This is a genomic window from Bacteriovorax sp. PP10 (assembly GCF_035013165.1).
Lineage (GTDB): Bacteria > Bdellovibrionota > Bacteriovoracia > Bacteriovoracales > Bacteriovoracaceae > Bacteriovorax > Bacteriovorax antarcticus.
On record NZ_JAYGJQ010000001.1, the window covers coordinates 749,730 to 806,482 of the forward strand.

Annotated in this window: 60 protein-coding genes (2 of these 60 cut by a window edge); 30 read left to right on the forward strand and 30 right to left on the reverse strand. The window is 37.7% G+C overall.

The annotated features are described in order from the left end of the window. A protein-coding gene (gene aepX, locus SHI21_RS03635; RefSeq protein ID WP_323574759.1) for a phosphoenolpyruvate mutase crosses the window boundary here: on the forward strand, positions 1-57 show its end. The gene continues 1,581 nt to the left of window position 1, outside the view; only the last 57 of its 1,638 coding nucleotides appear in the window; its start codon lies off the left edge, out of view; the stop codon is at positions 55-57. Between the two features lie 67 nt (positions 58-124). Beyond that, complete coding sequence (aepY, locus tag SHI21_RS03640; RefSeq protein WP_323574760.1) at positions 125-1,285, forward strand: phosphonopyruvate decarboxylase; 1,161 nt, start codon at positions 125-127, stop codon at positions 1,283-1,285. On the opposite strand, the gene SHI21_RS03645 is transcribed toward aepY, so the two are convergent. From SHI21_RS03645 to SHI21_RS03670, 6 genes are all read right to left on the reverse strand, one after another. After that, positions 1,257-3,044: a PQQ-dependent sugar dehydrogenase gene (locus SHI21_RS03645; RefSeq protein WP_323574761.1), complete on the reverse strand. Its 1,788-nt coding sequence runs from the start codon at positions 3,042-3,044 to the stop codon at positions 1,257-1,259. The two genes, aepY and SHI21_RS03645, sit on opposite strands and share 29 nt — an antisense overlap. Positions 3,045-3,120: 76 nt before the next feature. Then, a complete protein-coding gene (locus tag SHI21_RS03650) occupies positions 3,121-3,489 on the reverse strand; it encodes a hypothetical protein (protein ID WP_323574762.1) in 369 nt (122 codons plus the stop codon). 90 nt (positions 3,490-3,579) lie between these two features. Beyond that, positions 3,580-4,449 carry a hypothetical protein gene (locus SHI21_RS03655; RefSeq protein WP_323574763.1) on the reverse strand — a complete coding sequence of 290 codons (870 nt, stop codon included), beginning with the start codon at positions 4,447-4,449 and terminating at the stop codon, positions 3,580-3,582. Beyond that, positions 4,425-4,853 (reverse strand): hypothetical protein, encoded by a 429-nt coding sequence (locus SHI21_RS03660; RefSeq protein ID WP_323574764.1) that lies wholly within the window; start codon positions 4,851-4,853, stop codon positions 4,425-4,427. The genes SHI21_RS03655 and SHI21_RS03660 overlap by 25 nt, the downstream gene beginning before the upstream one ends. Further along, positions 4,835-5,365, reverse strand: coding sequence for a redoxin domain-containing protein (locus SHI21_RS03665; protein ID WP_323574765.1), 531 nt, complete (start codon positions 5,363-5,365; stop codon positions 4,835-4,837). The genes SHI21_RS03660 and SHI21_RS03665 overlap by 19 nt, the downstream gene beginning before the upstream one ends. 5 nt (positions 5,366-5,370) lie before the next feature. Then, complete coding sequence (locus tag SHI21_RS03670; protein ID WP_323574766.1) at positions 5,371-5,757, reverse strand: hypothetical protein; 387 nt, start codon at positions 5,755-5,757, stop codon at positions 5,371-5,373. Positions 5,758-5,848: 91 nt separating this feature from the next. Between SHI21_RS03670 and SHI21_RS03675 the strand changes: the two genes are divergently transcribed. The 3 genes from SHI21_RS03675 to SHI21_RS03685 are packed head-to-tail and all read left to right on the forward strand — an operon-like array spanning position 5,849 to position 8,779. Continuing rightward, a complete protein-coding gene (locus tag SHI21_RS03675; RefSeq protein WP_323574767.1) occupies positions 5,849-7,090 on the forward strand; it encodes an ATP-binding protein in 1,242 nt (413 codons plus the stop codon). Further along, positions 7,090-7,626 carry a response regulator transcription factor gene (locus SHI21_RS03680; RefSeq protein WP_323574768.1) on the forward strand — a complete coding sequence of 179 codons (537 nt, stop codon included), beginning with the start codon at positions 7,090-7,092 and terminating at the stop codon, positions 7,624-7,626. The genes SHI21_RS03675 and SHI21_RS03680 overlap by 1 nt, the downstream gene beginning before the upstream one ends. 43 nt (positions 7,627-7,669) lie before the next feature. Further along, on the forward strand, positions 7,670-8,779 hold the full coding sequence (locus SHI21_RS03685; RefSeq protein ID WP_323574769.1) for a 2-aminoethylphosphonate aminotransferase: 1,110 nt from the start codon (positions 7,670-7,672) through the stop codon (positions 8,777-8,779). Between the two features lie 157 nt (positions 8,780-8,936). On the opposite strand, the gene SHI21_RS03690 is transcribed toward SHI21_RS03685, so the two are convergent. Both SHI21_RS03690 and SHI21_RS03695 read right to left on the reverse strand, forming a co-directional pair. Then, on the reverse strand, positions 8,937-10,268 hold the full coding sequence (locus SHI21_RS03690; RefSeq protein WP_323574770.1) for an O-antigen ligase family protein: 1,332 nt from the start codon (positions 10,266-10,268) through the stop codon (positions 8,937-8,939). Beyond that, the gene (locus SHI21_RS03695; RefSeq protein ID WP_323574771.1) at positions 10,268-10,792 is read right to left on the reverse strand and encodes an SLBB domain-containing protein; all 525 of its coding nucleotides are present in this window, start codon (positions 10,790-10,792) and stop codon (positions 10,268-10,270) included. The genes SHI21_RS03690 and SHI21_RS03695 overlap by 1 nt, the downstream gene beginning before the upstream one ends. Positions 10,793-10,900: 108 nt before the next feature. Here SHI21_RS03695 and SHI21_RS03700 point away from each other — a divergent pair, with 108 nt between their 5' ends. Genes SHI21_RS03700 through SHI21_RS03710 form a run of 3 tightly spaced genes read left to right on the forward strand, consistent with a single transcriptional unit; the run spans position 10,901 to position 13,734 of the window. Next, the gene (locus SHI21_RS03700; protein WP_323574772.1) at positions 10,901-12,118 is read left to right on the forward strand and encodes a GumC domain-containing protein; all 1,218 of its coding nucleotides are present in this window, start codon (positions 10,901-10,903) and stop codon (positions 12,116-12,118) included. Further along, positions 12,087-12,701, forward strand: coding sequence for a YkgJ family cysteine cluster protein (locus SHI21_RS03705; RefSeq protein WP_323574773.1), 615 nt, complete (start codon positions 12,087-12,089; stop codon positions 12,699-12,701). Before SHI21_RS03700 ends, SHI21_RS03705 begins: the two co-directional genes overlap by 32 nt. Positions 12,702-12,747: 46 nt before the next feature. Further along, entirely contained in the window at positions 12,748-13,734 is a 987-nt protein-coding gene (locus tag SHI21_RS03710; protein ID WP_323574774.1) for a hypothetical protein, read from the forward strand. On the opposite strand, the gene mtnC is transcribed toward SHI21_RS03710, so the two are convergent. The 3 genes from mtnC to mtnB are packed head-to-tail and all read right to left on the reverse strand — an operon-like array spanning position 13,731 to position 15,580. Continuing rightward, positions 13,731-14,411 (reverse strand): acireductone synthase, encoded by a 681-nt coding sequence (gene mtnC, locus SHI21_RS03715; RefSeq protein WP_323574775.1) that lies wholly within the window; start codon positions 14,409-14,411, stop codon positions 13,731-13,733. The genes SHI21_RS03710 and mtnC overlap by 4 nt on opposite strands. Continuing rightward, a complete protein-coding gene (locus tag SHI21_RS03720) occupies positions 14,408-14,929 on the reverse strand; it encodes a 1,2-dihydroxy-3-keto-5-methylthiopentene dioxygenase (protein WP_323574776.1) in 522 nt (173 codons plus the stop codon). The genes mtnC and SHI21_RS03720 overlap by 4 nt, the downstream gene beginning before the upstream one ends. Before the next feature lie 3 nt (positions 14,930-14,932). Then, a complete protein-coding gene (mtnB, locus tag SHI21_RS03725; RefSeq protein ID WP_323574777.1) occupies positions 14,933-15,580 on the reverse strand; it encodes a methylthioribulose 1-phosphate dehydratase in 648 nt (215 codons plus the stop codon). Positions 15,581-15,694: 114 nt separating this feature from the next. Here mtnB and SHI21_RS03730 point away from each other — a divergent pair, with 114 nt between their 5' ends. Continuing rightward, positions 15,695-16,831 (forward strand): aminotransferase class I/II-fold pyridoxal phosphate-dependent enzyme, encoded by a 1,137-nt coding sequence (locus SHI21_RS03730; protein ID WP_323574778.1) that lies wholly within the window; start codon positions 15,695-15,697, stop codon positions 16,829-16,831. Positions 16,832-16,960: 129 nt separating this feature from the next. Here the strand turns inward: SHI21_RS03730 and SHI21_RS03735 are convergent, their stop codons facing one another. The 5 genes from SHI21_RS03735 to SHI21_RS03755 all read right to left on the reverse strand — a co-directional run bounded on the left by SHI21_RS03735 (position 16,961) and on the right by SHI21_RS03755 (position 23,244). Next, positions 16,961-20,092 (reverse strand): efflux RND transporter permease subunit, encoded by a 3,132-nt coding sequence (locus SHI21_RS03735; protein ID WP_323574779.1) that lies wholly within the window; start codon positions 20,090-20,092, stop codon positions 16,961-16,963. Further along, complete coding sequence (locus SHI21_RS03740) at positions 20,089-21,516, reverse strand: TolC family protein (RefSeq protein WP_323574780.1); 1,428 nt, start codon at positions 21,514-21,516, stop codon at positions 20,089-20,091. Before SHI21_RS03740 ends, SHI21_RS03735 begins: the two co-directional genes overlap by 4 nt. A 3-nt stretch (positions 21,517-21,519) precedes the next feature. Beyond that, positions 21,520-22,185 carry a TetR/AcrR family transcriptional regulator gene (locus SHI21_RS03745; protein ID WP_323574781.1) on the reverse strand — a complete coding sequence of 222 codons (666 nt, stop codon included), beginning with the start codon at positions 22,183-22,185 and terminating at the stop codon, positions 21,520-21,522. A gap of 127 nt (positions 22,186-22,312) precedes the next feature. Next, a complete protein-coding gene (gene msrB / locus SHI21_RS03750; protein WP_323574782.1) occupies positions 22,313-22,708 on the reverse strand; it encodes a peptide-methionine (R)-S-oxide reductase MsrB in 396 nt (131 codons plus the stop codon). Further along, positions 22,705-23,244 (reverse strand): CopD family protein, encoded by a 540-nt coding sequence (locus SHI21_RS03755; protein ID WP_323574783.1) that lies wholly within the window; start codon positions 23,242-23,244, stop codon positions 22,705-22,707. The genes msrB and SHI21_RS03755 overlap by 4 nt, the downstream gene beginning before the upstream one ends. Positions 23,245-23,284: 40 nt before the next feature. On the opposite strand from SHI21_RS03755, the gene SHI21_RS03760 reads away from it, so the two are divergent. Continuing rightward, the gene (locus SHI21_RS03760) at positions 23,285-23,914 is read left to right on the forward strand and encodes a histidine phosphatase family protein (protein WP_323574784.1); all 630 of its coding nucleotides are present in this window, start codon (positions 23,285-23,287) and stop codon (positions 23,912-23,914) included. Here the strand turns inward: SHI21_RS03760 and SHI21_RS03765 are convergent. Further along, on the reverse strand, positions 23,882-24,487 hold the full coding sequence (locus SHI21_RS03765) for a hypothetical protein (RefSeq protein WP_323574785.1): 606 nt from the start codon (positions 24,485-24,487) through the stop codon (positions 23,882-23,884). The genes SHI21_RS03760 and SHI21_RS03765 overlap by 33 nt on opposite strands. 165 nt (positions 24,488-24,652) lie before the next feature. On the opposite strand from SHI21_RS03765, the gene SHI21_RS03770 reads away from it, so the two are divergent. The 4 genes from SHI21_RS03770 (at position 24,653) to SHI21_RS03785 (ending at position 28,835) form a co-directional block, all read left to right on the forward strand. After that, entirely contained in the window at positions 24,653-25,576 is a 924-nt protein-coding gene (locus tag SHI21_RS03770; RefSeq protein WP_323574786.1) for an NHL repeat-containing protein, read from the forward strand. Positions 25,577-25,625: 49 nt separating this feature from the next. Continuing rightward, a complete protein-coding gene (locus tag SHI21_RS03775; protein ID WP_323574787.1) occupies positions 25,626-26,408 on the forward strand; it encodes a hypothetical protein in 783 nt (260 codons plus the stop codon). Between the two features lie 245 nt (positions 26,409-26,653). Continuing rightward, positions 26,654-27,268 carry a hypothetical protein gene (locus tag SHI21_RS03780; RefSeq protein WP_323574788.1) on the forward strand — a complete coding sequence of 205 codons (615 nt, stop codon included), beginning with the start codon at positions 26,654-26,656 and terminating at the stop codon, positions 27,266-27,268. A gap of 4 nt (positions 27,269-27,272) precedes the next feature. Then, positions 27,273-28,835 (forward strand): hypothetical protein, encoded by a 1,563-nt coding sequence (locus SHI21_RS03785; protein WP_323574789.1) that lies wholly within the window; start codon positions 27,273-27,275, stop codon positions 28,833-28,835. Between the two features lie 53 nt (positions 28,836-28,888). Here the strand turns inward: SHI21_RS03785 and SHI21_RS03790 are convergent, their stop codons facing one another. Beyond that, a complete protein-coding gene (locus SHI21_RS03790) occupies positions 28,889-29,497 on the reverse strand; it encodes a hypothetical protein (protein WP_323574790.1) in 609 nt (202 codons plus the stop codon). 182 nt (positions 29,498-29,679) lie between these two features. Here SHI21_RS03790 and SHI21_RS03795 point away from each other — a divergent pair, with 182 nt between their 5' ends. Both SHI21_RS03795 and SHI21_RS03800 read left to right on the forward strand, forming a co-directional pair. Continuing rightward, the gene (locus SHI21_RS03795; protein ID WP_323574791.1) at positions 29,680-30,699 is read left to right on the forward strand and encodes a hypothetical protein; all 1,020 of its coding nucleotides are present in this window, start codon (positions 29,680-29,682) and stop codon (positions 30,697-30,699) included. A gap of 4 nt (positions 30,700-30,703) precedes the next feature. Next, the gene (locus tag SHI21_RS03800; RefSeq protein ID WP_323574792.1) at positions 30,704-31,582 is read left to right on the forward strand and encodes a hypothetical protein; all 879 of its coding nucleotides are present in this window, start codon (positions 30,704-30,706) and stop codon (positions 31,580-31,582) included. 39 nt (positions 31,583-31,621) lie between these two features. Here the strand turns inward: SHI21_RS03800 and SHI21_RS03805 are convergent, their stop codons facing one another. Both SHI21_RS03805 and SHI21_RS03810 read right to left on the reverse strand, forming a co-directional pair. Beyond that, positions 31,622-32,830, reverse strand: coding sequence for a hypothetical protein (locus SHI21_RS03805; protein ID WP_323574793.1), 1,209 nt, complete (start codon positions 32,828-32,830; stop codon positions 31,622-31,624). Between the two features lie 99 nt (positions 32,831-32,929). After that, the gene (locus tag SHI21_RS03810; protein ID WP_323574794.1) at positions 32,930-33,280 is read right to left on the reverse strand and encodes a thioredoxin family protein; all 351 of its coding nucleotides are present in this window, start codon (positions 33,278-33,280) and stop codon (positions 32,930-32,932) included. Between the two features lie 149 nt (positions 33,281-33,429). Here SHI21_RS03810 and SHI21_RS03815 point away from each other — a divergent pair, with 149 nt between their 5' ends. Continuing rightward, positions 33,430-33,894, forward strand: a complete 465-nt coding sequence (locus tag SHI21_RS03815) for a hypothetical protein (RefSeq protein WP_323574795.1) — start codon at positions 33,430-33,432, stop codon at positions 33,892-33,894. Positions 33,895-33,947: 53 nt separating this feature from the next. Here SHI21_RS03815 and SHI21_RS03820 read toward each other — a convergent pair whose 3' ends face one another. After that, complete coding sequence (locus tag SHI21_RS03820; protein WP_323574796.1) at positions 33,948-35,966, reverse strand: sensor histidine kinase; 2,019 nt, start codon at positions 35,964-35,966, stop codon at positions 33,948-33,950. A 183-nt stretch (positions 35,967-36,149) separates the two neighbouring features. Between SHI21_RS03820 and SHI21_RS03825 the strand changes: the two genes are divergently transcribed. Both SHI21_RS03825 and SHI21_RS03830 read left to right on the forward strand, forming a co-directional pair. Then, entirely contained in the window at positions 36,150-37,868 is a 1,719-nt protein-coding gene (locus tag SHI21_RS03825) for a sensor histidine kinase (RefSeq protein ID WP_323574797.1), read from the forward strand. A gap of 8 nt (positions 37,869-37,876) precedes the next feature. Beyond that, entirely contained in the window at positions 37,877-38,194 is a 318-nt protein-coding gene (locus SHI21_RS03830; protein ID WP_323574798.1) for a helix-turn-helix domain-containing protein, read from the forward strand. On the opposite strand, the gene SHI21_RS03835 is transcribed toward SHI21_RS03830, so the two are convergent. Further along, positions 38,191-38,556: a DUF1634 domain-containing protein gene (locus tag SHI21_RS03835; RefSeq protein WP_323574799.1), complete on the reverse strand. Its 366-nt coding sequence runs from the start codon at positions 38,554-38,556 to the stop codon at positions 38,191-38,193. The two genes, SHI21_RS03830 and SHI21_RS03835, sit on opposite strands and share 4 nt — an antisense overlap. After that, positions 38,556-39,380 (reverse strand): sulfite exporter TauE/SafE family protein, encoded by an 825-nt coding sequence (locus tag SHI21_RS03840; RefSeq protein WP_410198808.1) that lies wholly within the window; start codon positions 39,378-39,380, stop codon positions 38,556-38,558. The genes SHI21_RS03835 and SHI21_RS03840 overlap by 1 nt, the downstream gene beginning before the upstream one ends. A 138-nt stretch (positions 39,381-39,518) precedes the next feature. On the opposite strand from SHI21_RS03840, the gene SHI21_RS03845 reads away from it, so the two are divergent. Further along, positions 39,519-40,850, forward strand: coding sequence for a chloride channel protein (locus SHI21_RS03845; RefSeq protein ID WP_323574801.1), 1,332 nt, complete (start codon positions 39,519-39,521; stop codon positions 40,848-40,850). A 46-nt stretch (positions 40,851-40,896) separates the two neighbouring features. On the opposite strand, the gene SHI21_RS03850 is transcribed toward SHI21_RS03845, so the two are convergent. After that, on the reverse strand, positions 40,897-41,283 hold the full coding sequence (locus SHI21_RS03850; RefSeq protein ID WP_323574802.1) for a DUF4399 domain-containing protein: 387 nt from the start codon (positions 41,281-41,283) through the stop codon (positions 40,897-40,899). 280 nt (positions 41,284-41,563) lie between these two features. Between SHI21_RS03850 and SHI21_RS03855 the strand changes: the two genes are divergently transcribed. Then, on the forward strand, positions 41,564-43,072 hold the full coding sequence (locus SHI21_RS03855; RefSeq protein WP_323574804.1) for a carboxylesterase/lipase family protein: 1,509 nt from the start codon (positions 41,564-41,566) through the stop codon (positions 43,070-43,072). A gap of 47 nt (positions 43,073-43,119) precedes the next feature. Here SHI21_RS03855 and SHI21_RS03860 read toward each other — a convergent pair whose 3' ends face one another. Then, complete coding sequence (locus tag SHI21_RS03860) at positions 43,120-43,500, reverse strand: hypothetical protein (protein WP_323574806.1); 381 nt, start codon at positions 43,498-43,500, stop codon at positions 43,120-43,122. Positions 43,501-43,723: 223 nt separating this feature from the next. Between SHI21_RS03860 and SHI21_RS03865 the strand changes: the two genes are divergently transcribed. Continuing rightward, positions 43,724-45,265, forward strand: coding sequence for a bifunctional GNAT family N-acetyltransferase/carbon-nitrogen hydrolase family protein (locus SHI21_RS03865; RefSeq protein WP_323574808.1), 1,542 nt, complete (start codon positions 43,724-43,726; stop codon positions 45,263-45,265). Positions 45,266-45,297: 32 nt separating this feature from the next. Here the strand turns inward: SHI21_RS03865 and SHI21_RS03870 are convergent, their stop codons facing one another. Further along, positions 45,298-46,467, reverse strand: coding sequence for a twitch domain-containing radical SAM protein (locus SHI21_RS03870; protein WP_323574810.1), 1,170 nt, complete (start codon positions 46,465-46,467; stop codon positions 45,298-45,300). Between the two features lie 246 nt (positions 46,468-46,713). Between SHI21_RS03870 and SHI21_RS03875 the strand changes: the two genes are divergently transcribed. Next, a complete protein-coding gene (locus SHI21_RS03875; RefSeq protein ID WP_323574812.1) occupies positions 46,714-47,184 on the forward strand; it encodes a hypothetical protein in 471 nt (156 codons plus the stop codon). A gap of 46 nt (positions 47,185-47,230) precedes the next feature. Here SHI21_RS03875 and SHI21_RS03880 read toward each other — a convergent pair whose 3' ends face one another. Next, a complete protein-coding gene (locus SHI21_RS03880; RefSeq protein WP_323574814.1) occupies positions 47,231-47,662 on the reverse strand; it encodes a hypothetical protein in 432 nt (143 codons plus the stop codon). Between the two features lie 184 nt (positions 47,663-47,846). Here SHI21_RS03880 and SHI21_RS03885 point away from each other — a divergent pair, with 184 nt between their 5' ends. The 5 genes from SHI21_RS03885 to SHI21_RS03905 all read left to right on the forward strand — a co-directional run bounded on the left by SHI21_RS03885 (position 47,847) and on the right by SHI21_RS03905 (position 52,404). Continuing rightward, positions 47,847-48,968 carry a S8/S53 family peptidase gene (locus SHI21_RS03885; protein WP_323574815.1) on the forward strand — a complete coding sequence of 374 codons (1,122 nt, stop codon included), beginning with the start codon at positions 47,847-47,849 and terminating at the stop codon, positions 48,966-48,968. A 56-nt stretch (positions 48,969-49,024) separates the two neighbouring features. Beyond that, entirely contained in the window at positions 49,025-49,621 is a 597-nt protein-coding gene (locus SHI21_RS03890; RefSeq protein ID WP_323574816.1) for a hypothetical protein, read from the forward strand. Positions 49,622-49,755: 134 nt separating this feature from the next. Beyond that, a complete protein-coding gene (locus tag SHI21_RS03895) occupies positions 49,756-50,532 on the forward strand; it encodes a hypothetical protein (RefSeq protein WP_323574818.1) in 777 nt (258 codons plus the stop codon). Positions 50,533-50,713: 181 nt separating this feature from the next. After that, positions 50,714-50,965, forward strand: coding sequence for a hypothetical protein (locus tag SHI21_RS03900; RefSeq protein WP_323574820.1), 252 nt, complete (start codon positions 50,714-50,716; stop codon positions 50,963-50,965). Next, a complete protein-coding gene (locus SHI21_RS03905) occupies positions 50,962-52,404 on the forward strand; it encodes an FAD-dependent oxidoreductase (RefSeq protein WP_323574821.1) in 1,443 nt (480 codons plus the stop codon). The genes SHI21_RS03900 and SHI21_RS03905 overlap by 4 nt, the downstream gene beginning before the upstream one ends. A gap of 2 nt (positions 52,405-52,406) precedes the next feature. Here SHI21_RS03905 and SHI21_RS03910 read toward each other — a convergent pair whose 3' ends face one another. Next, on the reverse strand, positions 52,407-53,381 hold the full coding sequence (locus tag SHI21_RS03910; RefSeq protein WP_323574824.1) for an alginate lyase family protein: 975 nt from the start codon (positions 53,379-53,381) through the stop codon (positions 52,407-52,409). 182 nt (positions 53,382-53,563) lie between these two features. Here SHI21_RS03910 and SHI21_RS03915 point away from each other — a divergent pair, with 182 nt between their 5' ends. Beyond that, positions 53,564-54,703 carry a sensor histidine kinase gene (locus tag SHI21_RS03915; protein WP_323574826.1) on the forward strand — a complete coding sequence of 380 codons (1,140 nt, stop codon included), beginning with the start codon at positions 53,564-53,566 and terminating at the stop codon, positions 54,701-54,703. 36 nt (positions 54,704-54,739) lie between these two features. On the opposite strand, the gene SHI21_RS03920 is transcribed toward SHI21_RS03915, so the two are convergent. After that, the gene (locus tag SHI21_RS03920; protein ID WP_323574827.1) at positions 54,740-55,888 is read right to left on the reverse strand and encodes a zinc metalloprotease; all 1,149 of its coding nucleotides are present in this window, start codon (positions 55,886-55,888) and stop codon (positions 54,740-54,742) included. A 201-nt stretch (positions 55,889-56,089) separates the two neighbouring features. Between SHI21_RS03920 and SHI21_RS03925 the strand changes: the two genes are divergently transcribed. Further along, positions 56,090-56,485, forward strand: coding sequence for a hypothetical protein (locus tag SHI21_RS03925; protein ID WP_323574828.1), 396 nt, complete (start codon positions 56,090-56,092; stop codon positions 56,483-56,485). Between the two features lie 38 nt (positions 56,486-56,523). Here SHI21_RS03925 and SHI21_RS03930 read toward each other — a convergent pair whose 3' ends face one another. Beyond that, positions 56,524-56,753 carry the end of a serine hydrolase domain-containing protein gene (locus SHI21_RS03930; protein ID WP_323574830.1) on the reverse strand. Its footprint extends 1,264 nt past the window's final position, so only the last 230 of its 1,494 coding nucleotides appear in the window; its start codon lies off the right edge, out of view; its stop codon occupies positions 56,524-56,526.

Below are 56,753 nucleotides of genomic sequence, written 5' to 3' on the forward strand. Positions count from 1 at the left end.
GGACACTGGATGGACGTGGATAGCTACTCTGACGTTTCAAAAGGTCAGAAATTTTAGTTTTTACGCTGAAGCCTTCTTATGAAGGCTTCTTCTTTTTGATTTAATAATTTATAGAGAGAATAATATGATTACAGCAGACAAATTTCTAACACCAGCAAGAGAACTAGGATTTAACTTCTTCACAGGAACACCTTGTTCTTACTTAAAACCATTTATCAATTACGTTATTGATACAGACGGATTTGATTTCGTAGACTCTGTTAACGAAGGTGACGCCATCGCAATCGCTGCGGGAGCAACTATCGGTGGAAAACGTGCAGTCGTTATGTTCCAAAACTCAGGTTTAGGAAATGCTGTAAACCCAATTACATCTCTTACATATACATTCAACATTCCAGTAATGATCATCACAACTCTTCGCGGAGAAGTTGGTGGACCTGCTGATGAACCTCAACATGAGTTAATGGGACAAATCACAACTCAGATGCTTGAGACGATGAGACTTAAATGGGCCTTCTTCCCTCAAACGGAAGAAGAAGTTGGACCTGCACTAAAAGCAGCAGATGAATATATGAAAGCTCACAATCAACCATTCGTGTTTGTTATGAGAAAAGATGATATCGCTGAATACAAACTTCAAACTAAACCAGCTCCATCTAAAAAAGATTTTTCAATTTCTCGCACAGATCATTTCGAACTTGATTACAAGTCACGTACAACAAGAACTCCAGTTCTTGAAGTGATTCAAAAATCAGTTGGAATGGACGCTGCTGTGATTGCAACGACTGGTAAAACAGGACGTGAATTTTACGAAGTAGGGGATCAAGCGAACCAGCTTTATATGGTTGGATCAATGGGATGTGCTCTTGCTTTCGGTTTCGGCCTGGCAATGGTTAAACCTAACCTTAAAGTTATCGTTATCGATGGTGACGGTGCCCTTCTAATGAGAACGGGATCAATGGCAACTGTTGGTGCTTATAAACCAAAGAACTTAGTTCATATCTTAATTGATAACGAAGCTCACGATTCAACTGGTGGACAGGGAACTGTGACAGGTGGAGTTTCTTTCGGAACTGTTGCTGCTGGATTCGGTTACCCGACTATCTACTCAACTGATAGCTTAGAAAAGTTCACAGGAATGATGAATGAAATTAAAAATAATAACTCAGCAACTTTCGTGCATTTAAAAACTCAAAAGGGATCGCCAGAGAAATTAGGAAGACCTAAGGTTACTCCGGCGCAAGTTTCAGTTAGGTTTACTGAATTTGTTCAATCCAAAGCTTAAGTAAATTGACCGCCTCTGCCTTCTCCGCATCGCTTGCAAAGCCTTGCGGAGGCATTGTCGGATAACCTTGAACGCCACTGACCATTGAGAAGAGTTCTTTCGCCTTATTCGCCTTCAAAATCTTTTCTTCATTACCAACGTCATCATATCTTAAAAGTTGAATCCCCGGGGCATTTGCGCCGCCGTGGCAGATGTAGCAAGTTGTATCGATCACTTTCGCCTGGAACTTTGTAAATGGGCCGGCATTACCGGAAGCGATCTTACTTAGAAGTGTTAATCTTCTGTTTTCTTCTTCGCTAACTTCAAGAGCATCGATAACAGGTTTACCTGTTTCAATTTCTTCAACTGGTTTTCCATCACCAAGACTTGGATCGTAGGCCAGCCTTAAAACTTTTTTGTTCATATCTTCGATGATGATCACAGAGCCATCTGGCATTTCAGTTAATCCAACCGGACTTCCGTACTTTTGTTCGCCTCTTGTATCCCATCCGTAAACGACACTTTGTGGAGTTCCTGTTGGGAGTCCATTAGAATCGCGCTTGAAAGTAACAATCCTATGCCCTTTTGCTTCGAAACCATGAAGACTAGCGAGCAAGCGACCCTTATACCATTCCGGGAAAGTTGATCCCTGATAAATCATAAATGAGAGTGGAGCAGAGTGAGCTGGCAAAAACATATGTGGTTTTTTGAAGCTATCACATTTTACTTTTTCCCATTCAGGACTGTTTTCATTGTTGTCGTAGCAGTATGGCCAGCCATAGTGTTTATCTTTTTCCACAATATTGATTTCATCATGAGGGACATCGCTTCCGTTTAAGCGTGAAGCATTTTTTTCAATAGCATCGCGGCTGTTTTCACCTTGAAGCAGGATTTTTCTTTTAGCATCCCATGAAAGTGCGACTGAATTTCTTAAACCTTTTGCATAGATCTCAAATGATTTTGAAACTACACCTTGAGCATTCATTTTATAACGACGAATTTGTCCCTGACCAATATCCTGGTCTTCGGCCTCATCACACGTTTTTTTTCTTCCACCAAAAATTCCACCAAGACCATTTTTATGACAAACATTAGTCGCAGCACCAACGTTGATAAAAATTGAACCTGATTCATCGAAAGCAAAAGACTTTAGAGGGTGTAGTCCTTCGGCCGGAAGATTTTGTACCAAGACTTCAATCGTTGATATTGGATTTTCTGCCAGAGGGTTAAATCTTAGAAGTGAGGTTGCTGCTCCAACATAATAAAGTCCGTCAATGTGACGAGTGATCTGATGAGGGCGATTAATGATTTCACGCCTTGGATCTTTAGGATCTGAAAATGACTTGGAATTGATAATATCTTTTAAAGTTGATTCACCATTTTTTTCAAATGTAATTGCTACGATTTTTCCGTCGTATGGCTCCCATGAACCCATATCAGCAACAGCAATCTGATTATCGTTTATAACGGCTGCAGTTCTTGGCTTTTTTAGTCCAGTACCATCGTAAACTTGTCCAAGGCAGAATCCTGGTGCCGTCTTTACGTCGACCATTGAAAACCCATCGCAATCACCAATCATTTTATAGACACTGCCAAGACTAGATGGTGCGCGCGTGAAAAAGTTAACGTACCTAACGTAATCTTCCTGATCCATCCATTTCGTATCCTGGAATTTTACTGGAAATGCACTGGCCGTGACTGCCTGTGGAGGAGTCGCTAGGTGCGAGCAAGAAGTAGTTATTAGGGTTGTTGATAGAAGTACTAGAATAAGATTTTTCATCTAATAAGGATAACATGAGAGAGGAAGAGGTGACTTTCCTAGGAAATATTCACCTCTTCTATAAAGACTTGTTCAATTACTTTGTAGCAGGAGTCACGTTACAGCATCCTTCAAGAACCATTGGAAGTGCTTTAATATCTAAAACTGCTGAGTGTGAGTAAGTTTGATCACTCATTCCATCAGAACACTGGTCATTTAGAACAATCGTCGCAGTTGCTTTTCTAGCTTTTGCTACAACACCGAAATCATCCGCTCTTGCTGCCATAAACTTTTGAGATAGAATTTTTTCAGTTTTATTAACTTCTACTTCTCCGTAATAATCGTAAGAAAGTTTGTCGCCTTTAATACTCATTCCCCAGAAAGGTTCAGTTCCCGAGCATGTATAGTCAACGGCCATTGCTGATACAGAAAAAGACATAGCTAGTAAGAGGATTAAATTTTTCATGAAGACTCCATTTTAAAAATTGATAACCGGATTTAGCTTTTTAAATGAAGTTAATCTAGGCTTGATGTAAAATTTCAGGCCTAATTTATCTTAAAGGAGTTCAGACCAAGTCATTCCCACTGAAACTGAACGATAAAGTGCTGAATTTCTACTTTTTCCCAACAGAGTTGAGTCTGTATAGCTTAAGTTAACCGAAGTTGTTTTAGTGAACATCCACATTGGGGCCAGAGTGATATCCCAGTATTGTCCTGAGACTAAGTTTTGTGTTTGGTATTTTTTATCGGCCAGATAGTTCCATTGAAGAGTCGTTGAAAAATCAAATTCATCATTGAATGAATAAGTATAACTTCCGGCAGTCGTGAAAGCATAAGTCGAAGAAAGATTTTTTTGTTTCGGAAGATATTGTGGAGTTGCACTGAGTTTCCATTCATTTTTTACAGCAACAAAAGGAATATCTAATTTATAAAAACCAGTTCCTCTGATGTCAGTTCTCAATTCTTTTTTAGAATTGAAATTATTTTCACCGAAAGGAATGATGAACTTTGCTCCTACAAATAAACGAGGAAGCCATTCGTTGTATGAGTAATTTGTCACAGCTTCATAAAAAGTACCAAGACCAAGATCGCCCAATCCTGATGAGGTTTCATTTTTTCCCAGGCGTTTGGATTCTTTTTGGGTGAAGTTTAAACTCATATTGCCCTGAGCACGCTCTCCGAATAGTTTTTTATACTCAACACTTGTTGTAAAAGTTTGATCTTTATTATTGTCAGCGTCCATTAAGGCCTGACCATTGTTATTAGTTTGACCGATATCAGATCTAAGTAGAGTAGAGAAAGTCCATTCTTGTAAATGATCCCCAACAATCAAGCTTGAAGCTGATGAACCACCGCCACAGCAAGAAGCTGCGTAAAGATTTGTGCAAAATAAGAGTGTGATTAAAGTGTAATAGATTTTTGCCATTGATCCATTACCTGATTATTTTCTAAAATTTCTACGTGTAAAACCCAAAGGCCAGGCATGATGAAGGCCAGTTCACTAAAGATATAGTCAGTAGAGTTTAACTGCTTCATTTCAACGGGAGAAGACCCGTGGCCCATATCAGGCATCCAGATGTAGACATTTAATGTTTGATTGTTTTTTAGAGGTCTCTCTAGTTTAAATTCAAAAGATGAAAGGTCATCAAGTGCGGGAGGTGTAATCCAGTTAATGGAAAAGCCAAGTTGCTCATTTCTAAATTGTTCACTTAATAAAACGCCACCTGCGCTCTCGCTTAGGTTTTTTCCCACTTTATTCAAAAGAGGTGATTTCCCGCAGCTTGCAAGAGTGAAGATGAATAATAAGAAAACTATCTTATAATAACGCATCCAAGTGACCTTGTTTCCTTTTCAGTAATTTCTTTATGAGAACTAACTTCAGCTAGAGCATTTTTTAAGTAAGTTTTTCCGGCATTCGTAGGATTGGTTCTATCAGTGACACCACCGTTGTAAAGCACTTCATTGTTTTCATTTAAGATGAAAGCTTGTGGAGTACGATTTGCTTTTAAGAGATTGGCAATGACAAGGTTGTTGTCATCAATAACAGGAAATTCTGGTTTATAAACTTCAACCACTTCTTTGATTTCTTGAAGAGTCCCGCCTTTTTTAGAATGCACGCCAATGAAATCTATTTCAGGAAACTCTTTCGCCAGTTTATTTAAGTAGGGAATGTTTTGTTGAGTGCAAGGGCAAGTCCTGTTTAAGAATACCAGGACTTTTGTTTTTTTAATCGATTCAATATTTAATTCACGAGCTTCTGGATAAGCTTTCTGCACTGGAAATTGCACAGTATTCGCTTTAAAGCTAAAAATGAATGGAATAATGAAAAGTAGATTCTTCATAGTTATTATAAATCAACTGGTGATCTAACTTCTTCTACAACTTCTTTTTTATCATTTAGTAATTGGAATTTTAAATACCACTGTCCGTTCATTCCACCCATGAAGTAAATTTTTTCAATCAGGTAGTCTCTTGGTGTAACCACTTTTGTCGTTACTGGACGAGATCCATGCTCGTGCCCCATCATCACCATCCACGGAAGAACATTTAATGTTAAATCTTTATCTTCAGATAAATTAACGACGACAGTATTGAACTCGTTAATTGATGGGCCTTTAACCCATGAGACTCTTGCGCAAATATTATTTTTAACAAAATTAATTTCATCTTGTTGGCACGCATAGGCTTTGGTAAAAAAAGATACAAAAATTAAAGATAAGAATAGGGTCTTCATAACGGCTCCGTTTAATTTAGATGTCTCTTTATAGACGAAGAGACTAAAACTGTCACTGCAACATAATGGTGCAGTTAAAGAAGAATCAACTATGCCAAATGCCTTAAATCAATTGCGAAAGTGGTTGTTTCCATTGGGAAGTAACCTTGAGGAGAATCATCTAAGAGCGTCACTAATTATCTCTCTGCGCTGGGTAATTATGATGGTGGAGTTCTTAGTCGCGCTAACCTATGGATTCCGCAATCAGCTCAACTGGGGCACCTATGCCATAGTCGTTGTAAGCATCATGGCCCTGGTTATCTTCAATACCGTGATCACCATCAGGCTGAAGGAGAAAAAGACCGTATCAACGCTCTCGCTTGCGATTCAGTTACTATTTGATCTTTTCCAGTTATTCATTTTCTTAAAGTTAATCATGTCTCAAGCAAACCCACTGGTTGAAATTTTTTATCTCCCATTGATCGTTGGTATTATTACTTTACCAATTCTTTGGAATTTTTTCTTCACGATCATTATCGGAATTCATGTAGGAAGTTTCTATCTTTCGGCACATGCTGATCATCATAACTACCATCATTTCTATTCTCACTTATTCACCATCTCACTTTTATGGGTGACACTTAATCTGCTTATGAGTTTTATCCGTCACTTTCAAAAACGTTTAGCGAGTGTACAAAACTACAAACAAAGAATGGATCACTTGAAAGTTGTAGGAGCGATGACATCTGGATTTTGTCATCAAATGGCCACTCCTTTAAATACGATCAAACTGCGCTTGGATCGTATGAATAGGAATCAGGATTTTTCTAAAGATGATATCAATTCTGCTTTGATGGCCTTAGGCCAGTGTGAGCAGGCCTTGCGTGATTTATCCCAGCTAAAAGTTGAAAAGACTGTAGGGCTCAATGAAGATATTGAAGTGAAAAACTTCTGCGAGAACTTAATTAAGAATTCTTATCCAGAGTTATCTCTGCAAGTTGAAGACAATGTCCAAACCATCAGCTGTCATCCACAATTACTAACTCAAACTCTATTGGATCTTTTTGATAATGCTTTTGATTCAAGTCCCGAAGGGAGTGTTGTTTTAAAGATTTATCATAATCAAGAATTTATAAATTTCGAAGTCATCAATCAAAAAGCAAGCTTATCTGAGAGTGTCTTGGGGAAATTAGGTGAGCCATTTAATAGCACTAAAGAGCTAGGCGCAGGTCTTGGACTCTTCAATGCTTTTAATTCAGCACTGGTCATGCGTGGGAATTTTAAAATCTTTAACAACAATAATAATGTGCACGCACTATTGTCATTGCCGCTTACCCGTTTTGAGGAAAACTAATGAAAGTTTTATTAATTGATGACGATGAAAATTTTATCAGCTCACTCGTTTTAGAATTTCAAGATCGTCACATTGAAGTTCAGGCCTACACTCAATTTGTTGATGTTCCTAAAAATCTTATTCAAGGTTTTACTCACGCTATCGTTGATTTAAGACTTAAAGGTGAAAATGGGCTTAATATTTTAGTCGGACTGCGAGAGCAGAATGAAGAGATTAAAATGATTATGCTCACAGGTTTTGGCACAATTTCTACTGCTGTAGAGGCCATGAAACTAGGCGCTATAAATTATCTTTCTAAACCAGTTTCATTCGATTTACTTTTACACACAATGCAAAATTCTCCAATTGATTCAGGAGAAGCGATCGAATTGTCTGAGTCAGAAATGACTCTGGCCGAAAAAGAGCGCGAATATATTGAATATGTGTTGGTGAAGTGTGAAAACAATATTTCAAAGGCCGCTAAAATCCTGGGCCTTCACCGCCAAAGTCTCCAGCGAATGCTGAAAAAATACCCCTTTCACAGGGACTCATTCTAGGTTAGGATGTGCACCTAAATTTCAATTCTAAACGTGAGTAAACATGAAAACTGTTAAACGCAATATTCTATTAAATCCAGGTCCGGCAACTACAACTGATTCAGTAAAAAACGCGATGGTTGTGCCAGATATTTGTCCAAGAGAATTAGAGTTCGGTGAACTGACTCTTTCTGTAAGAGATGATTTAATTAAAATTGCTCACGGTGAAAAAAATCACACAGCAGTAATGCTTACGTCATCAGGAACTGGTGGAGTTGAAGCTTGTTTAACTTCAGTTATCCCTGATGGTAAAAAAGTTTTAATCATCAACAACGGCGCTTACGGTGAACGTATGCAAGCGATCTGTGATGCTTATGGAATTGGACATGTTGATTACAACATCCCGGCTTCAAAACCAGTTGATTTAGAAGTTCTAGAAAAAATGATTGTGGATCATAAAAGTGAAATCTCTCACGTTGCTTTCATTCACCATGAAACAACTGTAGGGATCTTGAATCCTCTAAGCGAAATCTGTCACATGTCTCATAAACATGGATTAGAAAATATCGTTGATGCTATGTCATCATTTGCAGGAATGGATATTGATGTTGAACGTGATCAAGTTGATTACCTCGTATCATCTTCAAATAAATGTATTCAAGGAATGGCGGGAATTAGTTTTGTTATCGCTCGTCTTGAAAACTTAAAGAAGACTGCGCCGATTAAGAGAAATTTTTATTTCAACCTACTGGCGAACTACGAATACCTTCAGAAGAACAAACAATTCCTTTTCACTCCACCAGTTCAAACTCTGTATGCTTTAAGACAAGCAGTGACTGAGTACTTTAATGAAGGAGCACAAAACCGTTACTCTCGTTATGCTTCAATGTATGAAATTATGAAGAAGCGTGTACGCGAACTTGGCTTTGAATTTCTTGTTGAGGAAAAACACCACGCAAAATTGTTAACGGCGATCCTAGATCCAAAAAGTGCGAATTATTCATTTAACGAAATGCATGATTATTTATTTGAAAGAGGCTTTACGATTTATCCGGGGAAGGTGGGAAGTATCAACACTTTCAGGTTATCGAATATCGGCGAGATTTACCCCGCCGACATTGAAGCTTTCTTAGTAGTGTTTGAAGAGTATTTAAGAATTAAGAAGATTATCTAATTCTTAGCACTCGTTCGGGTTTAAAGTTGTGGGCTCACTCCAACAGCGATTACCATAACGATCAGACATAAAATAATAACGTCGAGCTTGCTAATTTTGTTCCAGATCATAAAAACTCCCCATTGATTAATAAATCAGATGGGAGTTAATATATTTTTTATTGATGAATGCCAACGTGGGAAGTATTAATTTTACGTAAAGAATTCCACTCTTGACCTAAGTATCCGAAAACTAGCCAATACAATCGATCTCCCATACCACCTAGCGAGAAATTTGCGTGATAAATGACGAATACCGGCAAATGAGCTAGGAGAAAGAGAGCCATGGTTTGGCGGTTCACATCGTCCTCTTTTAGGCCTTTTAAGACGGCCGCGATCATTAAAAGATAAGCAATGATGGATAAAACGAGCAGTGGATAGCCACCAATTACGCCGGCCGAGACGAACATATTGTGTGGGTCCTTGAAGGAATTATAGCTTTCAACTTCGATCCCTTCTTTTGCACCGCTGAAAAATTTGTAGAGCAGACCGTGTCCGAAATAGGGGCTTTGCTCGAACATATCCCAGCCGCGGAAGACTTCATCCATTCTTGTAGAAACCCCATCCTGTGCAGGTCTTAATCCAAAACCAGTTTTCCCAGTTGTGACTTCGTACATGAATTGCGAAGTGGGAGCACCGACAAGTAAAACAGAAATGAGAAAACATGAAAGGAAGGTGAACTTAAATAATCTGATCGATCTTTTTTTAGATCCGTAGATCAAGATTCCAACGAAGCCTGTGATTAAAATTGTGACGAAAGCTGCTTTAGTCGCCGTAAATAAAACGGCAAGCGTAATGAGAAACAATCCGATTAATTTTAAAAGTGTATTACTTTTTAGTGTCCACATTTTATCCTGAAAAATTTTCGGCAGGAAAAAAATGAAGGCCGCTGTACTCGCGGTTACCATATGTGGAATGTGCTTGAAAAATCCAGTAAAGCGTCCACCACGGAACATAAAAGGAAATAAAACGGGAAGGAAAAGCACACTTAAAATAACTAATGACGAGCTGGTTTTATTCACCCAATTAATGAATTTCTCCAATGGGAAAACTGAAGGGATGATCACCCCGTAAACCAGGATCAACATGATGGCCATTCCAAGTCCACCAAGCTGCACGATCACAGATTGAGTGATGTTCACTAAGGTAATCTGGAAAAGCGTCTGGATCGAAAGCACCGCAAACATTGTATAGATAAATATTTTATAAAACTTTGAAAGTGGATAGAGACTTTTAGTTTTTAGCCAATAATAAATAAGGATCAAAGCAATAATGAATTGCAGGCCGAAGTTAATGAAAGGGTGTAATCCGTATTGAAAAATAAACGGTGGAACAGAGTATGGAACAACCTGCATCCATTTAAATGAAAGTTTTGAGACAAAAATTAAAACAATTAAAGTGATACAGCAAAAGTCGATAATTTTTGTAACGGAAAACTTTGGGCCGTTCATTATTTATCAGTCTTATCGTGGATGATAACGGCCGTTAGGATAGTCGTTAAAATAACTGAAACAATCGAGATCATTCTGAATGAGTCATTGCTTACTAATGGACTCTTATTTTTGATAAGAACAATGTCATTTGATGCCAATGTATAGTCGTCTTTAGCGCCATTTTTCAAAACGTCTTCTAAATTTAGGTTCAAGCTTTTCTTTTGCTCACCATTAGGCGCCTTGATGTCTTGTTGATCATTACCAATCACAATATTTTCTAAGTCCGCTTCATTGTTCGTTCCTCCCGCTAAAGAGAGCAATGTAGTTAATTTCATGTTGGCCGGAACGTGGTAAAGCCCTGCATTTTTTACAGCACCTAAAAGTCTGATAGGTATTAATTCCTGATTGGGGTAAGACTCAAAAACAAATTCAGATGGGGAACTAAGGTTATATTTTGTGGCCTTTGAAGTATCAACTGATGCCGCAAAAGTTTGATTGATTAAAATACTATACGTAAAAAGGCAGATAATCAGTTGTCTCATGGCCGAAAGCTCCTGGATCTTTAAAAAAATGACTTCCTTTATAATAGCAGAAATTATAAATAGGAATAATTTTTTAAATAAAAAACTAGAACGTTTTATAGGAAGAATATGAACTCGAACGAAGAAATTACATTACATCAAGTCTTGTTGATTTTTACAAAGCGCTGGAAGTATCTTTTGATGCTTGCTTTGATCTTCGCTCTTGCTGCCCTGGTGAAACACAAATACTTTCCGACATATCCTGGTACTGGAAAACTAATCATTAAAGATGTACGAAACAGTCAACTACAACTGGTTTTAAGCAGTGTGGCCGGACCTGGAACTGAGACCACTTCATCAGAAGTGAAAGGTGAAGATGTTGTCGATAGAGCAGAAATTGTTTTAGACACTCATGAGTATTATGTGGCACTTGCACAAAGACTTCTGCAAATTAAAAAGGAAACAGGAAATATCGCACTGACAAATTTCTTTAAGAAGTTTGAAGATAATGAAAGCAATCCTGAGTATGTTCATAATGTTGCCAATGTTCTTTCTGGCATCATTACTTTTAACTCTGCCAAAGGTGGCGTGTTAGTCATCAATGTTAAAACTAATAACCGTGAGCTTTCAGTTTTAGTGGTGAATGAAGCACTAAAAGAAGCGCAGAAAAATATTATTGATAGAGAGCTTGAAGACCTGGATCGTGCTGAAAACTATTTCAATGCTGAGCTTGAAAGTGTCAGAGGTAGACTGGATGGAATTGAAAACTCAACTGTTAAAAAGTTGCAGAAGAATCAAATCCTGTCAGTAGATGTAGAAAAAGGTGATAGCTCGAAATACATCAGTGAGCTTAAGAAGAACATCAACGATACAAGCATCGCGATTTCAAACAATACAAGCCGTATGAACTCTTTAAATGAAAAGATTAAAAATGGTGGCGCCAGAGATCTAGGTGTTATCAGCAAGTTCAATGAGTCTTCTCAGGTAAAAATGCTGGAAGATCAAAACAAAGACCTGGAAATTGAATTAAAAACTTATAAGTCGTATTTGCGCAGTTATGAAAACCAAAAGACCGGTTTAGTACCAATGCAATATGAAATTCAGAAGATGAATGCCAACCATGACTTTGAATACAAGATTTTTGCTTCTTTAAATGACAGTCTTGCAAGAATTGGTTTGCAAAAAACATATGTAAAAAATAAAGTAGATATATTGGAACAGGAGCGAGTTTCTAGGGTAAAGTCTAGTCCGTCACTGGCAATAATGATGCTTATTTCGTTAATGCTCTCACAAGTCATTGGGATGTTTAGTATATATGTCTACGAGCTCTTCAAACCAAACGCCTAACCACCTTATCACTACGGCGATACTAGGTGAGTTTGAGAGTATTTCCCAAAAATTTTCTGCATTTCAAAATACTAACTCACTTAGCTGCCCTCCAGGGTGTGGAAAGTGCTGTTTTAAAGCTGATATCTACTGCGCTCCCATTGAATTACTTCCTTTAGCAATGGAACTTCTTAATAGAGGTGAAGCGGAAACTTATTTGGAAAAATGCCAGGATATCAAAGAAGACCGCTGCCTTTTTCTGAGTGTTCAGGATGAAAAGACAGGTAAGGGAACTTGTACTGAATATAAATATCGTCCTTTGGTTTGTCGCACTTTTGGAGTTGCTCCAAGACATGACAAAAATGGGCTAGTCAATTTTTCGGTTTGTACGACACTAAAAGAAACAAACCCTGAGAGTTTCGCTAAGCTGCAGAAAAGGGATTTCACCGATGTTGAAATTCCTTTTATCGATCAATCAAAAAACAAACTTGCTTGCCTTGATCCGCGCCTGGCAGAAGAAGAATTCCCGATTAATGAGTCTCTCGCGATGATCCTTGAAAAAGTTTTATTCTACGAAAGTTTTAATGCGAGTCCTCGCAACTAGTTATTATCAATTTCCAAAATTATAGAGAGTATGTTAGCTTTTTTAGATGAAATTTATTCTATCTATTTTGCTATTTATTTTAGCGCCTATGGCCTTTGGTTACGAAAAGGAATTCGTTATTACTGATATCCTGAATGATGATGTGATTCGAGTTCAAAAGCTGGACATGAATGTTGATGTTACGGCCGGTGATCTTTTATTGATTTATTCACATACTACTAAAAGTATTCTTGGATATGCCCGTGTTGAAGTTGTGGATCCAGATGCAGAGTTTTTTACGGCCACAGTTCAGACCCATAATAAAAGTGGGATGATTCGTCCGGAAAATTTCTTGAAAAAAGTTGATCTGACAAAAGTAAAAAATACTGAAATGCCGGCGCGTATTGATTTACTCTATAAAGAAAATCGTAAGGCCGCAGCGAGATACCGTCCTCTGGTTTATGGAGGTCTTGCTCAAGGATTTACTGCTGCTAATCTAGTGAAAAAAGAATTTTTAGTAGGTCCTTCGATATTTGGGTACGGTCTGACTTCCAGAACTCAGCTTAATACGAATTTAGTTTCTACAATGTTTAGCATTTTGAACGTTTCAGTTAAGAATACTGTTTTTAATAATGATGATTATGAGATCTCAGTTGAAAACGGTTTTCAGTATTATCACCAAAAGAAAAAAGGCTCTTACCAGTTCACAGGATACCTGGACATGGTAACGAATTCTAATTTTAATTCTTACGTGAAACTAAGAGTGTTCACGCAGAAGCCTCAGGATGAGTATTTATATAACTCTGAAGAGTATAAAAATGACCTGAACCTCGAGTTGTCTTTAGCATATGGATACTTATTTAATAATTGGAACCGAGTGATCTTCGGGCCGAAAATCGATGTTAACAAGCAGAAAGTCGGAGGGACTGTCGGATACTATATTATCGACAGAGAATTCCACACGATGATCGGGGTTTCTTCAAACGACTTCTCTGAATTTAAAATTGGAAAACAGGGTTATTTATTAAACCTGGATTTCTGGTGGCGCTTCTAGAATTTAATTTCGTTGAAGTCTCGTGCCGTTTTATGATCACCAATCACAACATCATTCTGACGAACGAGTTGAATCGTTTGCATTCCGGCCTCTCTGGCGGCATCTAGTTCTTCTTTGATGTCTGAAAGAAAGAGAATTTCGGAAGGCTCTACTTTCAAAATATTAGAGATATTTGAATAAGACGCTACTTCACGTTTGTGACCTACGGCCGTATCGAAGTGATTTGAAAAATAAGGTCTTAAATTCCCTTCAGTCGAGAATTCAAAAATTAAGTGTTGAGCTTTCACAGATCCAGAAGAGTAAACCCCAAGAGTTAATCCAGCTTCTTTCCATGCTTTTAAAGCGACAGGGACGTCTTTGTAGATATGCCCTTTAATCTGACCAGAAACATAACCACCTTCCCAAATAAGGCCTTGAAGGTCTTTAAGAGCAGGATGCTTTCTATCAGTTTTAATCCAATGAAGAAGCAAGTCAGTCGCTTCATCATCACTAATGTCTTTTTGAGTTTCAGCTTTCGCTGTCGCTTTAGTCTGCTTCAAAATTTCCTGAACATCATTGTTGTTTAAGTTTTCTGCTACGAAACTTTTTAATCTTTCTTTGGCGAAAGGGAAAAGTGTTTCGTGAACAAAGCTAATTGAAGTAGTCGTGCCTTCGACATCAGTTAAAATATATTTCATGGGTTGTACTTTGCATCCACATTAGAGTTTGTGTAAAGAGGGACCCATCCTTCCATGTTTGAAAAGATACGGATTGCTTTAACAAAGTAGTTAGGGTGAAGGTCAAACCAGTGACGGAAGTTTTTTGGAACTGACATAAAGTCACCCGCTGTACATGTCACGGCGATCACTTCGTCGTTATCAAGGTGGAACCAGAAGATTCCTTCTCCATCGACGAAGAATCTGATTTCATCGTCACTGTGACGATGTTCTTTCATGAATTTTTCTCTGATAGCTTGAAGGTTAGGAGTTGCTGGAGTTACGTTAATAACGTCAGCCGTTTCAAATCCATATTTTTCCATGAATGGTTTTAATTCATGAGAGTAAGCAGCAAGGATTGTTTCTTGGTCAGCATCGTCAGCGAGTTTTGTATTCGCTTCCCACTTTTCAATTAAAATCTTGTGACCATTTAAGATTGATTTAATCTTGTCGAAGTCAGTGATTGTTTCCTGAGTTTTTGCGATAAATAATTTTGCCATGACTTATGCCCTTCTTGCAGAGTTTAAATAGTATTTAAAAATGTATTCGAAAACTTCAAGGTGTCTCTTAGCTTCTTCTACCGTTTCTCCCCAAACATAAATTCCGTGACCTCGAAGAAGTAGTCCATAGCTGTTTGGTTGAGATAAAATGGCAGGTTTGATTTCTTCAGCAAGATTTCTGATGTCTTGAGTATTATCGAAAATAGGAATGTTGATTTCTAGTTCGTGAGTTTTAACGCCTTTGAAACCTTTTAAAAGTTCAAGGTGTTTGATAGTTGCGAAATCTTTTCCTTGGAAAAGATCGGCAAATAATAAAGCGTCCAGCATGTGACTGTGAAGAACACAGTTGGCTTTTGTGATTTGATAAATCGTTAAGTGAATGTCTGTTTCATCAGAAGATTTTCTGCCAGTGTTTGTGTAACTTTCAAGCATCTGTCTTGTACCGTGATAAAGCGGTAGAAAGTTTTCTTCTGTGAATTTACTTTTATCGATTCCAGACTCAGAAACCAGAGCGATTTCAGGGTTAGTTTTTGAACGAAGAGAGTAGTTTCCGCTGGTCGCAGGGTTATGCCCTTGCGTGTTCATAACTCTTACCAGAGCAGCTAATTTCTTCATTTCTTCTAGATCTTGAGGCTTGATGATAAATGACACGGTATTTTTCCGGATAAATTTAAGTAAGATTTGCCCTATATATAAAAAGTCTCTTTTTTTGGCCATGAGTATGTAGTAAAGAAAGGGTATAAAACAAAGAAAAACGGGACGAATATGAAGCCACTTAGCAATACTGTAGAGCAATTCAAAGAATCGATCTTTTCCACAATGACAAAAATGGCCATTGAGAACAAAGCGATTAACCTTTCTCAGGGCTTTCCTGACTTTGATGGGCCTAAGTGGGTCATCGATCTTGCCTCTAAGGCCATGAATGAAAATAAGAACCAATACGCGCCTTCAATGGGGATTTTACCTCTAAGAGAAGCCATCGCTCACAATTACAAACGCTTCTACGATTTTACTGTGAACCCACTTAGTGAGGTTGTGGTAACTACTGGGGCAACCGAAGCAATTTTTTGTACGTGCATGGGAATTTTAAATCCAGGTGACGAAGTTATCGTGCTTGAGCCGTTTTATGATTCTTATTTAGCTTCAATTCAGCTTGCTGGAGCGAAGGTTGTTCCGGTTACATTGAAAGCACCAAATTTTAACTTTGATATTGAAGAGCTTAAAGCGGCAGTGACTTCTAAAACAAAATTGTTGATCGTAAACAATCCTCACAATCCAACGGGGAAAGTTTTTACAGCAGAAGAAATTGAAGTAATTGGGAATCTTGCTCGTGAGAATGATTTTTATATTTTATCTGATGAAGTTTATGAGTTCTTAACTTTTGGTGTAGATCATAAACCGACAGCAACATATGGTGATCTTGCAAATCGCACGATTACGATTTCTTCAACAGGAAAAACGTTTGGTTTAACTGGATGGAAAATTGGTTGGGCAATTGGCCCTGCTCATATTATTAAAGCGATTCACAATGTTCACCAGTTTTCTACATTTGCAGTGTCTCAACCATTTCAATGGGCGATGGCCGAAGCACTTGTGAAAATGGATGAGTACTTGGTTGAGTTCAAAGCTGATTATTTAAGAAAAAGAAATCTGCTTATTTCAGGGTTAAAGGAATGTGGGTTTAATGTTTCTAATCCGCAAGGGACATACTTTGCGATGGCGTTTTTACCGGAAGGGGAAAACGATGTTGATTACTGCAAAAAATTAATTGTCGAAAAGAAAGTAGCGACGATTCCGACTTCAGCTTTTTATATTAAGTCTGATGAAGGGACGAAGATGATTCGTTTTTGTTTTGCTAAGAAAGATGAAACATTAGAAGCAGCTTTAGCTAATTTGAAATAGTGGGCAGACAAAACAGTCCAGTGGACTGTTTTGATTATGTTTGAAAATAAAACGAGATGATTTTTTTAAAATAGAGTTCTGACCACAAAAAAGGCCCTCTTTCGAGGGCCTTCATCTTTGACTTTACAATTACGAAGCGACAAATATCTTCTTCATAATTTTTCCAGACCACACTCTAAATCTTTCAACATACGAGTAGGCCGCTGGGATAACCACTAGAGTAAGTAGAGTCGAAGAAATTAATCCTCCGATAACTGCAATACCCATAGATGTTCTTTGTTTTGAAGCTTCGTTTAATCCGATAGCAAGAGGAAGCATTCCTCCGATAAGGGCAAACGACGTCATAAGAATTGGACGAAGACGGGCTTTTCCAGAAGCGATGATCGCCTCAGATAAACTCATTCCACCTTCAACTTGCTGGTGAGCATAGTCGACGAGTAGAATAGAGTTCTTCGTTGCAACCCCAAGAAGCATAATACAACCAATCATTGAGAACAGATCCAGCGATGCTCCAGTTAGAGCAAGAGCGTAGAAAGCTCCACACATTGCAAGTGGTAACACGAGCATGATGGTGAATGGTGTAACAAACGATTCATAGAGAGATGCTAGAACGAAGTAGATGAACATGATCCCTAAACCACCGGCAACAACCATGTTAACCATTAACTCCTGGAAGTTTTCAGCTTGGCCTACGAATTGGTATCTCATGTTGTTTGGTAATTTAATTTCTTCATCTAAAATACGTTTGATATCAGTGATTGCTCCACCCATACCAGGTCCATTAGGAGCTACGTCAGCAGATAGCTGAATATAACGTCCACGGTCCTGACGATTGATGTTTGCAGGCCCTGTTGTATCAAAAGGCTTCGCTACGTTACTTAACTTAATAAGCGAGTTGTTGATGTTTGGAATGTAGATCGAGTTGTACGCTTTTTTAATATCGCGTTGATCTTCTTGCATACGAACACGAATGTCGTACTCTTCACCAAACTCACGGAAGACTGCTGGAGTTGATCCTTCAACCTGCGTTCTAAGTTCAGCACCTAGAAGAGTTGTTGAAACCCCAAGTCTTTCTGCTTTATTTCTATCCGGGATAACCTGGAATTCTGGTTTACCTGGACGGCTAGAAGTATCAACGTCCAGTAGAGCAGGGTGGTTCTTGATTTTTTCAAGTAACAGTCCTGAGTACTTTTCAATTTCTTTCATATCATCACCAACAATGTTGATGTTGAATGGACGCTGACCTCCACCGACGTTATCGATATCTTTAACGGCAGGGTTAGCATAAGCGTATGGTTTTAACTGCTCACGAACGCGTGCTTTAACAGCAGTTGTGTTTGTGCCTTTTCTTTCTTTAGCTGGAATAAGTGTTACGAAAATGCTGGCCTTTTCTGGCTGGCCATTCTGATCTCCAACTTGAAGAACTGTGTAAGCAACTTCTTTGTTGTTTCTGATAAGAGTATCAACAGTTTTTCCTAACTCGTTCATTCCATCTAAGCTTGTTCCCGGTTTCTGGTCGATAGCAACCATGAATTCACCCGAGTCTTGAGGAGGAAGGAAAGTTTTTGGTACAAATTTTAGTGCTGCAAATGAAGCAAAGAAAATCAGTGTCGATACAAGAAGAACCACAAACGGACGTCTTAGAGTAAACTTTAAAACGTGAACATAAATATCTTCTAACCAGTTTTGGAAATCGTTAAATTTATCAAGAACTACACCAACAGTGTTATCCCAGATACCTTTTCTTACTTTTGGAACGTTTGGATCGTGGTGGTCAATTTTACCAGCGAAGTATGCAGATAACATTGGCGCCATTGTAAGAGCATCAAATAGAGAAATGATCATCGCAAAACAAACTGTCAGACCGAACTCTTTAAAGAATTGACCAACAACTCCATCTAAAAATGAGATCGGAGCAAATACGGCGATAACTGTCAGTGTTGTGGCAACTACGGCAAGTGTAACTTCCGTTGTCCCTTCGATTGCGGCCTTAACCGGATCTGCACCCATTTCAATGTGACGGAAAATGTTTTCACGTACAACGATGGCATCATCGATCAAGAGACCTACGGCCAGGGAGAGAGCAAGAAGTGTCATGATGTTAACTGTAAATCCGGCAGCAGCTAATAAAATGAATGCACCTAAAAGCGAGTTGGGAAGTGCCAGACCGGTAATGATTGTCGATCTAACAGAACCTAAGAAGAAGAATACAACAATGATGGTAAGGATCATACCGATGATGATCGTTTCATAAACGTCGTAAACGTTAGCGTCGATCATTTTAGATCCGTCGCGAACAACTTGAAGGGCCATGTTTTGTTTTTGGGCTTTCAAATTAGCGTTGATTTTCTCAACTTGCTTTTTAATCCCTTTAGCAACACCAATTGTGTTTGATCCAGATTGTTTATAAACAGATAAAAGAATCGAAGATTTTCCATTGTAATAAGCATAAGTCTTTCTTTCTTCAAGAGAGTCCTTAACTGTCCCAATATCTTTAACTGTAATAGGAACATCATTTCCTAAGAAGTTAACGATTGTTGATTCGATTTCTTTAATAGTCTTGTATTCACCAAGAGTTCTGAAAACGGTATCATTCGTATGCCCAGAAATTTTACCTGCTGGAATGTTTTGACCAGAGATTTTTAATCTTTCTGAAACCTGACTTGCTGAAATCTCTCTTGCTTTTAGTTTATTGCGGTCAAGTTCAACTTTAATTTCTCTTTTTCTACCACCGTAAATATCAACAAGACCAACCTGGTTGACCTGTTCGATCATTGGCTTAATCTTTTTGTCTACGTATTGGTAAAGTTCTCCATCCGGAAGATCAGATTCAACTGAGATGGTGATAATCGGCTGATCGGCAGGGTCGATCTTTCTGATAACCGGCTCATCAATATCAGTTGGAAGTTTTTTTCTGGCCGCAGCTACTTTGTCGCGAACTTGCTGTTCAGCGTACTTAATATCTACGTCAAGATTGAACTCGGCGATGATGATTGAAACGGCTTCAAGGTTTTGTGAAGAAAGTTTTTTAAGGCCAGGAACGTTTGAAAGTTCTTCTTCATAAATTTTTGAAACGAGTGTTTCAACTTCTTCCGGACCAGCACCTGGATAAGTCGTAGTCACAGTAACAATCGGAAAAGTTACGTTTGGAAATAAGTCGACTGGCAGCTTCTTAAGAGAGAGCCATCCAACTACCAGAATTACAGTTACGATACACGTAATGAAGACGGGTCTTTTGATTGATAATGAAGCCAAATTCACTTGGCACCTCCGGCACTAAAAATTTTTAATTGGGCATAAATGTTAAGTAAGTCTGTTTCAGTTTGAATTCTTAGTACATCAGCTTGAGCTAAATCCAATTCGAAAATTAAAACCTGGAAAGTCGTTGTACGACCGTTATTCAGGCGGGTTCTTTCATTAGTTGTTTTAACTCTTTGTGCTTCTGAAATCTTCTCAGCGTAATCAAGTCTGACTTTTGCATCTTCAAATCGAGTGATTAGATCATTCCATTCTCTGTCTTGATCAAAAACTCTTCTTTGGTAATTGTATTCAGCTGCGATTTGTTCTTTTTTATATCCATCAATCGCTGAATGAGTTGTTCCGAAATCAAGTGGAGTATTAAACCTTACACCGATCGCACTTGTTGAGTGATCATTTTTAAAAGAGTTTGAAATAGCGTCAGTTCTTTCCGGGTCTCTTCCATTGAAAGCGTATGAACCGTAAAGTTCAAATGTTGGTCTGTTGCGTTCGATGGCCAGAGCAGCACTAGCTTTCGCTAAGTTTTGTTGCTCAAGGGCAGCTTTTGTATCTTCACGAAGATCGTCTTTTGACGGAGGAGCTAAAGCTTTTAGGTTTTTGCTATCAACTGCTTCAAGGTCTTCACTTACGATATTGCTGTCAATTCCTCTCATTGAGTTGAATGATCTTTGTAATAAGTTTTGCTGTTGAAGAGCGCTTTGCAAATTGTATTCACTTAATTTTAAGTTCGAATCAGCTTGTAAAAAGTCTGAGCGCTCAGAAAGACCACTGTTCACTCTGCGTGAGTTCCATGATCTAATTTGTTGAGCACGTGCCAGATTGTCTCTTTGAACTTGAATTACTTTTTTCGTTTGAGAAAGTGACCAGTAAATTGATTCAGCACTTGCCAGAGTTGTTTGAACTGTAAAGTTTGCAATATGCTTTGAAGCTTTTGCCTGAGCATCGATTAAGTCTGCTTGAGCTTTATTTTCTTTTCCGTTCCAGTTTCTCCAAAGAGACTGGGAAAGTTCAATTTTAGCTATACCATCATTAAAGTCTGCAACAGGAACAAAAGTCTGTCCCGCATTGTAAATTTTTGTATGATAAAGCGTATAACTCAATTGCCCTTTTAAACCGAAGTTAAAGTTCTGTGCCAGACCAGCAGTTGCGTACTGAGTGTCTGTTCTGTCACCTTGAGTGGCCGTATTCGCTACTGGTCTTTTATCAACCATAACCTGGCCTTGAGCAAATAAGCTTGGACGGAAGATAAGTCTTCCTTCTTCTTCGCGCGCTTCTGTTCCTTCAGCTACTAATTTGTTAGCAACGACACCTTGGTTTTTTTCCTGAACTTGAGTCAGGAAATCATTAAGTGTTAATTGCGCTGAAAAACCGAGACTCGGCACGAGGGCAAGGACCGCGAGCATGGCCTTCATACAAGTGGGCTTCATATACTATTGCTCCTGATTTTTAATACCATCAAACATGATGGAGATAAGGTTATTTATAAATTGATCTCTATAAGCTGGGTCTTTTAAAGTGAGGTTAAAATGTTTTTCAGCAACGTGGTCTGATCTCATTGATGAGGTCAGCGAGTTGAAGACGAATGAAGTAACGAAATGAGTGTTGAGATCTTTTCTAATTAAACCTTTATTTTGGGCATCGACAAAAAACTCTACGAACAATATGTATGTTTTTAAAAATGTTGTTTCAAAAATATCTTGAATGACTGGATTTTGATTTTCAATTTCACGACAAATCATTTTTGTGGCCTGGCTATTTTGCAGACCGTCTTTAATAAATTCTTCGGAAAATAATTTAAGACGAATTTTTAATTCTTCGACTGTATTTGATTTTGTGAGATACTTTTCTGCTTTTTGCAGACTCTCTCTGCCGTGATGAAGAAAACATTCGCGGTATAAACCTTCTTTGCCACCGAAGTGATATTTAATAGCACTTACATTGGCACCAGCAGCATCGCAAATATCGCGCACAGAGACGCCTTCATATCCTTTTTCAGAGAATTGTTTTTTTGCTTCTTCGAGAATGAGATCTTTTGTTTTTTCAGACGGAGGCGCTTTCTTAAAAAAGAAGCAGCTGTCGGATTTTTCTTTCACCATACAATAAGGCCCTAAATCGTATTAAAAAACGATGGCATAACGTATCAAACGATTGTTTGAGATGCTAACACGGTTGTTTAAATAAATAAAACACTTGTTTTAAGTTCGATCATAGGACTAATAATATCTAAGATTTATGGTGTTTCAGCGCGATAGAGTTGATGCAGTATCTAAGTCCGGTTGGAGGTGGGCCGTCGTTAAAGACGTGGCCTAGGTGAGAATTGCATTGGTTACAGCGGATTTCGATTCTCTTCATTCCGTGAGCAGTATCTTCTAGAAGTTTTACGTTAGAAGTTTTTAAAACATCATAGAATGATGGCCATCCACTTCCAGAGTCGAATTTAGTTTTTGAATCAAAAAGTTCAGCACCACAAGCAGCGCAGTGATAAACACCTTCTTCATAAAAAGAATTATATTTTCCTGAAAATGGTCTTTCAGTTCCACACATTCTTAGGATTTCAAATTCATCGTTTGAAAGTTTATTTTTCCATTCTTCATTATTATCTGGTTTATTTGAACTCATGCTGCACGCTCTCTAATGTTTTTGTAGACTTTAATAGCAATCATAAGGATCAGGATAAAACCGACTAAAGCGATTATTCCATAAACCATATTCATTATATTTTTTAGAATAACCAGAAAGACTATGGCAAATAAAAATATTGTGGAGATTTCGTTAATAACTCTCAACGACATTGGGGAAAATGCTATAATATTGTTTTGTTGTTGTTTGAAAATCTTGTGCAGGAAAAAGAAGTAAGCATAGAGTCCTGCCACAAAAAGCAATTTCAACACCAACCATGGATGGTCAGTAATTGGCATGAAGTTTTGCAAAAGCGATCCACCAAAAATTAAAACAGCAATGCTTGATGGGATGGTGATTCCATACCACAAACGTCTTTGCATAATTTTAAATTGATTTTGAAGGATTGTTTTTTCAGTTTCAGGTTTTGTTTCTGCTTCGGCAAAATAGACGAAGAGTCTTGGCATGTAGAAGAGTCCCGCAAACCAAGTGACCACTGAAATGATGTGTAGAGATTTAAATATTAAATAGTTCATTGCTAATGAATTCTAGGATAGATTGCTGAGTATGAATAGAGTGTTTTATATATTTCGTCATGGAGAGACCGATTGGAACGTAGAGCGCCGCTGTCAGGGGCATACTAACATTCCACTCAATAGTAATGGAGTAGCGCAAGCTCTCGATTTAGCTGCCAGGCTTGAGCATGTTCCTCTTGATATTATTGTAAGCAGCGATCTGGAGCGCGCCTTAGTTACAGGTAAAACTGTCGCTTCAAGTAAATCCATCCCACTTATTGTTGATTCAAGATTACGCGAAACTCATTTCGGTGAAGCTGAAGGGATGCTCTTTAATGAGGCCATTGATGCTTTTGGACCTGAGATTTGGGAAAAATTAATGAACTTTAGAAGCGAGTTCGATCATATTGGTTTTCCCGGTGGAGAATCGAGAAAGGCCGCTCGCGACCGCATCGTTGAAACACTTATGTATTTAATTGAAACGACAGATCATCAAAATATTGGGATCAGCACACATGGTGCGGCCTTAAGAAATACTCTTCACACATTTTTGCCTGAAGATCATCCTACAATCGCGATACCTAATTGTGTTCTTTATAGAATTATCTATGATCATGAAGAAAAAAAATTCATCGCTGATTCAAATCCATTTGAATGTTTAGTTCATTCCAAAGAAATCGGAAAAACTTAAATCCATATACATTCTAATCCCTGCCTGTACGGTAGTCGCACTTTTGCTATCTCCCATTGGAAAATGGAGGATAGAAGTGTAGATATCAAATTTCTTAGCACCAAAAATATCCAGGTTGGCACCATAGAAGATATTGGAAGTCGTGTGAGTTTCTTCTAGGCTATAAGAAGTTTTGATGGCACTTAATACAGGAGCGCTTACAGCTGTTCCCAATTTTTCTTTGTAGTTATTAAAGGCATAACCTAACTTAAGGCTTAAGTGGTTATTGAGAAAAACATTCATATCGACTCCGAATGTTTTTCCATCATGAATAATTTTATTGGCCGAACCATCATGAGTGATATCTGCTTCCAGTGACATTTTTCTATAGAAAACTCCCAATTCCACATAACTCATTTTTGAACCGATAGAGGCACCAATTGTTGAACCTTTTGGTTTAGAATTAAGTGAATCGTATTTATCGCTTTTAAATTCTCCCATTCCGTAATCAATGCGAACGTAAGTAGGAGTGTCAGCTGCGAAACTGAGTTGAATAGTCGTCAGAAAAATTAAAAGCATTGTTAGTTTTTTCATATGAATACCTATTCGATAGTAAGGACTAAATAAATTAATATTCTTAAGAGAATCTAAAGATTTCGGCAAGAAATTCCAGTAAAATTTATTGATAACAAATTTTGTTAACATCAAAATGTCAGGTCGATGGAGACGATTTTTAATAGGATAAATTTGGTTGGTTATATGAAATGTTTAAACACTGTAGCACTGATTCTTGGAATGACTTTTTTCTTTGGTTGCAAACAAGACAAAGCAATACCTACTAAATCTAATGAGACCTACTTAGTCAGACCCGGAGATATCATTGTTGTAAATGGAACATCTCGCTCTCTTATTTTATTAGATTCTAATGGTAATTATAAAACTGTTTTATATGACCTGGATAACATTGCAGAGTCCATTTATGATGTCGCTTTAAAAAAAGATACAAATGAAATTATTTTTACAGTTAATGGATCACCAAGAGTAGGGGCCGTCTCACTTGTAAATGGTGCCTATAGAACTCTTATTGCAGATGCAAATTTAACGGGAGCACTTAAAGGACTCACTCAATTACAAAATGGTGATATTTTAGTTTCCGAAATAAGTAACATTGAACGTTTTACGACAACTGGTGTGAGAAGAACATCAGTCGCTGGTGTCACTTGGCCTAATACATTAGGTGGAACTTCGACAACGGCAGAGCAGTTATTTGCCACGGCCGATGGGGGGTTCATTGTGTGTTCATCTGGTTCAGATAATGTGAAGAGATACACGCAGAATGCTGTCATTGTAGGAGCTGCTGTTGTTTCAGGAATTGCTGGAACGACAGATGCCTTTGGTTGTATTGAACTGGCAGATGGAAAAATTGCTATGGCCTTTAACGGAACGACGGACACAATTAGAACTGTCAGTGCGGCCATGACCGGGATCGCAACTATATATTCTGATCTTGCCGTGCTTGCTTCACCAAGAACTTTGACTCAGGCCCTAAATGGAAATATTCTTATTGTTGATTCCGGTTATAATCAAATAGTAGAGATTACAACGACGGGAACTTTTGTAAGGACACTTGGTGGATCTCTCATTGGGACACCAAATGCAGTTTTTTCCGTACCAAATTACTAGGTTATTTTTGACCTGAATTTGTTCTATCATGTTTGTAGCGAGGTATTTTATGACTTTTAAAGCATTCCTTTTTTCATTTTCTCTTTTAGCTGTTTACCCACAAGTTGGAGTAATGGCGGCATCAAAAAATCTTTGTGATGATATGGTGGCAAGTGGAAAATCGACGGATGAACAAATTGCAAAGTGTATTGCAAAATTTGGTGAGTCTGACTTCTATAAAGAAGCTCAACAAAAGAAAAAATGGCAACAAGAAGAAAATGCTGCAAAGTCTTCTGAAGAAGCTGCTAAAAAAGCCAATATTCAAGCTAAAAAATTTACATCTGCTGATCTTGATGAAGCTGGATTTGGAAAACCATTTTTTGCAATTCGCGTAGACTACAGCAATATCTATAAGCCAAAAGAAAAAAGAATCACAGAAGGGGATTCTCTTTGCCAGTACCTTGGATATGAAAAAGCTCTAAAGAGTATTGTTTCAGCTGAGATTATGCCAGGTGAAGCTAATAAAAATGGTTTCATTATTGATACAACTTTATTTGGTAGCGTAAAATCAGAACCAGAAATGTATGTTGATAAAGATGAAAAATATACAGTAAGAAAGTATGAAGAGATTACTTGTGCAAAAGTAAGTTCAAAAGAAATTAAAGGAACTGCAGACGAATTAAATAAAGTTGCAGAAGATTTAATCGTACTTAATGAAAGAATCAATGCTCCAAAGGCCACTGATAGAACTGGAGTTAATGACGGTCCAAGAAAACCAGCAGGAGATAAATCATCAACTCCGTTTGGTTACAAGAGAGAAGAAAATCAAGATAATGCTACGATGGCAAAATAATCAAGGCCCGCTTTATGCGGGCCTTTTTTTTCTGAAACAGTATGTAGCAAAATAGAAAACTGCAACAGTTTACACGTAGATTATTCAAAATAAAAAATCCTAATCAACTGCTTTGTCAGAATTGTGTAAAGCTTAAGAAGTTTGCACGTTGTCATGAGTAAATAATTCATTATTACTCTTGAAGCTCTGTTTTTCCCCTCATAGAATCTTCTTATTAAATTTACCAACACTCAAGAGGAGTACTAATGAAAGCAAGCCTTACACTTGTAGCTATTGCTATGACGATGTTATTAACCAGCTGTTCAAGCTTTAAAGCTGAAAGAGTTGACGGAGCTAAGGGTGATGAAAAAGCACTAACTATTACTGATAAATGGGTTCTAAAGGACACAGAAATTGCAGTAAAAGATATGCTTGAACAAATCCAAAAACACAAAGGTTTCCAAAGATACCTTGGTGACTCAAAGAAAAAACCAAAGATTTTTATCATGGAAGTTCAAAACGAAACTTCTGAGCCATATTTTCCTATCGCTGACATGAACGATGAACTTTTGAATGAATTCTCAGCTTCAGGTGAGTACACAATTATCGACAACCAAGGTCGCGATAAGATTTTAAAGGAAGTGAAGTACCAGGCAGAAGGTATGGTTGATCCATCTCAAATGGTTCAAATCGGAAAACAAACTGGTGCAGATCTAATCATCCTTGGGAACGTTCGTATGAACCCAGAAACAAGAGATGGAAGAACTCTAAAGCAGTACACTGTTAACCTAAGAATGACGAACCTTAAAACTTCTGAAGAAGTATTACGTGTACGTTCAAAAGCTCAAAAATATTCTGAGCAAGCAAAAGCTGGTTGGTAGTTAGATGAAAAGATTGAATACCCTTTTATGTTTTGCACTTGTTGTTCTGGCTGGATGCGCTGGGAACCAAAAAGAAATTATTAAGTATAGAGACCTTGTACAAAAGAAAGACTACAAGTCTGCACTTGAAATTATGAAAGGGGATTCAATCTACAAAGATGAAGAATCAAGACTTTTAAAATACCTGGAACTTGGTACTCTTCACTTATACAGTGGAGAGTATTACCAGGCCCTTCAGTATTTTGATCTTGCTCGCGATTTATCAGACAAACTTTTTACCGTTTCAATCTCTAAAAAAGTTGCAAGCGCGGTTGGAAACCAATCTGCTGACAATTACTATGGAGAAAGATACGAGCGCTCTTTAATTCGCTACTATACAATCCTGGTTCATTACAACCTTTATGAAAAAGGTGTATATGAAGCTTACACGGAAGAAAAACGTGACGAGAAAGGGAAGATCACTGGAAAAAATCCTGTGGCCTCTGTGACTCTCGATGAGTCGAAAAAAAGATTTCACTTACAAGCTGCCAAAGCAGTTTTATTAGAGTGGAATTCAATCCTGGAAGATTTCAAAAAAACATCAGGTGGAGAAGTCACTTATAAAGATGACCTTCTTGCTAAGTTTGTAGGTGCAGTGATTCATGAAAAAGCAGATACATCATCTGACCGCCAGATTGCTTTAGGACTTTATAAAGAATCAAAGAATACAGTCTTCAGGTATTACAACAGCTATCAAAGTTTCAATACCAAATATAAAGACTTTAACAATGACTATAAAAAGCTTTCAGAAATGAATACTGATTTAGTTCAGTCGAAATATGTGGGTTCAACTCCGTTAAACGCAGCTGTGCTTGCTTACTCTGATGAGCAAGTAAAAGAAATGAATAAAGGTGACGTTGATAACGTTTATCTTGTCTGGCACGAAGGGCTTATTGCCAGTAAAGAAATTAAAAAATATGAATTCCCTATAGGTCTTAGTGCTGCGAAAGTAACAGTAGGAACAGCATCAGACTTTGTTGGATTCTCAAAACATGCACTAGTTATCGTTGATCAAGTCATTCCTAAGATTGCTTTTGAAATGCCAACGATTCCTTATAGAGCTAATAACGAAGACTTTAAGATTATTGTAAAAAAAGGTGGCGCAGTAGTTTCTGAGAAATCAGGATTACTAGTAGACCCTCTTTCTGAAATGGCCTATTACACGATGGATTCTAAAGCGACTTCTGACTTAGTTAAAGTTGGTACACGAGTAGCTGCAAAACATCTTACGGCCCTTGCAGGTGCTTATCTTACCTATAAAAACTTAAAGGATAAGATGGGAGATGGAATTGCCCTAATGTCTGGAACAGCTGCTTACAACCTGGCTTCACGCGGGATTGCAGAAACAGAAAAAGCAGATCTTCGTTCATGGATTACACTGCCGAATCAAGTTCGTATGAACTCATTTAAATTGCCTCCTGGTGAATATGAATTTTATGCCCAGAATGCAGCAACGAAAGTTGAAAATTTAGTGGGAAGATTTAGTGTCGCCAAAGATGAAAAAGTAAGTCTTAAAACATTTTTCTAGATATAAAAAAAGCCTCCCAATGGGAGGCTTTTTTATTTCATTTATTTAAGAGACTAAAAACTTTCTTGCATTCTTTTTTCTACAGATTCCTTAACTTGTTTAATCATCCCAGGATCACCTGACATTTCTTTTTCAAGCATCGTCATCATGTTTTGTTGTAGTTTATCAAGATTCTTTCTTGGAACTGATAAAACGATAAAACATTTGTATGGATTTGTTTCTTCACCTTCAACTTTAAACCAAGTTTTGTCGATCATTTCTGCACCAACAATCATGTTCTTGCTTTGAGTTTCAATCATCTTGTTGAATTCTGTACTTGTGTTGGTAACGGCCATTGCACCAGCTTGCTTAACAACATCACTTACTTGTTCAGAAACTTCAGCAGAAGCTCTTGTGCGTGCCATATTGTAGCAGTTTGGAACTAGGTCAGCTTTCATCACAGAAGCTTGAGTCACGAAGTATGCATTTTTTGGAGCATCTTTATCATCGTTATAGTGGTCTCTTAGTTTTTCAATTTTGTATCCACCATCCATCGTCCAGAATGGTCTAGAAGACTCACCAGAAGATGTTAGTTGAAGTTCTTTACCATCGTATTTTTTTTGAGCAGATGAGCATGATGCTAATACAAGCAATCCTGCTACTAGTAGGAACTTAGAGTTCATAAGGTTTCTCCTTTAATTAGTAATCACTAAGGGTATTCAACTATGAATCCAGAGAAAAATAAACTCAATTTTCATATTAAGAAACACTATTTATGTGTCAAATAAATGGCGTTGCATAAGAGTTGAAGTATTCGGGAAACAAAACTATGCTAGGGATAATCTATTAATGATGAGAGGGAAGTATGAAATTAACGACTGGACTATGTTCTCTGATATTCGCTTTCGCAGCAATTAATGCTTATGCCGGCGACTGTGACCGTGACGAATTGATGAAAGGTTATACGCCTTCATCAAATACAATTTTTGGTATTGGTCTTAGTACTGATAAAGATAAATTAAAAGGCAAGGACGAAGCTAAGCAACGTGCTTATCAGGATATCGTTTCCCAATTACGTGCGAACGTTGAATCATCAATGACATTAGATGAAACAGATAAGTCGACGGCCTACAAAGGTATCGTCAACGTATCAACTAATGTTGATAAAATAATTGGGGTTAAATTTTTCAAAGAAGCAAAAGACTTACACAATACAACTTGTATGGCATACACATTTGATGTGGCAACGGCCTATACAGATGCTGTTGGATTCATGAAAGTTTTAGATAAAAAACTTGAAGACGTCATGAGCGCTCAAAAGAAAAAAGACTATGTCGAAGTTGTAAGACGCTACGATATTGCTAAGAAAGACCTGGAGGCCAATGAATCAGCTATTCTTCGCGCAGATATGTACAAAACATATTTGAAAAAAGAAGGAGCTTCTTGGTGGGAAAAATTTAAAACGGCAGAAGTTGATTTAGATAAAACTTACGACGAAGCAAAACGCAGTATCGTTTTCTATATCGATGAATTCCCTAAATATGATGAAGTGGCCCTTGATGCTGAAACAATGTTAGGCGGAAGAGGCTTCACTGCTCAAGTTGGTGGAACAAAACCAAAAGCAGGGATTGAAATTGTTTTTAAAGAAGCTGGTCTTCCGAGAAAAACAAAAAGTGCACTAGGTTACACGATTGTTTATAAATTTGGTGTGATCGTAAAAGATATTGCGACAGGAAGAGTTCTTGGATCAAACAAGGGAGCAACTGTACAAGGTTTCTCTACTGAGGAAAGTGAAGATGATGCTCTGGCATCGGCTTCAAAACAAATGAGTCTAAATGTTATGGATGCTGTTAAGTCGGCCATCCCAGGTTTAATCCAGGATTAAGAAAATGAAAAAAATATTATTACTAGCATTATTTGTTTCTTTAAATATACAGGCCCAGACAATGGAATCGCATATTAACGATTCGGTAAAACCATTGGGGAAAATGCTGGAAGGGAAAAAAGGTAAAGTCGTTTTAGGAACATTCCAAAGTTCAAAATCAACTGATACTTGTAATCCAAGCAAGGCCGTTAACTCAAAAATTAGCGCAGCTCTAGCGCGTGCTAATGTAAAAACGACTCTTGCAAGTCGCGCAGTAGGAATGGATGCTGAACAAGCTGAGATTTCTCGCGTAACAAAATTATCAGGTGGATCTTATATCGTTCTAGGAACATATGAGTTAAACGGATTAAAGTTTAAAATTGATTGTGCTCTTTATGATCACAATGGTGCAAGCGTTGGTGCATGTGATGACGTTGCTCCTATAACTGTTTCGGCAGAAACCGCTGAATCAATTAATTGCCCAAAAGTAGAAACTCCAGTTGTTGCCGTACCAGCTAAAACTGAAGCTGAAACTGATGACAGCAATGATCCACAAGTTAAAAAGATCGATGACTATATCTGTTCAGTGATTCATAGAGAGTATGATCTTAAAAGACTTGTGATGAGTCTTTATGAACAAAAACTCTATACTCTTGAAGAACTTAAAGGTGTGAAAGCTAAAGCTGCTACAGACGCTCTGGATGTTCGTAAAGATTACTGTGTGACTCTTGGAAACTTTGTGACTTGTACAGATTACTGGAAAGGATCTGGAGCTCAGGTTTTCCTAGGTGATACAACTGCTCTTGGTGCTTCGAAAATTTTGGGATGGAAACATCCGAATAAAGCTCAGGTTAAAAATGCAGTAAGATGCTTGAAGAAAGATGACAATTGGTGGAATCCATAAAGAAATAAAAAAGGGAGCTAAGAGCTCCCTTTTTTTTGATTAATTTTTCTTAAGTAATTCGAAACCTTTTAAAAACGAAACCATTTCCTGAGCAGCGTTTGTTGGATTTGGTTTAATATCAACTTTCAGTCTGCAAGTTCCACCTTTTGGGCCATCTCCAAAACGCTTTTCTTTACAAACAACTAAAGCATTACAAGTCTTGAAGTTACAGTTTAACTCTGGCCCTGGGTGAGATTGATAAACTAAGTCACCACGAGCGATAGCGGCGTTAATTCCCGCCACACAAGTATCAAATTTTGTTTTGTCTTTATAAGTTGTACAGATGTAATCCATTGCCACAGCTTTAAAGTCTTCTACTGATGAATCAACATTGATTGATTTAACAGAAGGGAAAGATAGAAGTGAAAGTGCCATTGCTTTTTCACAGCGTCCGTCAGTATTTTCAAAGTTACAGAAAAATTTATAGAAGTTTAATCCTTCTTTGAACGATCCCCAGTAAGAACCGTAACTGTGTTGAGAAGGCTTCATTCTCCAGCAAAGACCAAGCGAGCAAGCAGCATCTTCACCAAATGTAGCAGGATTGATTGTGACGTAATTTTCTTTCGTCCAGTCTGCTTCTTTGTACCATTGTGAGTCTGATTCAATTCTCTCAAATAGAGTTCCAGTTAAAGACCCTGAAACCGGTATTTCTAAATATTTTGAAAGATCCGGTGCAATTGAAAAACCACTGTTACATCCATTAAGAGTCATGTAAGCACCTGGAAGGAAATTTCCTTTCAGTGATCTTAGTTTTTTCTCGTAAGCATCCGGTGTTAAGGCAGCGTTTGATTTCCCAAGCTTTAGTGCCCATGGAGAAGAGTGTCCATAGTAATCAAGACTGGCAATTTTTGTGTAGTTTCTTAGTTCTGGAATGAAAACTTCCGGAGTGAAAGAATCATTAATAATTTTAACAACTGGAATATTGAAATCAGCAAAAACTTTATCATCATCAGCTCCTCTTACTTCAGGAGAACTCATAATAACGACTTGATGATCAGGCCAAAGTTGTTTGTATTTTTCAGCGCGGATAACTCCAGACTGGAAAAACTGGTTTGAATCTTCTTTAACAGCTGATCCAACAACGATGATGTGAGTGATTCTTGTAGTATCCAGCATTGAATCTTTATAAAGACCAATACGAGTAACGCCTTGGTAGGCCTGTGCCGAAAAGGCCATAAATGTCATGGCAAGGATTGATAATAAACGCATTTTTATGCCCCTAATAGTGTGTATTAGAGGTCAAGTCTCAAATAAAAATATTGACGTCAATTAGACCGGTAAAAAGTTCATGGTAAACTGTTGGATCTTTTAGTTTTCTTCAGCTTCGAGTTTAGAAACATCTATCGCTTTTGCTTCATTGACGATTTTCACTAGTAGATACTCAGGGATAGACCCTGGTTGATCTAGGATGATTGTGCGCTCTTTTAAGATGACTAATGTAGGGATAGAGCGAATCTGGAAGTCTTCTCCAAGAACAAGTTCAATCTCAGTGTTAACTTTTCCAAAAAAGATATCAGGATTTTTTTTTGCAACACTTTCGAAAATTGGTCCAAAGACTTTACATGGTTCACACCATGAGGCCCAGAAATCTAAAACGACTAATTCGTTTTTTTCTAAAATTTCATCGATATTTTGTGCAGTGACTATTTTTGAACCCATAAATTATTCCAGGTGAATGTTGATTATATATTAATGGAAGCTAAAGACTATTGATAGCTGTCAAAGATTTGTCGCTTATATTTTAATAGGCATATTCAAAATTCTATTTCAGACTTATTCAGAGTTAACCATAAATCAAAGGATGATCTATGAAGTATTTAATTGCATTAACTGCCGCACTAATCTCAATCAATACCTATGCAGGTGATTGCCCGGAACTGGAAGGGCGTTACCCAAAATGTAAATCTGAAATTAGAGATATTCGTGGAGAGTATATTGTTGAACAATATCTAAAAGACGATGTGATGTTTTATCAGATCTATTACAATGATGATGAAACAAATGAAAGCCGCACAGATGCTATCCGCACTGATGGAAAATTAGAATCAAGAAAGGAAAGACTTCCTCGCGTTGGTATTAAAGTGAGAATTGACTCTCGCTCTAGATGTGTTCCAGGTGCAGTCGTCTCAGATGCAGATGTTTTCTTCTTAGGAAAACAAGTGGGGACATTTAAAACGAAAATTTATGTAGAAGATGGAACGCTTTACTCAAATCTTGATGGCCAGTACTTAGGAAAACCATTGAGCAAACGTATCGTCTGCACACAAGAATAAATTATTGGCCTGGTTTTCATTTTTGCGATTGGAAATCAGGTCAGTCATAAAACTTATAAACCTGTTGGTAAGCAGACTTTGAAAGTTGAGCCGATATTTAAGTCACTTTCAACTTCAATTGTGCCCTGATGAGCGTCGATGATTTGTTTTGTTATATACAATCCAAGCCCTAGTCCGCTGATATTTGTGCTTGAGATAGCTCTTTCAAATCTTTCAAAGATTTTGCCCTGCATTTCTTTGGCAATTCCCAACCCCTGATCTTTAACAATGATAATGGCCTTACCTGGGGTACTTGTGACTGTTACTTCAACCGGATTATTAGATCCGTATTTAATGGCATTTGATAAAAGATTAATAAAGACCTGTTCGATTCTATAACGATCACAGAAGCTGATGACATTCTCCTGCAGGTTTTGTTTGAATTCTGTTTTGGCGTATTTTGCTTCTTCAGCGTAACGATCCATAATTTCTTTAACCATGAGACTCAGATCTACTTTCTCAAACTTGTAAGTCAGTTTTCCGGTTTCAATTCTTGTTACATCCAGAAGATCTTCAATTAAGACTGTGAGGCGATCAATTTGTTTGGTTGAACTTGTTAAGGCCTTAAGTAATTTTTCAGGTGGCGGTGCTTGATTCTTCTCAATGTTAATTCCTCTTAACATCATTTGGAGCTGCATTTTTAAAGAAGTAATCGGTGTCTTTAATTCATGAGAAGCAATAGAGACGAACTCATCACGCGCACGGATCGCCGATTGAGCAGCACTGTAAAGTAGAGCATTTTCAATTGCGATTCCAGCTCTTCTTCCAAAGTCTTCTGCTAAAGCTAAATCCAGTGCAGAGAAATTAGGTTTGGAAGTACCTGCGATAAAAGATAAGGAGCCTCGGACTTTTCCACGCGCCTTAATGGGAACAATCATGCTTGAGTTCGCACCAAGTTCTAAAAGAAGTTCCAGCTGGCGTTTATCTTTTATCATGGCCTTCAGTTCAGAATTACTAATTTGATAATTATAAAAAGATGAATCTCCATTGACTGAATTCACTCTTTGATCAGGCAGATAATTGGCCATGTACTCTTCAAGTAGAGGTGTTTTCTTTTTATCAGCATGAGCTCCGGCCGCTCTTTCAAATTGGCCTTCGTCGTTGATCATCGAAATAGTACACCAGTCACCAAGGGCCGTGACAGCAAGATTGGCGATCATGTTTAATGTTTCTTTGTAGTCGAGTGTAGTAGATAAGAGCGTACTAACTTTTGCCAGAAAGATATCTTTAGCGGTGGCAATTTCACGTTCTTTTAATGCCGCTTCTTCCTTAATCATCCTCATCATTTCTTCTTCTGCATTTTTTTTGTCAGTGATATCTTCAGAAACGCCGAGCAGATATTGAGGATTTCCATCTTTTGCGAAGAGAGGAATTTTTTTTGTATGAAGAACTCGAGTGCCGTGATGCTTGGTTTGAATAAGTTCTTCTTTAGTATCGACAACATGTTTCCCGGCAATTACATCTTTATCAACCTGTGTAAAATGTTCTGCCTGCTCTTTTGGAAAAAAATCAAAGTCAGATTTGCCGATCAGTTCAGAACGATCAAACCCCAAGAGTTCTTCACCTGCTTTATTTAAATGTGTGAAGCGAAGATCCTTCGCATCTTTTACAAAAACAGTCATGGGAATGTGATCAAGTAATGAATCTAAGTATTCCGTTGATTTTTCCAGTTCTTCAGAATGCTCTGAAGCAACGATATATTTAGAAAGGATTTTTCCCATCATAAAGCTGATTGAGAGACCCATAAGTGTGAAAATAGAAATTTCAATGAAAGAAGCATAAGAGAGGATTTTAAAACTATAAATTGGTGGGATGAGAAAAAAAATGGAGAGAAAGACGCAGAGAAAAGTCGCAACGTACCCATAACGGGCACCACCAAACCAGGCCGTTGCAAAAATGGCCGGATAGAAAAAAAGCCATTCACGGCTATTATTCAAAAACTCTAAAGAAATTTGAAGAAATAAGGCCAGGGATGGCAATGCCAAGGCCAGCATTAGACCTCTAAAAATCTTATTAGAAAGTAAGGTTTTCATCGTCTCCTAAAGCTAACTCCCTCTATGCAGAGTAGCTCTAATTAGTTCTTATTGACAACAAAAGAGACCCGATGACTCGTGGCGCACCATTGATTGTTCATAAATAAAATATTGTTAAAAAGGACTAAACAAAATCTTTAGTTTGGTAATAGAATTAGTGGGGTAGTGACATGAGAAGTTAAGATGCATCCTTTGAATACATTCCCCATTTTAAAGATTTGGAAAAATATTTCTATTTCTAAAAAACTATACTTCGTTGTCGGGGCCATGGCCTTGTTAATTATTATTGAATTGCTCACGCTAAGATTTGCGATGTCTAGTTTGTCTGCCTTACGTGCTTTTGTTGGTGGAGAGGCCAGTTGGTCCAAGGCACAAAAAAATGCAGTCTACCGTTTTCAGCGCTATGTGATGACAAAAGATGAATGGGATTATTTAGCATTCGGAGAAGCTTTAAAAATTCCTGATGGTGATCGCAGGGCAAGAGTTGAATTGCAAAAAACGTCACCGGATATGCAAGCTGTTAGAGAAGGTTTTATTCAAGGGCATGTGCATCCTGCAGATATTGAATCAATCGTAAATCTTCTAAGAAGATTTTATTGGGTTAGCTACATCCAGGAAGCTGTCGCAGCGTGGAGTGAGGGCGATCGACTTTTAATAGAACTTAGAGAAGTTGTTTGGAGTTATCGCAAGGCCGTACAGGATGGTGTGGCCGATACTCCAGGAATGGAGGCACATCTGGATCGTGTTATTGAAATAAATAATGAGCTCACCAGAGTTGAAGAAATTTTTTCTCGTGTTTTAGGTGAAGGTTCACGCTGGCTTGAAAGCATTGTGTTTGTGACTCTATTTATTTTAGTTATTACTGTGGAGAGTATTGGATTAACACTAACTTTTTTTACCAGTAGATCTATTTCACGAGGACTTTTTGGATTAAATAAACTTACTGAAGAATTTTCTCATGGAAATTTCGATCGGCGTTTAAATATAAATACTGGAGATGAAATAGGTCAGCTTACACAATCAATTAATACGATGGGAGATATGCTTCAGAAGTCATATCAGGATTTACAGCAGTCGCATAAGGAGCTGGAGATTAAAGTACAGCAGAGGACTGCAGAGCTTGCTGAGATTGCAAATCAAAATAGTGAACTCTATCAAGAAGCAAAAAATGCCGTTCGTATGCGTGATGATTTTCTTTCAATTGCTTCGCATGAACTTCGAACTCCATTAACTGCACTAAATTTGCAATTTTATTTATTAGAAAGAGTGACAGAGGATGACGAAAAAACAATAGACTTTGACCAAATGAAAAAAATTATAATTCGTGCGAGTCTATTAACTAAAAAGCTATCCACACTGCAAGAAGTGTTAATGGATCTTGCACAATTACGACTTGGTAAACTAGAAATTAAGAGAGAAATGTGTGACATCATTCCGATTGTTACAGATTGTGTTTCTCAATTAAATTCAGTTGCTACACGTGGTGGTTCTGAAATTACATTTGAATCAGAAAGTAGTTCAATCATTGGCAATGTTGATTGTATACGAGTAGGGCAAGTCGTAACGAATTTACTTTCTAATGCAATAAAATATGGTGAAGGAAAAGCGGTTCAAATAAAAGTGTTTCAAAAAAATGAATTTGCAATAGTTGAAGTTAGTGACAATGGACAAGGAATTCCATTTAATAAACAAGATCAAATTTTCGATAGGTTTGAGAGAGTAAATGAGGATCCTGCAGTCTCAGGATTAGGTTTAGGTTTATATATCTCTAAACAAATTGTTGAAGCACACCGAGGAAGTATTTCAGTTGAAAGTAATGCTGGAAAAGGAACAAAATTTATAGCAACATTTTTTCTTGAGAAAGAAGTCACGTTGACAACAAATGGTTTTGCGGTAGGATAATTTTACATATGATCGCTAAAAAGAAAAAAACAAAAAAGAATCCTAAACAAATGCGTGAAACTCTTGGGAGTTTTATTCGCAAAATGAGACTTGAAAAAGAATTTTCTCAAGCAGAGCTTGCAGCGAATTTAGGTTACACAAGTCCACAATTTATTTCTGATTGGGAAAGAGGAATCTCTAGTCCACCAGTAAAAAAATTGCATGAACTTTCACTTCTTTTACAAGTTAAAGTTGATGTGCTTTTTGATTTGTTGGTAACACTTGCAACAGAGCAACTGGTAGAAAATCTTTCTAAAGAATTTAAACAAATAAAAAAAAGTTCTTAGAGTTCAATTCCTAAAGAGAAGCTCACAATAAGAGCGATAAGAACAAAACTTGCAATTCCAGCAAGCACATATTCTTTTTGTTTTACGAATAAAAACGCTGTTAGAAAAACGCGTGTAATAGGTAATGCAATCAGGATGACTAATCCTAAATAAGCAATCAATTCAGACCACTGATTATTTTCAAAAGCGATTCTTAATGTTTCGCCTAATGAAACAGCATTGTATGTTTTTAAGAGTTCAAAAGAATGTTCTTGAAAAACCAGCTGTGAAATCCATCCAATCAGCATGAATACGCCTGCAACGATAACACCCAGGCGAAGAAATTTAGAAATTTTTAATTCTAATGATTCTAACTCATCCATTATTTAAATCCTTTCATTAACATTTGTACAGAGACGATAGAGAGTACGATTACAAAGATTTTTCTAATCGTTGCAGCAGGCATTTTAGGCATTACACGAGCGCCAACCCATGATCCTATAATGATTCCTACTGAAACAGGACAAGCGATCTCCGGGCGTATATCACCTCTTAAAAAGTAAGCACCGGCACTGGCCGTCGCTGTTACACCAATCATAAAGTTTGAAGTTGCAGATGAAACCTTCATCGGAATCTTCATAACTCCATCCATCGCCATAACTTTAAAAATGCCACTTCCAATTCCAAGTAAAGCAGAAAGGATTCCAGCGACAAACATTAAACCAAGCCCCAGAGGAACGCTGGCGATTTTGTAATGAATAAGCTGACCATTTTTTTCAGTGTACTGACCGGCAAGTTTTAATTTTTCTGACCAAGGGTGATCAACGTCTGCACGATGGTCTTCTTTTTTTCTCAACATCATTAGTGCAGAAAAAAGTAAGAAGAAACCAAACAATATAAATAAAAACTTAGAGTTGATACTACTCGCTAAAAGAAATCCAACGATGGCCCCGCAAACGGTTCCGACTTCTAATAAAACGGCCAGGCGAAGATTAGTGAGATGGTCTTTTAAAAAACTTGCAGCCGCGCCTGATGAAGTGGCCACGATAGAAATTAAACTGGCAGCAATGGCGAATCGAATGTCGATACCAAGTGCAAGTGTTAATATGGGAACGATAATAATACCTCCGCCGAGTCCTAAGAGAGATCCTAAAAAGCCTGCGAAGATTGCCGATGAAAATAATAGTGTTGAATACATGGTGCTCATTCTAGACCTCTCAATTTGTGATGACAAATTTGGTCTGGAGTTCAATAAAATAGTTTTTGATGCAGCGTTTCGATTCAATGCCCATTGCATGCTATGCATCTATTCACTAAAGTGAGCTATTAACATGAGGAAAATATAATGAATGTACCTGTCGAATTTAAACGCCGTCGAATGATCATACTATGCCTACTAGCTGCACTCATTGGGGTCATTGCCACTGTGATTGCAAAAGTTCTGTTGCTAGCAATTGCTTTTTGTACAAATTTATTTTGGTTTCACACGATCTCAATTCATCCGGTAGAGCTAGTGAATCACCATTTTTCTCCCATCTATATTTTAGTGCCAGTGCTGGGAGGTCTTGTTGTAGGACTGATGGCGCGCTATGGGAGTTCGGCAATCAGGGGCCATGGTATTCCTGAAGTTATGGAAAATATTTTAACTAAAGAAAGTAGAATCCCTAGAAGGATTACTTTCTTAAAACCATTATCTGCAGCGATTGCTATTGGTTCAGGTGGACCTTTTGGAGCAGAGGGGCCGATTATTGCAACAGGAAGTTCTGTTGGTTCATGGATAGGAAGACATTTTTATTTTCATGAGTATGAAAGAAAAATTCTTCTTGCTGTCGGAGCTGCTGCCGGAATGACGGCGATTTTTGGAACACCACTGGCCGCAGTTTTTATTTGTATTGAACTTCTTCTTTTTGAATTCAGTGCCAAGTCTTTTATCCCGGTTATTATTGGAGTATCGACTGCCTATTCAATCAGGCTTGCTACAGGTCATACTGCACCTGAATTTCCTATTGGAGAAGTTGCTGAAGCAGTTAATGGATGGAACACTCTTTTTTATATCGTAGCAGGTGCCATTTCTGGTGCAGTTGCTTGTGTCGTTTCAAAAATTGTTTTTTGGGTTGAAGATAAATTTGAACATTTGCCGATCCATTGGATGTGGTGGCCTATGATCGGTGGGGTCGCTGTTGGGGTTATAGGGTATTATGATCCAAGAACTTTGGGAGTAGGTTATAGCAATATTATAAATGCACTTCAGGGAAATATTCTTCTATGGCCAGCTCTAACTCTTTTAATTTTTAAATTCATTTCATGGGCCATCGCTCTTGGAAGTGGTACATCTGGCGGGACACTTGCACCGTTACTAACTTTCGGAAGCTCGTTGGGAGTTGTTTTAAGTTTTATCGGAATTCATTTTTTCCCTGATATTGGAATCACTATTCAGGTGACAGCATTGGTGTGCATGTCTTCAATGTTCTCAGGAGCAACTAGAGCAGTACTTACTTCAACTGTTTTTGCCCTGGAAGTAACAGGTGCACATTTTGGAATTGCGCCATTACTTTTAGGTAACAGTGCTGCGTTTTTATTTTCGATTTTCTTTTTAAAGGAAACGATTATGACGGAGAAGATTGCAAGAAGAGGAATTTTTGTTCCTCAGGATTATTATTCAATCAGAGGAAAGTAATAAAAAAGGCTTCATCATTTTAAAAGATGATGAAGCCTTTTTTTAATTATCTTACTGTTACAGTAATTGTTTTTGCGTAGTCAGGCCCTAGAGAGATGTGTGATCCATCAGCAAATTGAAGAGTCAATGTGTGCTTACCTGGCTTTAGAGTGAGAGATGTGTGAGTTGCACCATCACCAAAGTGAAGGTGTGTTGCATCTTTAGGAACGATTTTTCCTTTTGCAACAGGTTCTCCATCAATGATTAAGTGGTGGTGACCAGTTCCTTTTTTCATTACCCCTGCTTTTTCAACAGTCATTCCATCAACAGTAAATTCAACATCAAAAGTTTCAGCAACGATTGCATTGTCAGCTGGTTTAACAAAATGCATTTTTGATTCAGCAGCAAATGCTTGAGACATAGTTAAAGCTAGAGCGAAGATAAATAATTTCATAACGAACTCCTTTTACATTATATGAAAGAAATTAAAGTCTATTCCTGAGAGGCCAAAATGGGTATGGGGTAAGTTGCTATAAGATGGAAAAATTTAGTTAAACGAATGTTTAATTCTTACACTGAGGTTAGAAAATTGATGGTGCAGTTTGTTGTGCTCCATTTTTTTGGTGAACTTTAGACAGATATGTACAGTTTTTGCAAAAGCGGAACCTTGATATTGCACAACATCCATGATGAAGTATTCGATGAAAAGTGGGTTACATCCTTTGGAGACTTTTATGTATAGAACATTCCTTACCAACCTTTGCGCGCTACTTGCTGTCGTTGCGATTTCACAAACAGTTGAAGCAAATTCCCGTTTACTGGAAATTGAAAAAGGTCAGATCTCAGGTGTTCGTGTCGCAAACGATGTTGATGCCTTTCTTGGAATTCCTTACGCAGCTCCACCTGTTGGTCCACTTCGTTGGAAAGCACCTCGTCCAGCTCAACCTTGGGATGGAGTTTTAAAAGCGAATAAATTTCCAACTGCATGTCCGCAACTTGGAAACTTTTTTGCGAATGTTCCTGCTTCTCAATTTGGGAAACCTGTTGGGACAGAAGACTGTCTTTATTTAAACGTCTGGCGCCCAGCTCCTGCAAAAGAAAAACAACTTCCAGTTGTTGTATGGATCCACGGTGGTTCAAACTTTAAAGGAACTTCTGCTGACCCAATGTATGATGGAAAATACTTAGCTTCAAAATCAAATATTGTTATGGTGAGTTTAAATTACCGTATCGGTTTATTGGGAGCGATTTCTTATAAAGCACTTGAGAACGGAACAAAACTTGATAAGTCTGGAAACTTTGTCACATTGGATTTAATCCAAGGTTTAAAGTGGGTACATGACAATATCAAAACTTTTGGTGGAGATCCAAACAACGTTACAATCATGGGGCAGTCTGCAGGTTGTATGAACGTATGGGGACTCTTACAAACTCCATTATCTGAAGGACTGTTTCATAAAGCCGTTTGTTCATCTGGTCTTCCAAATATTTATCCAAAAGCAATGGCAAGAGCACGCTCAGGTGACTTCGTTGAAAATCTTGTTTTCAATGCAAGGCTTGTTGCTGATCGCAAGGATGCGGGTAAATTTATTGAGGCCAAAGGCGAGAAATGGGTTCGTGAGTTCTTATACAGCAGAACATCTGATGAAATAGTTTTAGGACAAGACTACAGTGTGCCTGTTCAACACATTGAAGATGAAGTTGTGTTTCCACATGGCCTTGAGGCCACAGCACTTGGGTTCTACCAGCAAGTTCCAATGATTCTTGGTTCAACAATGGATGAGGCCACTTATCTATTAGGAACTCAATATTTTAAACCAGACCTGGCAACGTTATGGGGATACTTACAAAATACTCCAGCTAATTTGAAGTTCGAAGACGTTATCAATACTAATTATGTAACATTTAGAACGGCCACAAAATCTACTTCACTTGCACTTAACCGCACTATTTCAAATATCTATTTAACAGCAAGACTGTATAACTCAGAAACTTACCGTTACAACTTTGAATGGAATAACACTCCACAACCGTGGAAAGATATTTTGGGATCAGTTCATGGAATGGATGCGATTTTCTATTTAGGAAATTTCGATAGTAAGAATGAGAACTTTGCTCGTTTTGCATGGACTGAAGAAAACCGTGAGTCGAGAGAAGCTTTAAGAGAAGAGATGAACAAACATTTTACTCAGTTCTTTTGGACAGGAAATCCTGGATGGAAAGGAACAATTGATTTTAAATAAGACTAAGGTCTTGAGGTCGATCATATGATCGACCTCAAGTTTTTTAATTATTCAACGTCGCAAAGGAAAACAGTTTTTTGATCAAGTTTATTTGAAGCGTTCTTAGAATAAGAAACGAAAACTTCCGCAATCTTTCCACGAACAAGTTCTTTATTTTTTAATTCCACAACAACAGTATTTTGATCAAGGTTTTTACCAGTATAAACAGAGTAAAGCTCGCTTGATCCACCTTCATTGTATTTCAAAGACGCAACACTTTTAGCAAGAGTTGAATTATCTTTTAATAGTGGTGAGAAAACTAAAGTTGAGTTTTCTTCTGTTAATTGAAGTTTATAAACAGCATGAGAGTTCTGGTCGTTACATACCAGAGTTGTTCCGGCCATTACGTTAAAAGAGAAAGCAGCAGTTAATAATAATAACTTTTTCATAATTCACCTCGTTTTCACTCTTCATACGAAGGATTTGAATTTTCCTCAAGCACCTTTAAGGAACTGAGTAAAATTGCCATAGTTAAAGGGCCCTAAATACTTGAATGGCCATGTGTATCTAGCTATTTAGTGCATTTACAGTTAGTATGACTTACGCCCATCATAGGGCCGTCAATTCATCAAACAATCAAAGCTATTCTGCAAATATCAATGGGGCCTAGAAATGGTAGATTCTACTAAAAAGAAAATTATTGTACGAAAAACACAGTTTTCAGACGCTAATATGATCAACGACATCGTTCAAAAATGTTATCCCGGAGTTCCTCCGTATTCTCTCGATGCACTTAAAGCTCAAATCAATCACTTTCCTGAAGGGCAAATTGTTGTTGAATTTGATGGAGTCGTTATTGGTTTCTGTATTACTTTTATCACGAGTGAAAAAGAAGGATTAAAGCCTCACACATGGAAAGAAATCACTGGTGGTGGATATGCCAGCCGTCACGATCCATTAGGAAGTTATCTTTATGGAATGGATATCTGCGTAGACCCGGCCTACAGAGGCAAAAAAATTGGTGAGCGTCTTTATAATGAGAGAAGAAAGTTATGCCAGAAGTTTAAGTTAAAAGGAATTATCTTTGGCGCGCGAATTCCAGGATTTGCTAAGAAGAAAAAAACTTATCCAACTCCAGAGTTATATGTTGAAGCAGTAAAGTCGCGAATCATTCGGGACCTGACAATTAGTTTTCAAATGAGAAATGGTTTTAATCCTGTTCTTGTCATGAAAGACTATCTGCCTTCTGATCATGAATCTCTTGGGTATGCAGTGCTTATGCGTTGGGATAATCCATTGATCGATACACAGGGAAATCGACATTATAGTGAAGATCAAAAAGATAACGTAAGAATTTGTACGATTAATTTCGAACAAAGAAGAATTTCTTCATTTGAAGAGTTCCAGTCCATCGCCGAGTATTTTATCGGTGTGGCCGCTGACTACCGCTGTGACTTTGTTGTTTTCCCAGAGTTCGTGACAATGTCATTACTTTCTATCATCAATAGAAAACTTGATCCGGTTCAATCTCTTGAGCATCTTGGACAATTCACCGAACCATTTATTAAGTTTATGAATGAAGCGGCCGTAAAATATAACATCAATATTATTGGTGGAACCCATATGGTGAGAGATAGTGAAGGACTTATGAAAAATGTCTGCCACATTTTCCTTCGTGATGGGGCCATTCATACACAGGATAAAATTCATCCAACACCTTCTGAAAAAGAATGGTGGGATGTGCGTGGTGGAGATAAGTTATCAGTGATCAATACAGATCGAGGGCCAATTGGTATTTTGATTTGTTACGATTCAGAATTTCCTGAGCTTGCTCGCCATCTCGTTGATCAAGGTGCAAAAATTATCTTCGTTCCATTTGCAACAGACACCAGACAAGGTTATTTACGAGTGAGATACTGCTCTCATGCTCGTGCTATTGAGAACCAGTGCTACATGGTTTTGTCGGGGAATACCGGGAATCTTCCGAGAGTGCAGAACATGGATATTAACTATGCTCAAAGTTGCATCTTAACTCCTTCAGATTTTCCATTTGCTAAAGATGGTATTGCCGCAGATACAGACCCCAATGCAGAGATGGTAGCGATTGCAGATCTTAGTATTAGAGATTTAATCAAGGCCCGCAATAACGGGACTGTTATGAATCTTAAAGATAGAAGACATGATCTTTACAGTGTTTCCTGGAATGGTAAGTAGATACTTTGAGGACTGAGAGCTATTAAAAGCTTTCAGATTCCTAATTCAGGAATGACCTGAGAAATATTCTGCTCGTGAATTTCATCCAGCTTTTTTGTATAAGCAATAAATTGATTCCATTCCTGGTGCTTTGATGAATTGAGTAGCTGAATAAGGCCAGTTACTCCAGGATAAGAAATTTCATTTTGAAGTTTTAATTTTGCTTTCTCAGAGAGTTCAGGACTCAAAACTGCCAATGAAAGATAAGACGGTTGATGAATCAGGTCGAGATAAACATTAAGCTCTTTTTCTCTAAAGAATGATATGAGCTCTGAGATTTGAAAAATATTATAGGCCTGAACTGCAGTTGAAACAGAAATGTGAATTGGTGCTACTCTTGAAGCAGCTTTTGCAGAGTCCAGATTTTTCATCAACTGATTCCAGCGGGCCGGAAAACGAATGTAGTTATTGACTTCATCCAGTCCATCAATTGAAAAATTCAAAGTCACCTTTTCAAAATGAGACCACATCGACGGAAGTTCTGCATCCCAAATTGTTCCATTCGTACTATAGCGCAATTGAATGTGTGAGGCATGGCCGGAATCAATACAGAATTTCAAAAACTCTTTATTCTTTGAAACTAAAAAAGGCTCTCCGCCGGTTAAGTAAACTCTTCTTAATTTAGGAACGAATAATTTAAACTGCTCCCATACATCAGGATTTTCCGGCCAGTTGTTCTGGTTGAGTTTGTCCCATGTCTTTTGATCAGGCTGATTGACTAGATTACCAAGGGCCTTCCAGGTAGGCTCCCAGGAAGTAGACGAGTAAGGTCCACACATACGGCATTGTAAATTACAGACTCTTCCCAAACGAAGATCAAGTTGTTCAACTTCAGAAAGTTCTGCTTTGGTTGTTAAGTTTTCTGGTTTGATATCTGGAAAGTTTTCTATCCACTGTAAACGCTCTGAGTGGATTCCGGCCGCTTCTTGTTTGTAGCAATTAGAGCAAGCTGATACGTTTTTTCCCGTGAGCATTTTTTCTCTCACATCTTTAAAGAAATCAGTATTCCAGCTTTCATTCAAGTCATCACTCATCTTGGCCACAGTGCCATCAGAGTGTAGTGATAAATTAGATCCCGAAGTCGATGAACAACATAAGCGAACTGACCCAGAAGGACTGGATGAAATTTCTTTCCAAGGTAATGGACAAAAAGTTTTATTCACTGTGATCTCGATAGCATTATACTTAGGTCTACAGACGCAAATTTAAGGCAGGTTGATAAGAGAGGACTTTCATACCTGAGTAATAAGCTTCCGATATTACTATGCTAAATGTTATTTAATGATATTGCGACTAAAATTTAATAGTTCTCATGACTTGGTATAGAATATAAATATTGAGTTTTATCGCTTAGCTGCTAAAATTATTTTAAATAATATTTAATTATTATAAATTTATAGACGGTGAATATGAAAAGAAGAGAGTTTGGTGGCATGGTTGTAACTGCAGTAGCTGGTCTACTAGTAAGTGGAGCTGCGCTGGCGTCTGGAAAGAAAGCTCAAGTCTCAGGCATGGCCGGTACTGGTGCAGGTGTGGCCGCGGCAACAGCGACTCACAATCCGAATTCTTTCTACATTACGATCACAACTTTTTTCCCGTACGCGATGCCTCGTGCTGAATATAAATCACTGGTAAAAAACTGCAGAAACGTTGAGGAGTCAGACAAGTTGATGGCCGACATGAAAGCAGAAGGAAAACTTCTAAGCTGCGAAACGAAACTTGATTCAAATAGTGTGAGTTCATGTTTTGAATTTTGTGATGAAAAGGCCTTCAAAGAATACGAAGCAAGATATGAAATGATCCCGGGAAATTCATCGAAGCTTAAAAAACAATTGGGCTTTCATTCAAAAAGAGAATTCAAGCAAACTGTCTTTTCTTAACCTCAAAAAAAAGAGGTATCTAGTGATACCTCTTTAGAACTCTTCTTTATTTAACCGTACAACTAATTTTTTGATAAGACTGATCACCACTTCCTGAAACACGCAGGTAGCCTTTTTGGTATTTCGCTGATTTGAAAAGAACCAGGTCTACGAATGTGTAACCGTCACCGTCACCAAAAAGACGGATTCTATCAGGAGCAGATCTAAGATCTCCACCTTGACCATTAAGATGAGTCATATTAGACCATCTTTCTCCAACCATGTCTGGAGTGACCAGGATTGGGCCCATATCTTCACTGGCCTTTGGGTGTTGAAGAAGAATTGGCATGTCTGATCCAAGGTTTTCCACCAGGAATTCAATTTTAATATCAACCAATTTACCTTCAAGTTCCTCTTTCACATTACATGTGATTGTTGATGTTGAAGCAAATAGAGATGCTGATGTAAGCGAAAGCAATGCTAAAATAAAAAGTTTCATATGATCTCCCGTAGTGGTCTTGACTAATTTGTTTACGAGTAGGTTATAAAACATTTCATAGTGACGTTGAGTATATCCTGTAATTTTTACACTATAGAAAATGAGATATTGTTGTTTGTTGAAATTTAATAACTGTGGACTAAAAATTTTTCCTATTTATAATATTTTCAATAGGAGAATTTTAATGAAAAAGCTTTTTGGCCTTTTACTGTTGGTAAACCTTGTCCATGCTGGTGAGGTTACAGAAGTTCTTCTTCTAGATTCATCTTTCCCACCTATTAAAAGTGCTGACTTTAGCTTTGCTCAAGAGGCATGCCCTATTCTTACAGAAAGTAACCTGAACATTCCTGAGAGCGGTCAATGCTTTGATGATAAATCATGGAAAGAGATGGGGGAGCAAGCGGATGAACAAGTCTTAAGAGGTTTGATGGATTCTCTGGCAAAGGTTTCAAGCGCTGATGTTGAAAAATATAATAATTATCAAAAATTAAATCCAGATAAGGCCCGTGCTTTAAGAGGGGATTATATTCTTGCAACTCATGGAACCAGGTCTGCTTTCGTTTTAAATAAATATGCAGAAGGGAAAGTAAAGATTCATCCAATACGTGTGGTGAGTGCTCAGGCAGGAACAGTTCATCAAGAATCAGATAAAAAAGAAAATATTGAATTTCCTGTATATGGAAAAGGATGCGGTCTGAGAAAATGGACCTCAAAAGAAGAGAAGGCATTTGCTGAAAAATCATTACAGCCGTATCAGCAAAGAATTCAAAAGGTGTTAGTAAATAATAAAAATATTCGTGTGGTCTCAATCTCTCTTGGTTATAAGAAAAATTGGATATTAGAAGATAACTCAAAGTGTGATTCTAAATATGTTGATCTTGAGTACAAAATTTTAAAACAATCATGGCAGTCTCTTTTACGCAAAAATCCTAATACTCTCTTTATTGTCGCGGCAGGAAATGAAGGTGAAGATTTCAATCAGGATAAATTTAAGAAGAATGACTTATGGGCCGATTTAAGTAATGAGTCGAACCTTTTCTTAGTTGGATCCCTGAAAGTTACAAAAGACAGACTTGATTCTTCAAATTATGGTACAAAAGTTATTATGGTTAAAGGAGAGCAGATTGAAGCCCTTTCTCCTATGCCTAATAATGAGCAAAAAGGACATGTAACCACATTACGTGGAACTAGTTTTTCGGCACCGATTATTGCGGGACTGGCAGTAAAAGCAATAAATGCGAATCCTAAAATATCTTTATCCGAGTTAAAAAATAGAATTACCGAGAATGCAAAATTAATAGATTAAAAATAATCATATTTGGGGCCTTTACACTTTTAAGTTCTGCTATATTTTCGCAGGAAATGAAGTCTTGTGAAAAATTAGACGAATCTAAAATTAAAAAATGCTCTCAAGAGATTATTGAATTTTCCGTATGGGAACCTTTAAAAAGCAATTTAATAGCGGCCTTAAAGAAATCTCATAATAACGTTTTAAATATTAAGTTTGATTCATCGCTTGATCGTGCGGCCATTACTAAGGTTGAATTTATGAATGGGCATTACATCCCAGTTATAATTTTAGGAAAAAGTGGAGATACTAATGAATTACTCATTACACTCAATCACGAGCTGGTTCATTACTTAAGTACATTTGAGAGAATCAGTTTATTGTCAGGCAGTAAGAAAATTGAGAAATGCTTAACCGAGTATCAACTGGCCACGTTAAAAGATGAGGCGCCGGCCTTTAAGGCAGAATTGATTTTTTGGAACAATGCGCCTGAGAAATTTAAAACTCATTTTAAAAATGATTTCTTTTATTCTAAACTTTTTAAGAAAAAATTAAACTATGATGAATTTTACAGATTACTAGTTATGAGTATTTCAGCTGACAAAAACTTCATTCTCAAAAAATATATCGATATGGGTGAGTACTCGCAATGTGCTAAGAATATCATTTAGACACCACTCGGATTTGTTCTCTGAAAAAAACTAACATCTCAACTTTAGCAAACACATTGTGCTGACTCTCTATTGACACTGCTTCCCCCAGAGGTTGTACTTATCGCACTACAATGAATTTTCCGGGGGGAAAAATGAATTTTAAGGCAGCATTAGTTCTGGCAACAATTCTTTCGACAATGTCGATCGCACAATCAGCAGAGTTAATCTATAAAGGTGCAGCACCGAAAATCGCTGCTGTGAAAGAAATGACTGTCGATAAAGACATGCCTTCTTACGGTAGAGAAGAAATTTCTTATTATCTAAGAGCTGAAGCGGGAGTGAGAACTGTTAGCGAAGCTATCAATTTAAAGACACAAGGGCTTCAATACGTCCGCGATGTCTACGACTTTGAATACCTGACATCATGTCCATTTCCGAATCCATCTGAAGCCTATAAAGCGGCCGTAGGAGACTTTATTGTTAGGTTCGTTGGGAATTATGTTTATTCAGCTTACGACTTCAATATGCTAAGAGTTCTGGAGTCACGTGTTCCAACTGTAAACCAGGCCATGGCCGTAAAAAGTACTGGTCTTAAAGTGCGTATGCAAATTTCAGATTATTTACAATTGATTCCACCTTCAGTGGGGAATCCTTCTGATGCTTATGTAAAGGCAATTTCGAATTTTACGGCACAAAATATCTCAGCTGTTCTTGATTATTACTCACAAATTTACCTAATTGTTGAAGCTGAGAAGTTTACGACAACTGTTGGTGATGCAATGATGGTTAAGAACGCTGGACTAGTGTCTGTGCACAATAGACAGGAGTTGTTTCAATTGGCCGCTTATAGCGTGCCGAATCCGTCAGCAGCTTATCAGCAAGCTGTGAATAACTTTATTAGAGATAATCTTAATAGATACCCATACTAATTTATTTTGAGACTGCGGTCGCCTTGGTGGCCGCAGTTTTTTAAGTTTCTATCTCACTAGTTAAAATCAAAAAAGTCATTTATGATATTCAGCAATGGCCCATTATTCTAGAAGGTTTTTCCTTCAAACACTTTTAACAATTCCATTGGTTGCTTGCTCGAAAAAGGCAGGGCAGTCAAATATGAATAAAGATTCTCTCCTTACTCATTTTAATGTGCCTTTACCGGTTGAGACTTTAGAAAATAGTGTTAAAGCTGAGTGCAGAAGAAAAGCAGAAGCTTTTTATAAAGTTCATAGCTCTCAAATTGATTTCAATGTGAATTTTGAAAAGCTTGAATTAGAGCAATTCAAAAATGATCAGATCGTTTTTCTTGATGGCATGGCCGTCTCGCATATCATGACTGGGTTTATTCTCATGGCGAGAGCCCTATGATTATAGACCAGATGCCTTCGAATTTATCAGAGATTAAAACACAGTATTGCATTATCGGATCTGGGGCCGCGGGGATCACCCTTGCTTTGGAGCTTGAAAAGAAAGGCTTCGATGTTGTGATTCTTGAAGCTGGAAATTTCGAACAAAAAAGCAAAATTGCTGATGAGAAAGTTCTTGAAACGGGTTTTCCTACAGAAGTGGATAAAAGGCGTTTTAAGGATTTCGGCGGAAGCACTGAAGCTTGGGGCGGATGGTGTACTCCGCTTGACGAGAGTGACTTCCAGGCAGAAGAAAAGATACATTACTCTGGATGGCCGATTAAGCTTTCAGATTTAAGGCCTTACTATGACAGAACAACTGAAATCCTAAATCTTGAATATAGCTTTTTTGAAAATAAGAAAATTTTTGAAATGGAATCTGAAGCACAAAAAATTGGATCTGCTTTTAAGTTGTATCAATTTAGTACTCCTGTCACTCGATTTGGACAGAAGTATAAAGAGCATATAAGTCGTTCAAGTAAAATTAAGTCTTATTTAAATAGTCCCGTTGTTGAAATGCAGATGAATGGACAAGGGACTATTGTTGAAGCTTTAAAAGTTAAAAGCTCTACAGGGCTTCATACGATTAAGGCAAAGCACTTCATCTTTTGTTGCGGCAGTATTGAAAACGCTAGATTGCTCTTAAGTTTTTCTAGGAAGAATAAAACTCCGATTGGACTTGGTCATAAATTTCTTGGAAAAGGATTTATGGAACATCCTAATTTTAGCAATGTTGGAACAATGATGTTTTATAAGAAAGATCCCTGGTCTAAGCTTGTAGATGTGAATGCCAATGGGAAGAGAGATCATTTTTTCTTTCAAGTTAGTGAAGCTGAGAGAAAAAAGCATGGATGGCTTAATCTAAGATTTAAGGTTTACGATGTAGAACATCCACTAGATCCGGTAGATCAAAAAATTTATTCGCTCTATACAGAGACACTAAAAAGAAGTTTTCATCCTGTCCAGGAGATTGGACTTTCTTGTGAGCAGTTTTGTTCAGATATGAATGGGATTGTCTTGAGAGAAGATGCAGATCGTTTGGGATTATGGAATGTTAATTTGAATTGGGAGTTAACAGAGCTGGATTGGAAGTCTTATACGGAGTCGATGGAGTTTTTTGCGAGAAAACTGCCGAGCTTGGGATTAGGATTCATGAAAGTGAATAAAGATTTTCTTGAACGAAAAATTGCACCAGTTGGAAATTCTCATCAGATGGGGATGACCAGGATGGGAGAGAGTTTTAAAGACGGGTATGTGGATAAAAACTTATCTGTATTTGGGGTGAGTAATTTAAGTGTGCTTGGGTCTTCTGTCTTTCCAACAACGGGGGCCGCTGCACCTACGATGACGATTACGGCGCTTGCGTTAAGACTCGCCGATTACATATCTTTAAAAGGTTAAAATTATTTTGTGACCTTCGTTGATGAAATATTTTCTAATGGATTAACTAAATTTAAATTTCCACCAAGCTTAGAAGTATAAAGAGAAGATTTTGTTTTTAAAAAATTACTTATCTCTGCATCAGGATTTCTTCTTAAATAAACTAAAAGCCAACCTAAGTTTGAGGGAGTCAGTGCATCCTGCTTAACTCCAAGACGCTTCTCAATTGTCTCTGGATGTGAAATGGCCAAATAAGTAAACCGCACAAGCTCTTTCAATTTATCAGACTGCAAATCCAAAATACTCGACATGACAACCAAAGGGGCAGTTGCAAACGCTTGATAATGAATGGCCCTTTTTCCACGGTTCATTTCCTCAATCAGAGATCCGTCTTTTTGAATCTTATCCATTGCATTTGAAAAGACTTGCTTACTCCATGAAAGATACTTCGAATCTTTAGTAATGGCGCCAACTACGCCAACAGCTAAACCTTCCCAGTAGTAATGATTATTGCGAGTTCCCTTATATTGATCAGAATGAACCATTGTAAGATCGGCCAATTTTTTGAGCCAGGACTCAATGATTAAGTTTTCATCGGGCTTAATGATTGCTCTGGTTTTTCCATAGACTAGTCCAATACCAGCGAGCATCCATTTTCTTTCTGAGTAGGATTGATTAGTTTTCATTTCGCCAAGCATGGCATTTTGTTTTGCCCAGCTCAAAATCCATGCATTCGCACAATGACCTTCACTTAAGTTTTTAACTGGATCCTGAATATATTTATCCGACATTTTTGCAATGGAGCGAATAAAGTTTTCAAGTGGTTTAACCGCATCGTCGTGCTTTTTTTTGAGTTCAGGATCAATAAGAGAATGATGGGCATCATTATAAAAAGAGTTTGCATCCAGGGTATAGACAATTGCAGAGGGAGAAGGGCATGCCTCTACTTTAAAAGATAAAAATAATTGGGTTAGAATAAATAAATAAAGTTTTAACATACACCCTTGGGTTAAGAGATTCTGCTCTGAGAAATGGTACTTAAGATGTAGCTATCTGTATAGATTTCGAGTATTTCCTCAATAGAAGACAGACGCACTTAGGTAAAAGCATTCATTCAGAAGTGCATTTTACATATATAGTAATTTTATCTATTCTGAGAGGAGCAAAGAAGGAAAATTCAATGTCTAACCATCAATCTGAAACCTCTATTTTAGAGGCCAAGATTAAATCAGAGCAGCAAAAATTCGAGGCCATTTTTTATGGTTCAGAATCGCCTATGGTTATTTTCAAAGGGCCAGAAATGGTTGTTGAAATGTTCAATGAAAAATATCAAGAAATTTATAAAAATCGTAACATTTTAGGTGAATCACTTTTTAAAGCAATACCGGAATTAGTTCACACTCCTTTTCCAAATATTCTTAAAAAGGTTTATGAAACTGGCGAATATTATGTTTCGCGTGAAGGTCATTCTCAACTCTATAATGCAGTAACTGAGCAATTTGAAGATCGCTATTTTGATACTACTTTTTCTCGTATCAGTTTTGGCGATGAATTGTATCGTATTCTAGCTACACCCAGAGAAGTAACTCAAAGAGTGTTGGTAAGAAAAAAACTGGAAGATAGTCTTAAAGAATTAGAAGAAGAACGTGAGCTTCGTGAGAGATTTGTTCTCGCACTTTCACATGACCTACGCACGCCACTTGCCATAGTAACGATGTGTGCACTTATTCTTAAAAAGAAAGTTGAAGATTCAGAAACGATTGTAGAGATGGCGGATAGAATCACTTCAAGTGTGGCAAGAGCAGACCGAATGATTCGCGATCTACTTGATGCCAATCGCATTAAGGCTGGCCTAGGTATACCGATTTCTTTAGAGGACTGTTCTCTCGATCAAATTTTAAATTTCGTCGTTAGCGATTTAGAAGAGCTTTATGGGCAAAGATTTGTCGTTAATAATATGGCCGGTGAAATTAAAGGACGTTGGGATACATTGGCGATTCATCGTATTGTTGAAAATCTTTCGAGTAATGCAATTAAATACGGCACGCCTTATTCAACGATTACCGTCACATTAGCACTGGTTAATAACTGTGCTGAGATCTCAGTTCATAATACAGGAAGCTTTATCCCGGTAGAAGAGCAGGACTCTTTATTTGACCATTACAGCCGTTCTAAGTCGGCAGAGAGTAGCGGGCAAACAGGATGGGGAATTGGGCTAGCGTTAGTTAAAGGATTAACAGAAGCTCATAAAGGGTCTGTGCATATGCAGAGTGATCTAGATTCTGGAACAACATTTACAGTGATTTTGCCGGTCGGCTAGAAAAAGGCGGTGTCCTTTCGAACACCGATTAATATTTTATTTAAGAGTTGGATATAGGTAAGACGCAGCTTCTTGATCATAATCTGTAATGTAAGGAACATTGTCATAAGACATAATACTTTTGAAGGTTTCATCAAACTGATGACCTAATCCCAAAAAGTGTCCTAGCTCATGTGCTGTTACATCTATCATGTAGCTTGCCATCTTTGAGATATCTCCATCTTTTTCTACTTCTTTTACCCAGACAAAAACATCAGCATCAATAATTTCGGCCTTAAAAGTATCGTAGTTTGTCGTTGTCGAGGCCGGGTTCATATATTGGGGTCTTGATTCAGTTGAATAATCTTTTACTGTGTAGATGCAATGAGAGTTCAGGTCACTGAAAGGTGGATATACTGATAAATAATTAGTTTTGATTGTCATTTTATTTCTAAGAGCGTTCTTCCATACTTGAATGCCACCATTGAAAGCGTCCTCTGTAGACTTGTATTGATTTCCACAAACATCAATTTGAAGTATTTCTTTTTGTGGCCATCCAATCGCAACGCCTGCACCCATAATATACTTATAGTGATCATCTACTTTAAGAATGTTTTTTTGTTCTGATTTTTTTACAAATACGAAACTTAAAAGAACTCTACCTTCAGTTGGGTCTTGCTCTTGTATTTCTACAAGAAGAGAAAAAGAATCCTTAGATTTCTTCAGGCTGTAGTGAAGAATCGATAAATCATAAACACCATAACCTGTATCAAACGTCTTTAATTCAAGTTTGCCGTTATTAACTGTAAATCCAAACTTTAAATTTGATTTTGGGTTTGAGTAAATATAATCATTGCCTAATTTTTGAAAAGTATAAAAAGGAAGAGCATTCGCGGTCTGATCTTCTTCAGTCGCCTCATTGCCATCTTCAGGGTTACCTGTGTCTTCTTTTTCAACGATGACTTCTTTTTCAGTAAACTGCCAGATATTAGAAAGTGAGTAATTATCATACTCAGTCATGTCACGTTCTGAGATAAATGAATTTTTATCAAGAGTACTACCTTTGATAAGTTCTTTAGGATCACCTTTTACAAAAATAGTGCTTAATGAAGTACTTCCTTCCACACCAGTCTTACTGCTTTTTTTTCCACCACATGCAGTCAGTGTAAGCAGAAGGCATAAGAAAATAATTTTGTTAGAACCCATGGTCGTTTTCCCTGATAAATTAATGCCCTTATTATATCGGGGGGAGAGTCTCTATAGGGACGGAGTGAAATGTTTGCACGGTCTGTTGAGGGGTGTCTAAAGTTTAGACACTTTCTTTAGAAGGATAGTAAATGATAGAATCCATTACTACGCCTAAAGGATTCTCGTTGATACAATTGACCTCTTTATCCTGGAGGATTTATGAAATTACTTATGACATTACTGGCCCTAGTTTCATCATTTACAGTGGCGGCCGCTGCTCCTAAAATGTGCCCTGCTGGGACCAAAGAAGTCTTATCTTGCGTTTCTCAAAGCTCGATTCCCTTATACCCATTTGTGTCTACATGTGGGACTCAAAGTGGAGAGAGTTTAATTGTCATGAGTGTTGGGGCGGGCAGATCACCTGATATTATGAAAGCAGATAAAGTAGAATCAGAGAGCACGATCATTTATACAGCGACTGAAGAAGATACAGATAACCTGACGCTTACTTATATTAAAGGTGAGGTTGGTCCTAAAAAAACTAATGGAGTTTTAACTTATAAGATTTTTATGGGTGAGTTTGAAGACGACTTTCACTGCAAGATTTCTCAATAGTCAGTTTTTGGTCGGCGAGGTCTTAGGCTTCGCCGAAATTACTTTAATGTGCATCCAAATTCGGGATGTGCTCTATCAAAGCTCGCATAAGATTTTTCACCAGGCCAGCGCCCATAAGCGGCCACTAAGATTTTTGCATATTTAGTTTGTTCAGCAACAACGACGTTATCTCTAACTGAAATTTTTGCTAGTTTTGTAATCAGTGGAACGTTACTGCGATCAACACAGGTATCGATATCAATTCCAGAAATAAAATGACATGAGCATA

Bases quoted from the DNA above. Each gene is read 5' to 3' on its own strand.
- aepY (WP_323574760.1), top strand. From the start codon at position 125: ATGATTACAGCAGACAAATTTCTAACACCAGCAAGAGAACTAGGATTT.
- SHI21_RS03645 (WP_323574761.1), bottom strand. From the start codon at position 3,044: ATGAAAAATCTTATTCTAGTACTTCTATCAACAACCCTAATAACTACT.
- SHI21_RS03650 (WP_323574762.1), bottom strand. From the start codon at position 3,489: ATGAAAAATTTAATCCTCTTACTAGCTATGTCTTTTTCTGTATCAGCA.
- SHI21_RS03655 (WP_323574763.1), bottom strand. From the start codon at position 4,449: ATGGCAAAAATCTATTACACTTTAATCACACTCTTATTTTGCACAAAT.
- SHI21_RS03660 (WP_323574764.1), bottom strand. From the start codon at position 4,853: ATGCGTTATTATAAGATAGTTTTCTTATTATTCATCTTCACTCTTGCA.
- SHI21_RS03665 (WP_323574765.1), bottom strand. From the start codon at position 5,365: ATGAAGAATCTACTTTTCATTATTCCATTCATTTTTAGCTTTAAAGCG.
- SHI21_RS03670 (WP_323574766.1), bottom strand. From the start codon at position 5,757: ATGAAGACCCTATTCTTATCTTTAATTTTTGTATCTTTTTTTACCAAA.
- SHI21_RS03675 (WP_323574767.1), top strand. From the start codon at position 5,849: ATGCCAAATGCCTTAAATCAATTGCGAAAGTGGTTGTTTCCATTGGGA.
- SHI21_RS03680 (WP_323574768.1), top strand. From the start codon at position 7,090: ATGAAAGTTTTATTAATTGATGACGATGAAAATTTTATCAGCTCACTC.
- SHI21_RS03685 (WP_323574769.1), top strand. From the start codon at position 7,670: ATGAAAACTGTTAAACGCAATATTCTATTAAATCCAGGTCCGGCAACT.
- SHI21_RS03690 (WP_323574770.1), bottom strand. From the start codon at position 10,268: ATGAACGGCCCAAAGTTTTCCGTTACAAAAATTATCGACTTTTGCTGT.
- SHI21_RS03695 (WP_323574771.1), bottom strand. From the start codon at position 10,792: ATGAGACAACTGATTATCTGCCTTTTTACGTATAGTATTTTAATCAAT.
- SHI21_RS03700 (WP_323574772.1), top strand. From the start codon at position 10,901: ATGAACTCGAACGAAGAAATTACATTACATCAAGTCTTGTTGATTTTT.
- SHI21_RS03705 (WP_323574773.1), top strand. From the start codon at position 12,087: ATGTCTACGAGCTCTTCAAACCAAACGCCTAACCACCTTATCACTACG.
- SHI21_RS03710 (WP_323574774.1), top strand. From the start codon at position 12,748: ATGAAATTTATTCTATCTATTTTGCTATTTATTTTAGCGCCTATGGCC.
- mtnC (WP_323574775.1), bottom strand. From the start codon at position 14,411: ATGAAATATATTTTAACTGATGTCGAAGGCACGACTACTTCAATTAGC.
- SHI21_RS03720 (WP_323574776.1), bottom strand. From the start codon at position 14,929: ATGGCAAAATTATTTATCGCAAAAACTCAGGAAACAATCACTGACTTC.
- SHI21_RS03730 (WP_323574778.1), top strand. From the start codon at position 15,695: ATGAAGCCACTTAGCAATACTGTAGAGCAATTCAAAGAATCGATCTTT.
- SHI21_RS03740 (WP_323574780.1), bottom strand. From the start codon at position 21,516: ATGAAGCCCACTTGTATGAAGGCCATGCTCGCGGTCCTTGCCCTCGTG.
- SHI21_RS03745 (WP_323574781.1), bottom strand. From the start codon at position 22,185: ATGGTGAAAGAAAAATCCGACAGCTGCTTCTTTTTTAAGAAAGCGCCT.
- msrB (WP_323574782.1), bottom strand. From the start codon at position 22,708: ATGAGTTCAAATAAACCAGATAATAATGAAGAATGGAAAAATAAACTT.
- SHI21_RS03755 (WP_323574783.1), bottom strand. From the start codon at position 23,244: ATGAACTATTTAATATTTAAATCTCTACACATCATTTCAGTGGTCACT.
- SHI21_RS03765 (WP_323574785.1), bottom strand. From the start codon at position 24,487: ATGAAAAAACTAACAATGCTTTTAATTTTTCTGACGACTATTCAACTC.
- SHI21_RS03770 (WP_323574786.1), top strand. From the start codon at position 24,653: ATGAAATGTTTAAACACTGTAGCACTGATTCTTGGAATGACTTTTTTC.
- SHI21_RS03775 (WP_323574787.1), top strand. From the start codon at position 25,626: ATGACTTTTAAAGCATTCCTTTTTTCATTTTCTCTTTTAGCTGTTTAC.
- SHI21_RS03780 (WP_323574788.1), top strand. From the start codon at position 26,654: ATGAAAGCAAGCCTTACACTTGTAGCTATTGCTATGACGATGTTATTA.
- SHI21_RS03785 (WP_323574789.1), top strand. From the start codon at position 27,273: ATGAAAAGATTGAATACCCTTTTATGTTTTGCACTTGTTGTTCTGGCT.
- SHI21_RS03790 (WP_323574790.1), bottom strand. From the start codon at position 29,497: ATGAACTCTAAGTTCCTACTAGTAGCAGGATTGCTTGTATTAGCATCA.
- SHI21_RS03795 (WP_323574791.1), top strand. From the start codon at position 29,680: ATGAAATTAACGACTGGACTATGTTCTCTGATATTCGCTTTCGCAGCA.
- SHI21_RS03800 (WP_323574792.1), top strand. From the start codon at position 30,704: ATGAAAAAAATATTATTACTAGCATTATTTGTTTCTTTAAATATACAG.
- SHI21_RS03805 (WP_323574793.1), bottom strand. From the start codon at position 32,830: ATGCGTTTATTATCAATCCTTGCCATGACATTTATGGCCTTTTCGGCA.
- SHI21_RS03810 (WP_323574794.1), bottom strand. From the start codon at position 33,280: ATGGGTTCAAAAATAGTCACTGCACAAAATATCGATGAAATTTTAGAA.
- SHI21_RS03815 (WP_323574795.1), top strand. From the start codon at position 33,430: ATGAAGTATTTAATTGCATTAACTGCCGCACTAATCTCAATCAATACC.
- SHI21_RS03820 (WP_323574796.1), bottom strand. From the start codon at position 35,966: ATGAAAACCTTACTTTCTAATAAGATTTTTAGAGGTCTAATGCTGGCC.
- SHI21_RS03825 (WP_323574797.1), top strand. From the start codon at position 36,150: ATGCATCCTTTGAATACATTCCCCATTTTAAAGATTTGGAAAAATATT.
- SHI21_RS03830 (WP_323574798.1), top strand. From the start codon at position 37,877: ATGATCGCTAAAAAGAAAAAAACAAAAAAGAATCCTAAACAAATGCGT.
- SHI21_RS03835 (WP_323574799.1), bottom strand. From the start codon at position 38,556: ATGGATGAGTTAGAATCATTAGAATTAAAAATTTCTAAATTTCTTCGC.
- SHI21_RS03840 (WP_410198808.1), bottom strand. From the start codon at position 39,380: ATGAGCACCATGTATTCAACACTATTATTTTCATCGGCAATCTTCGCA.
- SHI21_RS03845 (WP_323574801.1), top strand. From the start codon at position 39,519: ATGAATGTACCTGTCGAATTTAAACGCCGTCGAATGATCATACTATGC.
- SHI21_RS03850 (WP_323574802.1), bottom strand. From the start codon at position 41,283: ATGAAATTATTTATCTTCGCTCTAGCTTTAACTATGTCTCAAGCATTT.
- SHI21_RS03855 (WP_323574804.1), top strand. From the start codon at position 41,564: ATGTATAGAACATTCCTTACCAACCTTTGCGCGCTACTTGCTGTCGTT.
- SHI21_RS03860 (WP_323574806.1), bottom strand. From the start codon at position 43,500: ATGAAAAAGTTATTATTATTAACTGCTGCTTTCTCTTTTAACGTAATG.
- SHI21_RS03865 (WP_323574808.1), top strand. From the start codon at position 43,724: ATGGTAGATTCTACTAAAAAGAAAATTATTGTACGAAAAACACAGTTT.
- SHI21_RS03875 (WP_323574812.1), top strand. From the start codon at position 46,714: ATGAAAAGAAGAGAGTTTGGTGGCATGGTTGTAACTGCAGTAGCTGGT.
- SHI21_RS03880 (WP_323574814.1), bottom strand. From the start codon at position 47,662: ATGAAACTTTTTATTTTAGCATTGCTTTCGCTTACATCAGCATCTCTA.
- SHI21_RS03885 (WP_323574815.1), top strand. From the start codon at position 47,847: ATGAAAAAGCTTTTTGGCCTTTTACTGTTGGTAAACCTTGTCCATGCT.
- SHI21_RS03890 (WP_323574816.1), top strand. From the start codon at position 49,025: ATGAAGTCTTGTGAAAAATTAGACGAATCTAAAATTAAAAAATGCTCT.
- SHI21_RS03895 (WP_323574818.1), top strand. From the start codon at position 49,756: ATGAATTTTAAGGCAGCATTAGTTCTGGCAACAATTCTTTCGACAATG.
- SHI21_RS03900 (WP_323574820.1), top strand. From the start codon at position 50,714: ATGAATAAAGATTCTCTCCTTACTCATTTTAATGTGCCTTTACCGGTT.
- SHI21_RS03905 (WP_323574821.1), top strand. From the start codon at position 50,962: ATGATTATAGACCAGATGCCTTCGAATTTATCAGAGATTAAAACACAG.
- SHI21_RS03910 (WP_323574824.1), bottom strand. From the start codon at position 53,381: ATGTTAAAACTTTATTTATTTATTCTAACCCAATTATTTTTATCTTTT.
- SHI21_RS03915 (WP_323574826.1), top strand. From the start codon at position 53,564: ATGTCTAACCATCAATCTGAAACCTCTATTTTAGAGGCCAAGATTAAA.
- SHI21_RS03920 (WP_323574827.1), bottom strand. From the start codon at position 55,888: ATGGGTTCTAACAAAATTATTTTCTTATGCCTTCTGCTTACACTGACT.
- SHI21_RS03925 (WP_323574828.1), top strand. From the start codon at position 56,090: ATGAAATTACTTATGACATTACTGGCCCTAGTTTCATCATTTACAGTG.